Below are 57,671 nucleotides of genomic sequence, written 5' to 3'. Positions count from 1 at the left end.
AGCGGCGCTGCAACAGGCGTTGGACAAGCATTTGCCCTGGAATATGGAGTTGCCGCTCATCACAGCGCAGGGCCGTCCGATATGGGCGCGCGTGGTTGGCGAGGTGGAGTTGGACGACAGCGGTCAACCTTTACGTCTGGTGGGCGCATTTCAGGACATTACCGAGCGACGGCTGGCATCTGCTGCCTTGAGCGCAGCGCGCGACCAGTTGCTGATGGCGTCCGACGTAGCCGGCCTGGGCATCTGGACCTGGGACCTGGCCAGCAATACCCTGGAATGGAACGACTTGATGTACGCGCTGTACGACCAGCCCAAGTCACTCAGGCAGACGGGCTTGAACTATGAACACTGGCGCAGTCGCGTGCACCCGGAAGACGTCGAGGCGACGGCGGCCCAATTGCAGGCCGCAGTCGAAGGGCGCGCGACCTACGATCCCGTCTTCCGCGTGGTCAGCACCAACGGCGACGTGCGCCATATCAAGGCCGGTGCGTATATTGAGTACAACGCCCGGGGCAAGGCGGTGCGGGTGACCGGCATCAATCTCGATGTGACGGACCATGTCGAGATTGAGTCGAGCTTGCGGGCTGCCAAGGAGTCGTCGGATGCGGCCAATCGTGCGAAATCAGAATTTCTGGCCAATATGAGCCACGAAATTCGCACGCCCATGAATGCCATCCTGGGCATGTTGCAACTGCTGGCGCAGACCGGGCTGACTCACCGGCAAGGAGATTACGTCGACAAGGCCGGAACTGCCGCGCGCGCGCTGTTGAGTATCCTCAATGACATATTGGATTTTTCCAGAGTGGAAGCAGGAAAGCTGTCGCTTGACCCCCACCCCTTCAAAATTGACCAACTGTTGCGCGACGTGTCAGTAATTTTGTCGGCCAATTTAGGCAACAAGGACGTCGAAGTGCTGTTTGAAATCGACCCGGCGATGCCGCGCTGGATACTCGGCGACGCGCTGCGGCTGCAGCAGATTTTGATTAATCTGGCCGGCAACGCCCTCAAGTTTACAGAACGAGGCGAAGTCGTGTTGTCCGTGAGAGTGCAGGCGCAAGAGCCGGCTCGGCTAGCGTTGTCGTTTGCAGTACGCGACACGGGGATCGGTATCTCGCCGGAGCAATGCGCGCGTATTTTCCAGGGCTTTTCGCAAGCGGAGGCATCCACCGCGCGCCGCTATGGTGGCAGCGGCCTGGGCTTGGCCATCAGTGAGCGGCTGGTGCAAATGATGGGCGGCACCCTGGCCGTCAACAGCGTCATCGGCCAGGGCAGTACATTTTATTTTACGATCGACTGCCCGCGTGCCGACGAGCCCGAACTGCAGGGACAGCAAGGCGGCACAATCGACATGCAAGACTTGCATTGCCTGGTGGTCGATGACAACGACTGCGCCAGACAGATACTGCGGGACATGTTGCAGTCGTTCAGCTGGTCGGTCGATACCGCCAGTTGCGGCACCGAGGCTTTACGTCTCGTTGAGCAAGGTGGCCATGACCAGGAATACGATGTGATCTTTGTCGACTGGCGCATGCCCGACATGGATGGATGGGAAACGTGCGAACGGATACGCCAGTTGGTGCGGCCGGGCACCAGTTCCATGGTGATGATGGTGACGGCGCATGGGCGCGAACTGCTAGCGCAACGACAAGGCCAAATGCCCAGTCTGTTTGACGGCTTTCTGGTCAAGCCGGTGACCGCGTCCATGCTCTTTGATGCCGTCGCCGAGAGCCGCGCCAGTTTGGGAAGAGTCATTCCGATCACGGCGCGGCCGGTGGTGAGCCAGCAGCGCCTGGCGGGGCTGCGCATTCTGGTGGTGGAAGACAATCTGATCAATCAGCAAGTCGCATATGAGCTGTTGAGTAACGATGGTGCCATGGTCTCGCTCGCCGCCAGCGGGCAGGCAGGTATCGACGCCATCGATGGCCCCGCGCCCTTATTTGATGTCGTGCTGATGGACATACAAATGCCGGATATGGATGGCTATGCCGCGACCCGCATCATCCGTCAACAATTGACCCAGGAAGCATTGCCGATTATCGCGATGACAGCCAATGCCATGCCATCGGACCGCGCTGCAGCGCTGGCCGCAGGCATGAATGATCATGTCGGCAAACCATTCGATCTGGCGCAATTGATCGCGGTTATTCTGCGCTATACGCAGCGCGGTGTGCCCGTCGATGCGCTGATCATGTCAGATAGGGAGGCGTCAGATGCGTCGCTTGATTTGGATGTGGCGACGGCCTTGCGCAGGTTAGGCGGGAGCATGCCTATTTACCAACGTGCACTCAAAGGCTACATCCACGAAGCAGCCAGCTTTGAATCGGCTTTTCGGACGGCCATTCAAGACAAGCAGTATAGCGATGCCCATCGTATATTGCATACCATGAAGGGTGTTGCCGGGACCATCGGCGCCAACCGCCTTAGCGAGATGGTCATCAAAGAAGAGCAGTTATTGGAGCAACAGGCATCCGACGACGCCTGGCGTGAACTGGATGATTTATGGCGGGTGGCGGCGCAGGTAATCGAGGCGGCCAAGCAGTATCTGGCGCAGATTGCTCCGGCGGCCAATGCCGCCCCCCTCACGCCGACATGGGACATGGCAGTGCTACGTACCGGGATCGTCGAACTGCAGCAATTACTCGCTGCTGGAGACCTGGAGGCCGACGACGCGTTCGGGCGATTACAGGACGCGTTCGGCCCACTGATGCCAGATGAATTTGCAGTGATCGAGGAAAGTATTGAAGCGTTAAATTATCTAAAGGCCAGCGAACTATGTCATCGGCTATTGGAGTCCATCGGAACTACCCCGAACGGTGAGCTATAGCTGTAGGGACCAGCATTCCAACCGTGTCTCGGCCAGCAACACCTGCGTCTGAGGGCCCCCTCAAACGAGCATTTGCCGGGAATACAACTGCGTTTGACGGTATGGCGGAGGCCTGTATCGCCGCTGTAGCAGTCCTTCGACTGATACAGCATGTGCTTGTACGCGGCGCCTTGTGCCTTGTCCCTGCCGTGCAGCGCTTCTAGACTGGGGCCTTCTCCACGCTGCGACTGCCTACCATGACCGAACTCCTGCCCCTGATGAGCTATTGCTTTGTGATGTCCGCCACACCCGGGCCGAACAACGTCATGCTGGCCACCACGGGCGCCAATTTCGGCTATCGCGGTGCGTTGCCGGTCATCCTCGGCATCCAGCTCGGCATCTTTGTGCAGACCATGTTCATGTGCGTGGGCCTGGGCAGCGTGTTCGTCGCGTACCCGATGACGCAGCAGGTATTGCGGATCGCGGGCGCGCTGTACCTGATGTTTTTGGCCTGGAAGCTAGCCGGCGCCTCGGTGGCGGGAAGCAGCGCACCGAAAGCCGTGTCGTTTGCGCAGGCGGCGCTGTTTCAGGCGCTGAACCCCAAGAGCTGGCTCAAGGCGATCACCATGGCGTCGGTCTTCATGCCTACACAGAGCAATATGCTCGCCAGCGCGCTGCTGGTATCCGTGGTCGGCACCGTGGTGGGCATGCCATGCAACGCCATGTGGGCGCTGTTCGGCGTCTCGATCCGCAGCGTGCTGAAAGCGCCCCGCAACCAGCGCATATTCAATCTGGCGATGGGTGCTATCCTGCTGGTCCTCGCCGTGATGTTTTTACGCTAGACTGCCACCCATGTTCGCCATCGACCGCTCCGCCCCCATCGCCCTGTTCAAGCAGATCGAGGCCGCATTGCGCCAGCAGATCGCGCAACGCGTCCTGCCAGGCGGGACCAGGCTGCCGTCGATCCGCCAGCTCGCCACGCAGCTTGCGGTGAGTACCAACACCGTGGTGGTGGCTTATGACAGGCTGGTGGCCGCAGGCGTCATCGATACGCACGGCACGGCGGGCTTCTTCGTCTGCGCACCAGCTGACGCCAGCCACGCCATTCCGGACGAAGTGGCGCTGGAAGCGGGCCAGGAGCAGGAGCCGGTTTGGCTGAGCCAGCAAGTGAACGACCAACGGCCGGGCGTGCTGCTGGCCAGCAGCGGCGCCTTGCCGCCCACCTGGCTGCAGGACGCGCTGCCGGCGGCGGCCGTGCAACGTGGCCTGGCGCGCAGCGCTGCCGGCATGGCCTCGCGCTGTCCGCCGCAAGGGCTGGCCGAGCTGCGCGAGCAGATCGCGCTGCTGTTGCGCGGCATCGGCATCGCGGCGGACGCCAGCCACATCCTCACCACTTTCGGCGGCACCCATGCAATCGATCTGATCTGCCGCACATTTCTACAGCCCGGCGATACGGTGCTGGTGGAAGACCCCGGATACTTCCTGATGTTCGGCAGGCTGCGCCAGGACGGCGTGCGCCTGGTGCCGATCAAGCGCCGCCCCGATGGCCTCGACCTGGACGAACTGGAAGCGGCCTGCCGCGCGCACCGTCCACGCCTGCTGTTCGTGCAGACGGCTTTGCACAATCCCACCGGTTGGAGCAGCAGCGCCGCCAACCTGCACAAGGTGCTGATCATGGCGCAGCAGTATGGCTTCCTGATCGCCGAAGACGACGTGCACGGCCATTTCCAGCAGGGCCACAGCACGCGCCTGGCATCGCTATCCGGACTGGACGGCGTGATCTATTACTCCAGCCTGTGCAAGGCGCTGAGCCCGGCCCTGCGCATGGGCTACCTGGCTGCGGCGCCTGCCCTGCTCAAGCTGCTGATGCGAACCAAGATCCACGCCATCATGACGTTGCCTGCGCTGAACGAATACGTTCTGCTGGAAGTGCTGAAGGCCGGCAACCTGCGCAAGCACCTGGAGCGGCTGCAACGCAAGATCATGGTGGCGCGCAACGCCAGCACGCAGCAACTGAGCGCGGCCGGCGTGCGGTTCGAGCAGCCCGGCGATGCAGGAATTTTCCTGTGGGGCACGATGCCCGAAGGGCTGGACGTGGACTTGCTGGTGCAGGACGCCTACCGCAACAAGATACTGCTGATGCGTGGCGCCGCGTTCTCGGCCAACGACACGCCCGACCAGCACATCCGCTTCAACGTCGCCTTCAGCCAGCATCCCCGCGTGAGCACCTACCTTCAAGAGCGCCTGCGCGCGGTGGCAGGCGCGCGCTCAAGCCTGGCCCGCGCCAGCGGCGCCGCCAGCATCGAGGGCAAGTCCTGAGTATCGGCTGCGCCCTCCTCCCTTTGCACTTCATCGTGACAGCGCAAAGTACTCAGTGCGAGGCGGGCACTGCCTGGTTGACATAGGCGGTGACTCCGACATTCGGCTAAGAAACGGAAAATCATCGTGGCGTAGAGACGCCGTTGATATCCTGTTTGCCTTTGTTCCATGGCACAAACGGGATGGCATCCCTATATTGAATGTTCATGATATGACTCCTGGCTGGAGCTCTACTATGCTCCGCCGTCTTCAAGATGTCATGGAGATGGTGCTGTGCGACTCTGTGAGTTTTTCATTTTGGCCAAGTGGTATCCTTGCGCTAATATGGCAGAGCGCGGCCACAGGCAGACCTCAGCGCCGTCTAGCAATACTTATTATTATGGCATTTTTTAACAGCAAACTTAGCATTTACAGCTCACATCATGACCAACGAGATCATCGCCAAGTTTCAAGACTGGTGGAACCAAGCTAAAGCCGATTCGTCCCTCAAGCACAAGGGCGCAATGTGTGTTTCCACAATCGACGAGTTCGGATTTCCAAATGCTCGCTTCGTCGACCTCAAGGCTGCTACAGAAGATGGTTTCACGTTCTGCACCTTCCTCGATTCGAAGAAGGGATTGGAAATCGAACAATGCCAAAAGGTCGCACTGACCATTTGGTGGGAAAACGTCGGCTATCAGACTCGGGTACAAGGCAATGCATCGCGCATTTCCCGATCAATGGCGGAGAAATATTGGAAGTCGCGCAACCGCGATGCGCAGCTAACAACGCTATGCAGCAGCCAGAGCCAACCCCTTCTCTCAGGTCAGCAGTTGCTCGACCAGTTGTCTGCGCTGCGAGCGTCGTTTGGTGAAGCCGAGATACCTATTCCAGACAACTGGGGCGGCTACATCGTCGAGCCAATAAGTGTTGAATTCCTGACATTCAGCGAAGATCGGCTGCACTTGCGCGAGCACTACTTTCATAGCGCAGGCCGTTGGAACCGGCAGCTCCTGCAGCCCTGAGTGCTGTCTGCCGAACGCAGTATGGTTTTTCAACTCTAGGACTGCTTTGGGGCGGAACCTGGCAATGACGGCAACCGGCCACAAGCGGTCTTTCGCGGCAGCGTGACAATTTGTGAGTTTTTCTGCTTAACAATCCGCTATGCTCTGGTGCCGCTACCGGCCAGAAGCGGTCGTATAGCAACATTCATTTTTTGACCTGGCTACTCAATCATCTAGAGGTAGAAATGGCATCTTTACTACATGAGGTTTGGGAGGACGAAGATGGAATAACGGTTTGTATTGCTAACGGGAGTCGGCCGGAATTTATGACGGCTGATGCTCGATTTATTGCAACGTTTGAAGCATCTTCCTGGACAGAAGCAATGACAAAGTATTATGAAATGTACGATTTTGGAGTTTACAAGCCCTTCGATTCATCCTCAGAGCCTTACTCCGAAGAGTCGAAAGCTCGCCAAATCGATCAGTTAAAAACGCGTCAAATACGACTGACTTAAGTTAATCTTGGACATGTCGGTTACGTCTGCTTCGGGGCGAAAGCGGACTCACGCCTACGAAAGCCAAGCTGATACCCTGACTGCTGCAGAACCGGGCGGTGCTTCCCGCCATCCCTTCCGCTGCGCCAGCCAACGCAACTTTACCGGTCTTCGCCACAGGTGCATCCCGTCAACGCTCGCGCATAGGACGGTTTCACCGCAAAAAAAAACCCGGCGTACCGGGGTCGTCACAAGGTTTAAGCGCGGGCGCTGCGGCCCGGCAGCGCCAGGCGCCGGCTGGCGGCGGCTTTGGCCGGGGCCGGCAAGCCGCCCGCCACTTTCAGCGATTTGGCCTGGGCGTCGCCGCGCAAGCGGAACACGGCGACCACGTCGACCAGTTCCACGGCGCGCTCTTGCAGCGAGGATGCTGCTGCTGCCGCCTCTTCCACCAGGGCCGCGTTTTGCTGGGTGACCTGGTCCATTTGCGAAATGGCCTGGTTCACTTGCTCGATGCCGGCGCTTTGCTCGTGGCTGGCGTTGGCGATGTCGCCCATGATGTCCGTCACGCGACGGATGCTGGCGACGATTTCTTCCATCGTCGCGCCCGCCTGGTCGACCAGCGCGCTGCCCGTGTTGACTTTATCCACGGAATCCTCGATCAAACCCTTGATTTCCTTGGCTGCCGCCGCCGAGCGCTGCGCCAGGTTGCGCACTTCGGTGGCCACCACGGCAAAACCACGGCCCTGCTCGCCAGCACGGGCCGCTTCCACTGCTGCATTCAGCGCCAGAATATTGGTTTGGAAGGCAATGCCGTCGATGACCCCAATAATGTCGGCGATCTTCTTCGCCGATTCATTGATGGAACCCATCGTGCCCACCACTTGCGCCACCACGGCGCCGCCCTTGCGTGCCACATCCGAAGCGGACACGGCCAGGGTATTGGCCTGACGCGCATTGTCCGTATTCTGGCGCACGGCCGAGGTCAGCTCTTCCAGGCTGGACGCCGTTTCCTCCAGGGAAGACGCCTGTTGTTCGGTGCGTACGGACAGGTCAGCGTTGCCGGCTGAAATTTGCGCGGCCGCAACACTGACCGTATCGGCCGAAGCGCGCACGGTGGCGATCACGCCGACGATGCGTTCGAGGAATTGATTGAAGGCGGTGGCCGTACGCCCCACTTCATCCATGCGCTCGACGGGCATGGCGGCAGACAGGTCCAGCGAGGCGCTGACGCGCTCCAGCGTGTGTTCAATATTGCCCAGGCCGCCGCTGATGGTGCGGTAGATATGCCAGGCCAGCGCGCCCGTCAGCAGCACGGCCACGCCCAGCACGGCCAGCATGGTGTTGAATGCGGTAGCGTAGGCGGCCAGGCTGTCGGCCTTCACGTCATCGACCAGCTTGTTGTTATAGGCGATATGGTCATCCATGCTCTTCTTGGCGGCGGCGGCCGTGATGGCTAGCGGCGTGCCGGCCAGCAAGGTGGCGCGCACGCCATCCATGTCGCCCGCGTAGGCGGCGGCAAAGAATGGCAGCAGCGCGCGGCGGTAGGCTTCCATGGCGGCCTGGTCGGCGTCGAGCATTTTGCTGTCCGTCGCGTCGTACAGGCGCTCGGCGCGGTAGGTGGCAATGACCTTGTCGAAATTCGCGTTGGCGTCGGCCACGGCCTTGTCCAGCGCCGTCTTGTCGGCCAGGTTGGAAAACACGGACAAACGGTAGCCGGCCAGACGCGAATCGGCCAGGAAACCCTTGGCCGCATTCAAGCCCTGGATGCTGGGAATAATGCGGTTTTGCACCGTGTCAAAACGCTCCTGGGCACGCTGCAGCTGGATGGCGCCGCCGGCGCCCAGCAATAGCAGGGCCAGCAAGGCGATGGTCAGAGTCAGAATTAATTGCTTGGTAATATTCATGGTGTTTCACAGTAAAGAGGATGGCTTGGCAGGGCCAGGCGGGATGAGTAGCTGCCGATCAGGTGGCCATGGATCGGTTGCCGATGGCGTCAAGCCGCCAGCGGGGCTGCGTCAGGCATGCGGCGCAGCAAGTCGCCATGCTGGCGGCAAAACGCCAGGCCCGCCTTGTGGCCCACGTCGAACAGCAGCTGCATGTTCGAACTGGACCAGTCCAGGGTGTCGGGCCAGTGCTGCTCCGGGATGCCGCCCATCAGGTCGAGTTTCAGCAAACGCCGCTTGGGCTGGCCCGTGCGGGCGTCCGTGTTGTGTTCAAGCTCGAACAGGCGCAGTTCGCTCTTGGAAATTTTCACCAGCGGCGTGATGATGGAGCGCACCCAGGCGTCGTACAGGTTGCGCGGCTTGCGCAGCAGGCGCTCGTCGCCGAGGATGTCGAGGATGACCAGGGTATCGGCGTCATGGTGCTCGCCCTTGCCTTCGATAAAGGGGTCGAAATTGAGCGTATCGAGGGCCGCGCCTTCGATGTAGTCGTCGCCGGCGATGGTGGTGGGCGCGTACAGGAAGGGAAACGACAGGGCCGCGCGCACGTGGACAGCTTCGATCTCGTGCTTGCCCCAGATCTGCATGCGGTGCTCGCTGAGATTGTAGGCGTTGATGTAGAAATCGGGGCGCATGCGCGCCACGCCCGAGAAATCGACGGCTTTTTCCAGGAAGGGCAAGTGCGCGCACAAGCCCAGGCTTTTCGCCGACAGGTCCGACGGCGACAGCGACGACAGCATCAGCTTGCCCCAGTCCGACCAGGCCGTGGGCACGCCCGCAAACGTTTGCTGGAACGCCTGGAAAAATGGATTGTTGGCCGGCGGCTGGAAGGCGTCGCGGAAAGTGCTTGCGTGCATGCCCGGCTTCTGGAACACCTTGTAGTTGATCGGTATCATCTTGTAGATGCTGTCGGCCACGCCCGTGTCGGCCCAGCTTTGCAAGGCCTGGCGCGGCGTGGCCTCGTGCGGCGTCGTGTAAAGCAAGCCCATTAACACGCCGGCGCCGGAGGCGGAAATGACGTCGAACTCAATGCCCTCATCGAGGAAGGCGGCCAGGGCACCGGCAATCAAGGTGGAATTTGGTGCACCGCCACCCAGCAGCAAACCCGTTTTGCGTGCCCGCTTCGCTGCCGCTGCTGGCGCCGGATTTGGCGGCGTCGTCATCACTGTCTTCATGCACACTCCCTGAACGGAACTGGGTTAACACCCGTTAATTGTTGGTTACTACACGCTTAGTGCGCCTAATCCTGCGCATGTCCCCGCAACCGTGACGCCGATGCAATGTTGCAGAAAGCGATATGAAATTAACATAAATAAATGCCATATGGCAATTTCAATAACGCATGTCCGGTATTCAGGAAGGCCATAAGTTGATGCTGTGCGGGATCGCGTGATGCGACGCAGCAAATTTAAATGCAACGGCGTTAGGAATAATCTCTTTGGGGTAGGAATATTCCTCAACCCGCCACCGCTGCGGCGGCCAGGGGCATCAAAGGAAGGATGCAGGGTCGGGAACGGGCGAGGAGAAATGCAGGTGGGTACACAAATGGTCAACAAAGACGCGAATTTTGGGCGACAGGTGGCGGCTCGACGGCCACAGCACCCAGAACTTGCTCGCATACAGCAAATAGTCAGCCAGCACGACTTGCAGTTCGCCGCGCGCGATGGCGGCGTGCACGATAAAGTCGGGCAAGTAAGCGAGGCCCACACCCTGCGTGGCGGCGCCGATCAAGGCTTCGATATTGTTGCAAGTCAAGGCCGTCGGCAAACGCAGTTCACCGCCGAGATCGCCCTCGGCGCGCTGCAAAGCCCATTCCTGTAATTTCCCCGTGGTGGGGAATTTATAGCGCACGCAAGCGTGGCCTTCCAGCGCGCGCGGCGTGGCCGGCACGCCATGGCGGGCGAAATACGCGGGCGAGCCGACGATGGCGAAGGCAAACGGCCCCAGCTCGCGCGCCATCAGGCGCGAATCGGTGAGCGTGCCACTGCGCACGGCCACGTCGACGCCTTCAGCCACCACGTCGACCAGGCGGTCGTTGAAATCGAGGTCGAGCTCGATCTCCGGATACAGGCGCGTAAATTCGGCCAGCAGGGGCAATATGATGCGGTAGCCGATCACGGGCAGGCTGACCTTGAGCTTGCCGCGCGGCGCCACGGCCAGCTGCGACAGTTCCGCCTCGGCATCGCCGAGGTCGGCCAGGATGCGCTGGCAGCGCTCGTAAAACAGCGCGCCCTCGTTGCTCAGGCTGATGCGCCGCGTGCTGCGGTTGAGCAGGCGCACGCCCAGCTTTTCTTCCAGCCGCGCCACGCTCTTGCCCACAGCCGAGGCCGACACACCGAGCAGCCGCCCGGCGGCAACATAGCTGCTCGTTTCCGCCGCGCGCACGAAGGCGACGATGCCATTCAGATTATCCATGCTATCTAGTAATTTCGATTGAGGAATATTTGTCCGCTATGAGTGGATTTTTAGCCACTTTTTCATTGATTGCGTCCATATTATCATCAGATTCCCTCTTTCTGGAGTCATTCCCATGAACACGAATCAGCGTATGAAGCCTGCCTTCCCGGCCCGGCGGGCCTGCGTACTGGCCGCCGTCTGCCTGGCCGCGCTATGCATGCCGCTCAGTTTTACGGGGCCGGCCATCGCCATTGCCGCCATCGCCGCCGACCTGCACGGCGCGCCGCTGGCGCTGGCATGGATCACGAATGCCTTCATGCTCAGCTTTGGCGGATGCCTGATGGTGGCCGGCGCGCTGGCCGACCGCTACGGCCGCAAGCGCGTATTCTTGCTGGGTATGGGCGTGTTTTCCGCCGCCGCGCTGGCGCTCGCGGCCGCGCCCGCCATCCTGTGGCTTGACGTGCTGCGCGCCGTCCAGGGCCTCGGCTGCGCCATGGCACTGTCGAGTGGACTGGCGGCGCTGGCGCAGGAATTCGACGGCCCGTCCCGCGCGCGCGCCTTTAGCCTGATCGGCACGACCTTCGGCATGGGCCTGGCCTTCGGCCCCTTCCTGGCAGGTACCTTGATCGCCCACACCGGCTGGCGCGCCATTTTTGCCGCCACGGCTGCAGCCGGCCTGGCCGCCCTGCTGGCTGCGGCGCGCGCCATGTGCGAATCGCGCGACCCGCAGGCGCAGGGCGTAGACTGGGCCGGTGCCCTGACGTTTACCGGTGCCCTCTCCTTGTTTACCTATGGCTTGCTGCAGGCGCCGCACACAGGCTGGGGCAGCGCCGCCAGCCTGGGGCTGCTGGGTGGCGCGGCCTTGCTGCTGGCCGCGTTCATCCGCGTGGAGCGGCGCGCTGCGCGGCCCATGCTGGACTTGACACTGTTCCGCCTGCCTGCCTTTGCTGGCGTGCAACTGCTGGCGGCAGCGCCCGCGTTTTCCTTTGTCGTGCTGCTGGTGCTGCTGCCGGCCCGCTTCATCGGCGTCGAAGGCTATAGCGCGCTGGAAGCGGGACGCATGATGATCGCCCTGTCGGCGCCCATGCTGGTGCTGCCCATGCTGGCAGGCCTGGCGGCGCAGCGCCTCGCCGCCGCGCACATTTGCGCCAGCGGCCTGCTGCTGGCGGCGGGCGGCTTGCTGTGGCTATCGACCTGTGCACCGTTAGCATCGCCCGCCACCTTCCTCGGGCCGCTGCTGCTGATCGGCTGCGGCATCAGCCTGCCCTGGGGCTTGATGGATGGCTTGGCCATCAGTGTCGTGCCCGTCGAACGGGCCGGCATGGCGGCCGGCATCTTCAATACGACGCGCGTGGCGGGCGAAGGCCTGGCGCTGGCCATCGTCAGCGCGCTGCTGGGCACCCTGACAATGGCCGCCTTGGGCAAGTTGCCCGGCCTCGCCCCGGAGCAGGCGGCGCTGACGGCGCCTTTCCTGGCGCTGGGCGAGCTGCGCCATGCAGGCGAGTTGTTGCCGCAGGCTAGCGCCGCCGAACTGGCGCAAGCGTATGGCGCCGCCTTCCGCCACTTGCTGTATGTGCTGGCCAGTATCACCACGGCCTCGGCGCTGCTGATCCTGGCCTTTTTGCGTCATCCGACCGTTGCAGCAACGGACACGGCCACCCTACCCGCCTGCGACGCCCAATCGTAATTTTCTCTTGCCGTACACGGCAGCGCCCATGCGCTGCCGCCCGCCTTTGATGTTTCGCCGCAACACCTCAAAAGTTTCAAGGAACAAAACTAGTTTACGCATCAAAGCGCTTTGAACTATACTCAAAGCGCTTTGAAGCATAGTTAAAGCGCTTTGGCTGCACAAATTACTACGCGACCATCCCACACCTATAAAAACACTGGAGACACAATGAACAAATTTTTCCTGAAGGCTATGCCTGCGGCAGTCGTCATGGCCTTGAGCGCTTCGGCCGCCCAGGCCGCCCTGCCGATCGATTTCGGCGGCTACATCCGCTCCGGCTTCGGCACCAGCAGCGAAGGCGGCAAGGAAGCCTGTTTCGGCCTGGCCGGCGCCTCGTCCAAGTATCGCCTGGGCAATGAGTGCGAAACCTACGGCGAGCTGAAATTCGGCGGCGAAGCCTTCAAGGCCGCCAACGGCACCACCTTCCGCATCAATACCCTGGTGGCGTTTTCCGTCAACCAGAATCAGGACTGGGAACAATCGGACCCGTCGTGGCGCGAAATGAACGTGGTGGCCGACAAGATCGGCTCGGGCGCCTTCGCCGAAGCGCGCGCCTGGGTCGGCAAGCGCTACTACGACCGCCAGGACGTGCACATCACCGATTACTATTTCTGGAATAACAGCGGCCCTGGCGCCGGCCTGGAAAACATCGACCTGGGCGCCGCCAAGCTGGCCTACGCCATCGTGCGCACTGCCGACGATACGGACAGCAAGCGCATGGGCTTGTCCCACGATCTGCGCTTCTCCGGCATCAAGGTCAACCCGGACGGTGAACTGACGCTGGGCCTGCAATTCAATCAGAAACGCAACGCGCAAGGCGCGGCCCCCATCGCCAGCGGCCACTTGCTGACCATCATGCATACGCAAGGCAATCTGCTGGGCGGCTTCAACAAGGTCGCCTTGCAGTTCGGCAAAGGCAGCGCCGCCAACACGGGTGGCTTCAGCCTGGGCGCCGACAAGGATGACAAGGTCACGCGCCTGACGGAACAGATCATGATCCAGCCCAAAGGCGCATGGTCGGGCATGGGCACCTTCGTCTATGAAGACAAGCAAACGGCAGGCGTCAGCAGCAAGTGGACCTCGATCGGCGCGCGCCCCATCTACCACTTCACGGACAACTACAGTCTGGCCGTGGAACTGGGTCACGACATCGTCAAGCCAGAAGGCGGCGAAAGCCGCAACCTGACCAAGCTGACCTTCGCGCCGCAACTGTCGGCCGGCAACAGCTTCTGGTCGCGCCCCGTGCTGCGCGCCTTCTACACCTACGCCAAATGGAACAAGGCAGCCCAGTCGGCCGCTGCGGCGGAATCGGCGCTGTCCTCGACAGGCGTATTCGGTGGCAAGACCAATGGCAGCTCGATGGGTTTCCAAGTTGAAAGCTGGTGGTAATCGAACTTTCGACACCTGACAAGATCGTTGCGAGCGGAAGGGAGTTGTGGCTGAGAAGCGCAACGGTACTTTAGTACAGTGAGCATCGCAGGCCGCACATCGCGACGCGCAGTAGGTCTTGTCAGGAGTCATGAAAGGCAGCAACACCGCCCGCTTATTCAGGGGCAGGCAGTAACCGGACCCACCATTTCGCCGCTGCACGCGATGGCCGGCAGCTTCAATGTAGTGATTCAGCAGTATCCTCTTTTAGCGCGGGCGCCCCTGGGTTTGCCCGCGTATTTTTTTGCGCGTCGCCACCGCTGCTCACTCCCCCGATTACTACCCTGATCAATCCGGCATTTATCAGATAAACTACCTCTCATCGCACCGCACCGCTCCCGCCCGCCAGCAGGACGCCGGCAGCGGCAAGACCCACCCAGGACAGACCCCGACTGCAGCATCCATGAACCTTAAAAATTTCGCCAAAACGCTAGGAATCTCCGAAACCACCGTCAGCCGCGCCTTGAATGGCTATCCGGAAGTAAGTGAACGCACGCGCGAACGGGTGCTTGCCGCCGCGCAGGCGGCCGGCTACCGCCCCAATCCCATGGCGCGCAGCCTGGCCGTGGGACGCACGAATATCGTCGGCATCATCTACCCGCTGATGCCGAACGACCTGGCCGACCCCATGTTCATTGACATCGTGGGCGGCATGTCGGAAGCGCTGGAAGCGCAGCAGATGGACATGATGATCGCGCCCGCCTCGGCCACCAATGAATTCCACACCTATGAACGCATGGTCAAGGGCCGCCGCATCGATGGCCTGATCGTCGGACGCACGAAACCGTTCGACGAACGCATCGCCTACCTGGCGCAGCAGGGCATGCCGTTTGTCGCGCATGGCCGCACACAGCTGAACCAGCCGCACGCGTGGTTCGACTACGACAACGAGGCGGGCATGCGCCTGGCCGTCGAGCGCCTGGCGCAACTGGGCCACCAGCGCATCGGCCTGATCAGCGCCACGCCGGACCTGAACTTCGTGCGCCAGCGCGTCGAGAGTTTCCAGCACGCCATGCAGTCGGGCGGCCTGCCCGTCGACCCGGACAACCTGGTCGACAACGCGCACGACCGCCGCGCCGGCTACCAGGCCATGCAGCGCCTGCTGGCCCGCTCGCCGCGCCCCACCGCCGTCATCGTCGACAATCACATGTCGGGCGTGGGTGCCGTGCGCGCCCTGCTCGACGCCGGCATCGCCATCGGCAGCGAGATGTCGCTGATCGTCTGGGGCCTGATGGAAGATTCCCTGGCCGGCCACAACGTCACCACCGTCGTCCAGCCCGACCCGCGCGGCGCCGGCGCGAAGATGATCCACATGCTGCTGGCCCTGATGGATGGCACGCCCGTCACCGAACTGCAGGAACTGTGGCCGTGCGAACTGCTGCCGGGCGAGTCGGCCGGCCCCGTGCCGCACTAGCCAATCCCGCCTTTCCGGCACCGCCGGCCGCCTGGCCAGCGGTGCCACCATGTCGTCCTGAATGAGCCTCATAAAAAAAACGTATGTCTGCTGCGTGTATCGCTTTACTTTTCAAAGCGCTTTGAACTATACTCATTTCATACCCAAAGCGCTTTGAATTTTAAAATAAGACGTTCGCCTACCAACCAGCAGCGCCGCCCTGATAGCCAAGGCTACAGGCAACTTTTAAGAAATCATTCATGCCGACCATCCAGAACAATCTCGCCCACCTGCCCGCCGACTGGTGGCGCAGCGCCGTCATTTACCAGGTCTATCCACGCAGCTTCCTCGACAGCAATGGCGACGGCATCGGCGACTTGCCCGGCATTACCTCCAAGCTCGATTACATCGCCGCCCTGGGCGCCGACATCGTCTGGATTTCGCCCTTCTTCACGTCGCCAATGAAAGACTTCGGCTACGACGTGGCCGACTTCTGCGACGTCGACCCCATGTTCGGCAGCCTGGCCGATTTCGACCGCCTGGTGGCGCGCGCCCATGAACTGGGCTTGAAAGTAATGATCGACCAGGTGCTGTCGCACTCGTCCGACAATCACCCATGGTTCGTGGAAAGCCGCTCCAGCCGCGACAATCCCAAGGCCGACTGGTATGTCTGGGCCGACCAGAAACCGGACGGCACGGCGCCCAACAACTGGCTGTCCGTGTTTGGTGGTTCCGCCTGGCAATGGGAGCCGCGCCGCGGCCAGTACTACCTGCACGATTTCCTCGCCAGCCAGCCCGACCTGAATTTCCATAACCCGGCCGTGCAGCAAGCCCAACTGGACAACCTGCGTTTCTGGCTGGAACGCGGCGTCGATGGCTTCCGCTTCGATTCCTGCAACTTCCCATATCACGACCAGTTGCTGCGCGACAATCCGCCGGCCGCGCAGCGCGACGCGAGCAGCGTGTCAGCCATCAACCCCTACGGCATGCAAGCGCACGTGTATGACAAGACGCAGCCGGAAAACATCGCCTACCTGCAGCGCGTGCGCGCCGTACTCGATCAATACCAGGCCATTTCCATCGGCGAAGTGGGCGACGACAATGCGCTGGCCACCATGGCTGCCTACACGGGCGCCGACAAACTGCACATGGCTTACAGTTTCAACTTGCTGACGGCGGAATTTTCGGCCGCGCACATCCGCACGCAGGTGGAAGAATTCGAAGCGCAAGTGGCCGACGGCTGGGCTTCCTGGTCCGTGGGCAACCACGACAGCGTGCGCGTCATGACGCGCTGGGGCGGCGACCATCCATCGCCATCGCTGGCCAAGGTCGTGCTGGCCGTGCAGGCGGCGCTGAAAGGCACGCCGTGCCTGTACCAGGGCGACGAACTGGCCCTGACGGAAGCGGACATTCCTTTCGAAGCATTGCAAGACCCGTACGGCATCCCGTTCTGGCCCCAGTTCAAGGGCCGCGATGGGTGCCGCACGCCGATGCCGTGGGTGGCCGATGCGCCGCACGGCGGCTTCAGCACGGCGAAACCCTGGTTGCCCGTGCCGCCCGAACATCTGCAGCGCGCCGTCGACGTGGAAGAGGCCGACGCCGCGTCGCCTTTGACATTTGCGCAGAACATCCTCGCCTGGCGCCGCACCCTGCCGCAATTGCTGCGCGGCGATATCGTCTTCTTCGATGCGCCGGAACCCGTGCTGGCCCTGCGCCGCGACTTGCCTGGCCAACCTTCCGTACTGGCGGCCTTCAATCTGGGCACCGAAGCGGTCACGTTTGACTTGCCGGCCGCAGCAGCAGCGACCGACCTGGCCGGTCACGGCTTGACAGGTAGCAAAGATGGCCAACAGATCAGCCTGCCCCCACATGGCGGCTGGTTCGGCACCCTGGCGTAAATCGCAGGCTTTGGCGGCCACGCCGCCAATTACAATAACGAGCCCCGCGCATCAGCGGGGCCGAATTGACAGAACGAGGACGACATGGCAGGACTAAAATTGGCAGGGCTGAAGAAGGCATATGGCGACGTGCAAACCCTGCACGGCATCGACCTGGAAATCGCCGATGGCGAATTCATGGTCTTCGTGGGCCCGTCGGGCTGCGGCAAGTCCACCTTGCTGCGCAGCATCTGCGGCCTGGAAGAAATCAGCGGCGGCGACCTGTATATTGGCAAGACGCGCATGAACGACGTGCCCCCCGCCAAGCGCGGCATCGCCATGGTATTCCAGAGCTACGCCCTGTATCCGCACATGAGCGTGGCGCAAAACATGGCGTTCGGCTTGAAACTGGCCGGCATGAACAAGGTGCAAATCGCCGACGCCGTGCAACGCGCCGCGCAAATCCTGCGCATTGAACCTTTGCTCGAACGCAAACCAAAAGACTTGTCGGGCGGACAGCGCCAGCGCGTGGCCATCGGCCGCGCCATCGTGCGCAAACCAGACGTCTTCCTGTTCGACGAGCCGCTGTCCAATCTCGACGCCTCGCTGCGCGTGCAGATGCGCATCGAACTGGCGAATTTGCACCGCGAATTGCGCTCGACCATGATTTACGTCACGCACGACCAGGTCGAAGCGATGACACTGGCCGACCGCATCGTCGTGCTCAACGCGGGCCGCATCGAGCAAGTGGGCGCGCCGCTGGAACTGTACCACCACCCCGCCAACCTGTTCGTGGCCGGCTTCCTCGGTTCGCCCCGCATGAACTTCCTCAAAGGCAAGATCCACAGCCATGCGGACGGCGTGGCCACCATCGCCACCAACGCCGGCGGCGTGCTGCAAGCAGTGCTGACGCAGCCGCTGGCCAGCGGCACCCCCGTCACCGTCGGCGCGCGCCCCGAACATGTGCAAGCGTGCACGCCCGGCGCCACTGCTGCCATCACGGCCAGCGTGCAGGCGGTGGAAAAACTGGGCGACATCAGCTATCTGTATGTGCAGGTTCCGGGCAGCGACGAACCGCTGGTGGTACGCGCCGATGCGGAAACGGACTGGGCCATTGGCCAGTCCGTGGCGCTGCAGGTGGCGCCCGCCCGCGTCCACGTGTTCGACGAGCACGGCCAGACCCGTACCTGACACCCGGCTTAAGGGGCCAGGCGCTACAGGCGCCGCCTGGCCTGGTTGCATCGTTTCAGCCTTGATACTTCCCATAAAAAAAGACACTGGAGATTGACATGTCCTTCACACACCCGAAACGCAGCTTCATCAAAACCACCCTGATCGCCGCCGCCCTGGCCGGCATCGGCAACCTGGCCGCCGTCAGCATGGCAAATGCGGCCGAGGCAGGCACCCTGTTGATCTGGATCAATGGCGACAAGGGCTACAAGGGCCTGGCCAAGGTCGGCGAAGAATTCACCAAGAAGACTGGCATCAAGGTCGTCGTCGAGCACCCGGAAGATGCGCCAAACAAATTCCAGCAGGCAGCGGCCGCCGGCAAGGGTCCGGACATCTGGATCTGGCCACATGACCGCATCGGCACCTGGATCGACGCCGGCTTGCTGCAACCGTTGACGCCAAGCAAGGAAGCACGCGCCGCCATCCTGCCGCTGGCCTGGAACGCCTTCACGGTGGGTGGCAAGACCTGGGGCTACCCGATCTCCATCGAAGCCGTCGCCCTCGTCTACAACAAGGATCTGGTACCGAAACCGCCGAAGACCTTCGAGGAAATTGCCGCGCTGGACAAGAAACTCTCGGCACAAGGCAAGAAAGCCATCCTGTGGGATTACACGAATACCTATTTCACCTGGCCTTTGCTGGGCGCGGGCGGCGGCTTCCCGTTTGAAGTCAAGAGCGACGGCCGCTACGATGCGGCGAAAACCGGCGTGAACAATGCCGGCTCGCAAGCGGGCGTGAATGCGCTGATGACCCTGATCAACAGCGGCGCCATGCCGAAAGGCGCGGGCTACGCGGAAATGGAAGCGGGCTTCAACCAGGGCAAGATCGCCATGATGATCAACGGCCCATGGTCATGGGACAACGCGCGCAAATCGAAAATCAACTTCGGCGTGGCAACAATCCCAACCGTGGCCGGCAAGGCGGCCACCCCGTTCGTGGGCGTGCTGGGCGCGATGATTTCGAAAGCCAGCCCGAACAAGGACCTGGCGACGGAATTCCTGGAAAACCAGATGCTGCAGCTCAATGGCTTGAAAACCATCAACGCCGACGTCCCGCTGGGCACGCCAGCGAACAAGGTGCTGTTCGCGGAATTGAAAGCCAATCCGAACATCCAGGCGACGATGGAAAGCGCGCAAGCGGGCCGCCCGATGCCGAACAATCCGGAAATGGGCCGCTTCTGGTCGTCCATGCAGTCGGCGCTGGAAAACATCACCCAAGGCCGCCAAAGCACCAAGGATGGCCTGGATGCGGCGGCGAAGCGGATTACGACGGCGAATTAATAGACGTTGGTTGGGCGAAATTTAATTTTCGACCATCAGCAGAAATCCGGGGTCAGACCCGCCGGGGGAACGCATCCCAATGGGATGTGTTCCACTTCCGGAGGAACTGACCCCAGCTCTCCGTTGCGGACAAGTTCAACGCAAACAGCATCCCTCTTCACAGGTATCCATCGTGCGCAAGTTTATCGGCCCTACGGTATTGACCATCAGCATGGCGCTGGGTCTGTATCTGCTCTTCATGTTGTACATTTCCGGCCAGACCATGCTGGCCGCCGTTTTCCTCGGCTTGCTGACACTGACGACGTTTGTCTTCACGTCGCCGCGCGCCTATGCCTACCGTTATCTGTTTCCCGGCATTACGGCGGTCATCGTCTTCGTGCTATTGCCGATGGTGTACACGGTGTCGATCGGCTTTACCAATTTCAGTTCGCGCAACCTGCTCACCTACGAGCGGGCCACGCAATATTTGCTCGACGAGACGCAGCGCGTGGAAAGCGCCGGGTATGCGATGACCGTGCATCCCGACAACAAGCAATACCGCTTGCGCCTGGAAAGCCCGGATACAGGCGAAGTGCTGCTGACGCAGCCGCTGGCCCTGAAACGCGCCGTGCCACTGAACGTGGAAGTGGCGCCGCCGGACCCCGTGCAAGCGCCCGTGCTGGCCCCGCCGCTGAGCATCAAGGATATCATCGCCCTGCAAAAAGATTTGAAACAGCTCACCCTGGTCATGCCGAACAGGATAGAGCTGCGCATGGTGGGCTTGCGCGAATTCGGCCCCGTCGCGCATGTCTACAAGCAACTACCCGACAAAACCTTGAAGAAGATCGCCACCGGCGAACTCATCAAACCGAATTTCAAGACGGGCTTTTATGAAATGCCGGATGGCACGAAGCTGGAACCGGGCTTCAAGGTCAACGTGGGCTTCGCCAACTTCGTGAAGATCTTCTCCGATGAAGCGTTCCGCGGTCCCTTCCTGCGCATTTTCGTCTGGACCATCGTCTTCGCCCTGATCAGCGTGGCCACCACCACGGGCCTGGGCATGGTGCTGGCCGTGCTCTTGAACTGGGATGCGCTGCGCTTCCGCGGCCTGTACCGCACCCTGCTGTTCCTGCCATACGCCGTGCCGGGCTTCATTTCCATCCTGGTATTCAAAGGGCTGTTCAATAACAACTTTGGCGAAATCAACCTGGTGCTCGATGCCCTGTTCGGCATCAAACCGGCCTGGTTTTCGGACACCACCCTGGCCAAGGCCATGATCCTGATCGTCAACACCTGGCTCGGCTACCCCTACATGATGGTGGTCTGCATGGGCTTGATCAAGGCGATCCCGTCGGACTTGTACGAAGCGTCCGCCCTGGCCGGCGCGGGACCGCTGACGAATTTCTTCAAGATCACCCTGCCCCTGATCATCAAACCGCTGACGCCATTGATGGTGGCCAGCCTGGGTTTCAACTTCAATAATTTCGTGCTGATCAGCTTGCTGACGGGCGGGCGTCCCGATTTCCTCGACACAACCTTGCCGGCCGGCACGACGGACTTGCTCGTGTCCTACACCTACCGCATCGCGTTCGAGGATTCCGGCCAGAACTTTGGCCTGGCCGCCGCCATCTCGACCCTGATCTTCTTCCTCGTGGCCGCGATTTCGCTGGTCAACATGCGCCTGACGCGCATGAACAAAGCATAAAGGACAGAAATGGCTATCGTTGTCGACCGTTCCAACCGCTGGCGCATCCTGGCGGCCCACGTCGCCGTGATCGCGCTGATCGCGCTGGTGATGTTTCCCTTCCTGATGATACTGTCGATCTCACTGCGGCCCGGCAACTTCGCCTCGGGCAGCCTGATCCCGCCCGAGATCAGCTTCGAACACTGGCGCCTGGCGCTGGGCATGTCCTACCAGGCGCCCAACGGCGCCCTGGTCGAGCCGGACTTCCCCGTGCTGCTGTGGCTATGGAATTCCATCAAGGTGGCCAGCATGAGCGCCACCGTCACCGTGCTGCTGTCGACCACTTGCGCGTATGCGTTCGCGCGCATGCAGTTCCGCTTCAAGTCGCAAACCCTGTCCGCGCTGATGCTACTGCAGATGTTCCCCGCCGTGCTGGCCCTGGTGGCCATCTACGCCATCTTCGATGTGCTGGGCAGCTATGTGCCGTGGCTGGGCATCGACCACCACGGCAGCCTGGTGCTGGCCTACACGGGCGGCATCGCCCTGCATATCTGGACCATCAAGGGCTACTATCAAACCATCCCCATCGAGATCGAGGAAGCGGCCAAGGTCGATGGCGCCACGCAGTGGCAAGCGTTTGTCTACGTGCTGCTGCCGATGACGGTGCCCATTTTGATGGTCGTATTCCTGCTGTCGTTCATCGGCGCCATCATCGAATATCCGATCGCCTCCGTGCTGCTGCATGAACAGAACAACCTCACCCTGGCCGTCGGCTCGAAGCTGTTCCTGTACGAGCAAAAATACCTGTGGGGCGATTTTGCCGCGGCAGCCATTTTGTCCGGCTTGCCCATCACGGCCGTGTTCCTGCTGGCGCAGAAATGGATGATCTCCGGCTTGACGGCCGGCGGCGTGAAGGGCTGACCATGCGCCGCTCCCTGACTACGCTGGCCGCCCTGCTCCTGTGCGCTTCGGCGCAGGCAGGGAGCTTTGCGGAAAACCCCATCGTCTACTTCGCCGTGACGGACCGTTTCGCCAACGGCAATCCCGGCAACGACCACAGTTATGGCCGCGCCGCCGACCCGCAAGGCGGTAATATCGGCAGCTTTCACGGCGGCGACATCGCCGGCATCACGCAACAACTGAAAGCCGGCTATTTTCAAGACCTGGGCGTCAACGCCCTGTGGATCACCGCGCCCTACGAGCAGATACACGGCTGGGTGGTGGGTGGCAAGCAGCAATTCCAGCACTACGCCTATCATGGCTACTGGGCGCTCGACTACACCACCATGGACGCCAACATGGGCACGCGCGAAGAACTGCGCGAGATGATCAATACCGCCCACGCGCAAGGCATCCGCGTGCTGTTCGACGTGGTACTGAACCATCCCGGCTATGCGGACCTGCGCACCCTGGCTGAATATAGGGTGCCCGTGCTGTGGCCCGGCCATGAAAAAGCCACGCTGCGCGACTATCACAGCTTCATCGACTACAACAATTTCGAATTCAAGCAGTGGTGGGGCCCGGACTGGGTGCGCGCCGGCTTGCCCGGCTATCCCGACGGCGGCAAGGATGACTTCACCATGCAGCTGGCCTATCTGCCCGACTTCCGCACGGAAAGCGGCAAGGCCGTGGGCTTGCCACCGATCCTGCAGCGCAAGTCCGACACGCGCGCCGTCGCCCTGCCCGATACCAGCGTGCGCGCTTACCTGGTCCACTGGCTGGCCGACTGGGTGCGCGAATTCGGCGTCGACGGCTTTCGCGCCGACACCGTCAAGCACGTAGAGCCGGCCAGCTGGCTGGCCCTGCGCGCGGCCGCCACGGAAGCATTGAAGGACTGGAAAATGCGCCATCCCGAACAGAAAATCGACGATGCCCCGTTCTGGATGACGGGAGAAGCGTGGGGCCATGGCCCCGAGCGCAGCAGCTGGCATGACGCGGGCTTCGATTCGATGATCAATTTCGACTTTCAACACCGCGCGGCCGGCAACTGGAAAAGCATCGATGGCGTCTACCGCCAGTACGCGCTCTTGCTGGGCAAGCGCATTGGCAATGCGCCACGCTACGACATCCTGTCGTATATCTCTTCGCACGACACCAGCCTGTTCCCGCGCAATCAATTGCAACATGGCTTGTCCGCCCTGCTGCTGGCGCCGGGCGGGGTGCAGCTGTTTTACGGCGACGAAAGCGGGCGCCAGCCTGGCGCGGCGCCCATCGGCGACGAACAGCAGGCTACTCGTTCGGACATGAACTGGACATCCATGGATGCGGCGACGCTGGCGCATGCGCGCAAGCTGGGCCAGTTCCGTTTGCGCCACCCTGCCCTGGCGCGCGGCGAACACAGATTGATTCAAGAACTGCCGTATGCGTTCGCCCGCGTCACCGATGAGGATGCCGTCATCGCCGTGCCCGAGGCGCAAGGTGCGCTCGAACTGCAGGTGGGCAGCGTCTACGCCGATGGCACCCTGTTGCGCGACGCCTACACGAAGCAAACATACTTAGTCAAAGATGGCGCCGTCGCGGTGCACGCGGCCGGCACCATCCTGCTGGAGAAAGCTGCACCATGAGTAGCTATGACATTGTAGTGGTCGGCGGCGCCGGCATCGACACCATCGTGCGCGTCCCTTCCCTGCAACTGCCCGTCGCCGATTCCGTGCACGTGCCGCCCATCCACGACTATGTGGCGCACACGGGCAATGGCGTGGCGCTCGGCTGCCATGCGCTGGGCTTGCGCTGCAAGTTCATCGACTTCATCGGCGACGATGCGCAAGGCGCGGCCATCCTGCAGCGCTACAGGGAAGCCAGGCTCGATTTTTCACATCTCGTCGAACCCTCGGGCACGCGGCGCAGCGTCAACCTGGTCGACCCGCAAGGCCACAGACTGTCGCTGTACGATGGCCGCCACCCGGATGACGCGCGCATGCCGCCCAACTTCTACCTGCCCTACCTGGGGCCAGCCCGCCATGCGCACTTTTCCATCATGGGCTGGGTGGCGGCACTGTTTGACGACGCACAGGTGTGCGGCACCACGGTATCGACCGACCTGCATGACTGGGACGGCATCAACCCGCATCACAAAGTGTTCGCGCTGCGTGCCGACCTGGTCTTCCTCAGCACGGCCGCACTGGGCCAGCGCCACGAGTCAGTCATGCGCGCGATTGTCGCGCAAGGCCGCGCGCAGCTTGTCGTCGCCATGGCGGGCGCGCACGGCGCCTATCTGCTGGAACGGGGCAGCGACCAGGTCCGCCACTTCCCGTGCGCGCAGCTGGACTTGCCCGTGGTGGACACGAATGGCGCTGGCGATTCGTTTGTCGCCGCCTTCCTGCACGCCTGGCTCGATGGCGCGGGCATACACGCCGCCATGCGCCGTGGCGCCATCGGCGGGGCGTTTGCCTGCGCCCAGCATGGCACGCACGAACGGTTTATCGGCCAGGCAGAGCTGCATGACTTATATCAAGACAGCACTAGCTTATGAATTAATATTCTATCAAGCGTAGCATCGCGCTAACGGGCGCATGGCACAATGGCTGCGGATTTGACCACCGCATACCATCGACACCGGAGACAATATGAGAATCGAAACCCTGGCCGTGCATGCCGGCTACACCCCCGACCCGACCACCAAGGCCGCCGCCGTCCCCATTTACCAGACGGTGGCCTACGCCTTCGACAATGCCCAGCATGGCGCCGACCTGTTCGACCTGAAAGTCGCCGGCAATATCTATACGCGCATCATGAACCCGACGCAGGACGTGCTGGAAAAGAGGGTCGCTGCGCTGGAAGGCGGCGTGGCTGCGCTGGCCGTGGCGTCAGGCATGGCGGCGATCACCTATGCGATCCAGACGATCACCGAGGCGGGCGACAATTTCATCTCCGCCAGCCAGCTGTATGGCGGCACCTACAACCTGTTTGCCCATACCCTGCCGCAGATCGGCATCGAAGTGCGCTTCGCCGATGCGCGCCAGCCCGAGACCTTCGCCGCCCTGATCGATGCGCGCACCAAGGCCATCTTCTGCGAATCGATCGGCAACCCGCTGGGCAATGTGACGGACGTGGCGAAACTGGCCGAGATCGCGCACGCGCACGGCATCCCGCTGATCGTCGATAACACCGTGCCGAGCCCCTATTTGTTCCGCCCCATCGAACACGGCGCCGACATCGTCGTCCATTCGCTGACCAAATACCTGGGCGGCCATGGCACCACCGTGGGCGGCGCCATCGTCGACAGCGGCAAATTTCCGTGGGCCGAACACAAGGAACGCTTCAAGCGCCTGAATGAACCGGACGTGTCGTATCACGGCGTCGTCTACACGGAAGCATTCGGGCCCGCCGCCTTCATCGGCCGCGCGCGCGTCGTCCCGCTGCGCAATATGGGCGCGGCGATCTCGCCCTTGAGCGCCTTTCAGCTGATCCAGGGTATCGAGACCCTGGCCCTGCGCATGGACCGCATCTGCGACAACACCCTGGCACTGGCGAAGCACCTGAAACAGCATCCGAAAGTCGATTGGGTCAATTACGCAGGCCTGGAAGACCACCCGGACCACGCGCTGGTGAAAAAATACATGAACGGCCGCGCCTCGGGCATTTTGTCCTTCGGCCTGAAACTGGCCAGCGGAGAAGACCCGCGCGCGGCTGGCGCCCGCGTGCTCGACGCCCTGCAATTGTTCACGCGCCTGGTCAACATCGGCGACGCCAAGTCGCTGGCCACCCACCCGGCCTCCACCACGCACCGCCAGCTCAATGCCGAGGAACTGGCCAAGGCAGGCGTATCCGAAGACATGCTGCGCCTGTCGGTGGGCATCGAACATATCGACGACTTGCGCGAAGACCTGGAGCAGGCCTTGAACGCGGCCTGAGTCAGACTGAAATCAGGCTGAAAACCCGTCCCGGCACATGCATGCATACCCTGCCGGGATAGGCTCCTGCATGCAGTAAAGAGAAGCCGGCGTTCACGCAGAGCGCCAGCGACGCTTCTGTCGTCGTCCCCATGGTTGAGCTGGAACGACCCCAGGTCCAGCCCAGAGCCTCTATATCTCCGCCCCCTCCCCCGATGCCATGCCCATGCCATGGCGACTTCTTCGGCACTCCTGCCGGGATTGATGATCAGCGAACGTCCGTGCGCCAGGCAAGCGGCGAGCAGTTGCCTATACGCCGCCGCTCATGGCCGCTCTTGTCATGTTGCGAAAACGAATCGAAACGAACAAAAAAGAAGAATTAGATGTTGTTAAATTTTCGAACGTGCGTAGAATAAACAAAAAAGAGCGCGTTATTATTCACTTAAGCTCATTTGGCTTCCTGTTCCTAGGATCGCTGGAATGCGCGCATGGCAGCGGCAGAACGGCGCATGGTTGCGACCGTGTGGCTGGATGAAACATCACCGTGAATACATGCACTTTTTGCAGCCCATAGCGGCCTATCACTACCTCCAGGATTATGATGCAATCGACAATCAAGCAGCTAGCGCAACAGGACTGTGATCTTTTAATCGTCGGCGGCGGCATCAACGGCGTCGGTATCGCGCGCGATGCGGCAGGCCGCGGTTTGCGCGTCATCCTGTGCGAGCAGCACGACCTGGCCCAGCACACTTCCTCGGCCAGCACGAAACTGATACACGGCGGCCTGCGCTATCTTGAATATTACGAATTCAAGCTGGTGCGCAAGGCCTTGCAGGAACGTGAATTGCTATTGCGCACGGCACCGCACATCATGTGGCCGCTGCGCTTCGTCATGCCGCACGATGCCGGACAACGACCGGCCTGGATGATCCGTGCCGGACTGTTCCTGTATGACCATCTGGCGCGGCGCGCTTTCCTGCCAGCCTCGCAAGGCGTGTCACTGCGCCAGCACGTGGCGGGCGGACCGCTGAAAGGCGACTTCCGCAAGGGCTTCGTGTACTCGGACGGCTGGGTGGACGATGCGCGGCTGGTCGTGCTCAATGCGCTGGACGCCAGCGAACGCGGCGCCAACATCCTGACCCGTACCCGCTGCGCGGCAGTACGGCAGGAAGGCCAGGGCTGGCACGCCACGCTGGAGAGCGAGCAGCATGGTCGCATCAATGTCAATGCGCGCGCCATCGTGAATGCCGCCGGCCCCTGGACAGCGCAATTTGCCAATGCCGCCTCAGGCGTGAGCAATACGCATGGACTGCGGCTGGTCAAGGGCAGCCACATCATCGTGCCGCGCCTGTTCGATCATCCTTACGCCTATATTTTCCAGAACCAGGACAAACGCATCATCTTCGCGATTCCCTATCAGGACGAGTTCACCCTGATCGGCACCACCGACCTGGAATATACCGGCGAACCCGGCAAGGTGACGATCAGCGAAGGCGAAGTGAGCTACCTGTGCGATGTGGCCAACCGCTATTTCAGCAAACAGATTGCTCCAGGCGACGTGGTCTGGACCTATTCCGGGGTACGGCCGCTGCTCGACGACAGCGCGCAAAATGCCTCGGCGGTAACGCGCGACTACCTGCTCGAATGCGCCCCGGACACTGCCCCCTTCCTCAATATCTGGGGTGGCAAGATCACCACTTACCGAAAGCTGTCGGAAGAAGCGCTGGCCATGCTGCTGCCACGCCTGGGCCGCGATGCGCCGGACTGGACCGCCTCGGCGCCCCTGCCGGGCGGCGACCTGCAACAAGCGGGCGCGCTGGTCGAGGGCATAGACTTCGAACGCTTTGCACAACAACTACACGCCCAGTACCCATGGCTGCCGGGAAAACTGGCGCAACGTTATGCGCGCTGCTATGGCACCCGCGCCCGGCGCATGCTCGGTACGGCAAACAGCATGACGGCTCTGGGCGAGGAACTGACGCCCGGCGTGTACGAACAGGAAGCACGCTATCTGTTCGAGGTGGAATGGGCGCGCTGTGCCGAAGACATCCTTTGGCGCAGAACCAAGTGTGGCTTGCACTGCCAGCCGCAGCATGTGGCGCGCCTGGAGGAATGGATCAAGCGCATGGCTACGCAGTAGATCACGCATCAGCTGCAAGCGGGAGTGGCTCCATGGGAGTAGCGATGGACGCACGCCGGTATCGAAGCGAATGGCGCGCGCCGCGCTGAAGACCGACCATGCGCACCGCTCCAGGCGGCCTTGCCTGGCCTGGGCCATCTCCATGGACACGGGATGACAGTTTTACCGAGTGACCGGCGCGGCAAAGACCGGCAAATAAAATCAACTATAGACGGAGATAAGACATGCAGAAAATGGCGATGAAGGATCAATACATTCTTGCGCTTGATCAGGGAACGACAAGCTCGCGCGCAGTATTATTTGATCGGGCCGGCAACATCGTCTCGGTGGCACAAAAGGAATTCCCGCAAATTTATCCGCAGCCGGGTTGGGTCGAGCATGACCCACAGGATATCTGGTCGACGCAGGCCGGCGTCGCAGCCGAAGCCGTCACGCACGCTGGCCTGAATGGCGCATCGATCGCCGCCATCGGCATCACCAACCAGCGTGAAACCACCATCGTCTGGGACCGCGAGACGGGCCGCCCGGTGTACAACGCCATCGTCTGGCAAGACCGCCGCACGGCTGATTTCTGCGATGAACTGAAAGGCCGCGGCCTCGAAGCCATCGTGCGGGAAAAGACCGGCTTACCGATCGATTCGTATTTCTCCGCAACCAAGATCCGCTGGATACTCGACAATGTTCCAGGGGCGCGCGAACGCGCCAACCAGGGCAAGCTCGCCTTCGGCACTGTTGACAGCTGGCTGGTCTGGAACCTGACGCAGCAAGGACAGCACGTCACCGATGTCACCAACGCATCGCGCACCATGTTGTTCAACATCCACACGCTGAAATGGGACGACGAGTTGCTGGCCATGATGGATATCCCGCGCAGCATGCTGCCTGAAGTCCATCCGTCTTCTGCCGTCTACGGCAGCACCAAAACCACCTTGTTTGCTTCCGCCGTGCCGCTGGCCGGCATCGCCGGCGACCAGCATGCGGCGCTGTTCGGGCAGATGTGCACCAAGCCAGGCATGGTCAAGAACACCTACGGCACAGGTTGCTTCCTGGTGATGAACACGGGCGACAAACCGATTGAATCGAAGAACAATCTCGTCACCACGATCGCGTGGCAGATAGGCGATCAGGTCAACTACGCGCTCGAAGGCAGCATTTTCATCGGCGGCGCGGTCGTGCAATGGTTGCGCGACGGGCTCGGCATCATCAAGAGTGCCTCGGAAATCGAGGCGCTGGCGCGCTCGGTGCCGCATGGCGACGGCGTCTATCTGGTGCCGGCCTTCGCCGGACTGGGCGCACCGCATTGGAATCCGCGCGCCCGCGGCACGCTGTTCGGCGTGACGCGCGGGACCACGTCGGCCCACATCGCGCGCGCTGCGCTCGACAGTATCGCCTACCAGTCGCTGGACGTATTGAAGGCCATGGAAGCCGACTTGGGCGGCAAGATTACCGAATTGCGCGTCGACGGCGGCGCCGTGGCCAACGATTTGTTGATGCAGTTCCAGTCGGACCTGCTCGGCGTCGACGTGGTGCGCCCGCAGATCAGCGAAACGACGGCCCTGGGTGCCGCGTATCTGGCAGGCCTGGCGGTCGGCTACTGGAAAGATGTCGGCGACATTCAGGACCAATGGAAACTGGACCGCCGTTTCACGCCGGCGCTCGACGCGAGCACAGTGAAGGCGCACATGCAAGGATGGCAGCGCGCGGTCAACGCAAGCAAGGCCTGGGCCGATGCGGTCTGATCCGCCAGGCCCCATCCCACACACTTCACTGGAAGCTTCACATGAATCCTTTATTCGCCGAATTCATCGGCACCACTTTGCTCGTCCTGCTGGGCAATGGCGTGGTCGCCAATGTCATCTTGCAGAAAACCAAGGGCCATAACAGCGGCCTGATCGTGATCGCCATCGGCTGGGCGATGGCGGTCTTTGTCGCCGTACTGTGCACTGCCGCCGCCAGCGGCGGCCACCTCAATCCGGTGGTCACCGTGGCACTGGCGGTGGTGGGGAAATTCCCTTGGGCAAAGGTCCCCGCCTATGTCGCCATGCAGATGCTCGGTGGCATGATGGGGGCGTTTCTGGTATGGATCGTCTATTACAAGCACTTCGAGAGCACCCCCGATGGCGACACCAAACTGGCGGTCTTTTGCACCGGCCCGGCGATCCGCGGCACCTTCGGCAGCCTGGCCGCAGAAATGATCGCCACCTTCGTTCTCGTGTTTGCCGTGTTGAACATGGCAGCGCCGAGCTTCGGACTGGGCGCCATGAGTGCCTTGCCGGTTGCCTTGCTGGTGCTGGGCATAGGCGTGTCGCTCGGTGGCACCACCGGCTACGCGATGAGTCCGGCGCGCGACTTCGGCCCGCGCATCATGCACGCGATTCTGCCCATCCCGGGCAAGCGCGACAGCGATTGGCGCTATGCCTGGGTGCCAGTCATCGGCCCGCTGCTGGGCGCCGTCCTGGCGGCACTGCTGTACAACTATAAATTCTAATTCCAATCCCACTACTCCCCCGCGTTTGCCGCAGATGGCCGTCGTAACAGGCCGGAGCGGTGTGGAGTAGGCACTTACACAGGAGAAGCACATGGCAGCGAAAAGAATCTTGTTTTTGACGGGCGATTTTGCAGAAGATTATGAAATGATGGTGCCGTTCCAGGCATTGCAAATGGTCGGCCACACGGTGCACGCCGTCTGCCCAGGCAAGAAGAGCGGCGACAAGATCAAGACCGCCATTCACGACTTCGAGGGTGACCAGACCTATACCGAAAAACCGGGGCATCTGTTTGTGCTCAATGCCAGCTTCGATGAAGTCGAGGTGGGCGACTACGACGCCCTGATGATCACGGGCGGCCGCGCGCCGGAATATCTGCGCCTGAACCAGCGCGTCATCGAGATAACGCAGCAATTCAACGCTGCCGGCAAGCCGATCGCGGCCATCTGTCATGGTGCACAACTGCTGGTCGCCGCTGATGTGATACGCGGAAAACGCATCGCGGCGTATCCGGCCTGCGCGCCGGAAGTGCGGCTGGCCGGCGGCCTCTACGCAGACATCGACATACAGCATGCCGTCACCGATGGCAATTTCATCACGGCGCCGGCATGGCCTGCCCATCCACAATGGCTGGCGCAATTTCTCCAGCAGCTGGGAACAACAATCACGCTCTGATCCGTGAAACAGATTGTGCCTCGCGCCCTTTCCGGACGCGAGGCCGTATACACCGCTGCCTTGAAAGCCGAACCACATGCCCTTGCGTTATCCCCCTTGCAGAATCGGCCTGGCTGCAAACCGCGCGCATCAAGATGCTCCCGATTCGGCCCTGGTGCGCTTGCTCCAGGGCGGGCAGATGGCAATCGAAAGCCACCTCAAGCCGCAATTCGTCGTCGTTGGCCGAACCCTCGATGCGATATTGAGCCACGGTCTGTTGCCGGACTATCCATCGATCGAGCGCTTTCCTTATGGCCGCGAAGGCGGCCTGATGATGCTGGTGTCGCGCGTCGTCGAGAGCGATCCGGCCAAAGCCCTGGACGCGGTGATTTATTTGATGGACCCGCTCGACCCCTCGTCCAATTTCCCCGAAGCGCTGGCCTTGAAACGTCAATGCGTCATTCATGGCAAACCCTTCCTGTCGACCCTGGCCGGTGCCAGGGAGTGGCTCGAACTGGAAGCGGTGGCAGTTGGCGCGGCGCCCGATGCGACGCTCGATTCCACCTTTGACCTGGCCAATGAAAGCATCGCCCTGATTGCGCACGACGCGATGAAAGGCTGCATGCTGGCCTTGGCCGAACGGCATTTCGCATTGCTGGACAGCTTCGCGATGCGCTGCGCCACCGGCACCACAGGCGGCTTGCTGAACCAGCTTGCGCAAAAGATCAAGGGCGAGGTGGCAGGCCGCAACTGGGTGCGACCTTTCCGCAGCGGCCCCCTGGGCGGCGATGCGCAAATTGCCGAACTGATTCTGAACCGCCAATGCCGCCGCGTGCTGTTTCTCGAAGACCCACATGTGGCGCGCCAGCACGAGGCGGATATTCAACTGCTTGAGCGAGCAGCGCGCACCGTCACCGACTATGCATCGTGCAGCAGCGATGTGAAAGGCGTGGAACGCTGGCTCAATTTGCTGGCCTTGCGCTGCAAACGGGTGTCCTGAACGGCCTTGCGGGACTGAAGCGTCGGCATGTCAGTGATAAAAATAACCATGGCAAGGCCATGATGATAACGGCGTCTGCCTTGCCGAAAATAATAAACAGGAGCACGCCACATGAACCGATCCCTCAGCGCATCGAGTCCCCCGAATCCGGCCTTGCTCGTGGCGCTACGCGCACGCTTGCCAGACGTGCGCGTCATTACGGATGAGCTGCGCCGCCTGAGCTGGGGCAGCGACGCCAGTTTCTACCGCATGCTGCCTCAGGTCGTCGTCGTGGTGGAAGACGAGGCCGATGTGGCGCATGTGCTGCAGGTGGCGCGCCAGCATCATATGCACCTGACCTTCCGTGCCGCCGGCACCAGCCTGTCCGGGCAAGCCGTGACCGACGGCATGCTGGTCTTGCTGGGCGATGGCTTCGCCACCTACGCACAGGCAGACGGTGCACTGAGCGTGCGACTGGGGCCGGGCATGATAGGCGCCGAAGTCAATCGCCGCCTGGCGCCGCTGGGCCGCAAGATCGGCCCCGACCCGGCCTCGATCGCCACCTGCAAGATCGGCGGCATCGCCGCCAACAATGCGTCGGGCATGTGCTGCGGCACCTCGCAAAACAGTTACCGCACCATGCGCGCGATGCGCGTGATGCTGGCCGATGGCGCGCTGCTCGACAGCGCCGACCCGCTCAGTGTCGCCGACTTTCAGCGCAGTCATGGCGCGCTGCTGTCAACGCTGGCGCAACTGGGCCGCGAAACGCGCGGGAACCTGGCGCTGGCGGCCCTGATCCGGCGCAAGTACAAGATCAAGAACACGACCGGATACAGCCTGAACGCGTTGATCGACTTTGACGATCCGATCGACATCCTGTGTCACCTGATGATAGGTTCGGAAGGCACGCTCGGCTTCATTTCCAGCATCACCTACGACACCGTGCCGGAACACCGGCACAAGGCCAGCGCGCTGGTGTTTTTCGCCGACATCGCCGGCGCCTGCGCCGCCGTGCAGGCGCTCAAGCCACTGGCTGTGGCGGCGGTGGAATTGCTCGACCGCGCCGCGCTGCGCTCGGTCGAAAACAAGGCCGGCCTGCCGCCGATGCTGCGACAACTGGACGCCGGCGCGGCCGCCTTGCTGATCGAAGTGCGCGCTGGCGAGGCGCCGACCCTGGAACGTGGCGTGGCGGCTGCATTGGCAGCGCTGCAAGCATTTGACACGATAGCGCCCGCGCGCTTTTCGAGCGACCCTGCCCAATGCGACATCTACTGGAACGTACGCAAGGGTATCTTTCCAAGCGTGGGGGCGATGCGCGCGACGGGTACCACGGTCATCATCGAAGATGTCGCCTTCCCGCTCGAATCGCTGGCCGCCGCGACGCTCGATCTGCAAGCCTTGTTGCAGCAGTACGGATACCGTGATGCGGTCATTTTTGGCCATGCGCTGGAGGGCAATTTGCATTTCGTGTTCACACAGGATTTCGGCCAGGCGCAGGAAGTGCAGCGCTATCGCCGCCTGATGGAGGCACTGTGCGATTTGGTGGTGAACAAGTACCAGGGCTCGCTGAAGGCCGAACATGGCACCGGACGCAATATGGCTCCCTTCGTCGAACAGGAATGGGGCCGCGAGGCGACCGCTCTGATGTACCGGATCAAACAAAGCTTCGACCCTGCCGGCTTGCTCAATCCTGGCGTCATTCTCAACGAGAATCCGCAAGCCCATCTGGAGCATCTCAAGCCGCTGCCGACGGCATCCGCATTGGTCGACAAATGCATAGAATGCGGTTTTTGCGAGCCGAAGTGTCCCTCGCATCAACTCACGCTGTCGCCGCGCCAACGCATCATCGCCTGGCGTGAAATGTCGCGGCGCGAACTCGCCGGCGAAGCGCCAGGCGAACTGGCCGAGGACTACGTGTATATGGGACTGGGCACCTGCGCCGGTTGTAGCCTGTGCGCCAGCGCCTGCCCGGTCGGCATCGATACCGGCGCCCTGGTACGCGATGTGCGCGGCCGCCGGCACGGCAATGCGGCGCGCCGTATCGGGCGTTGGAGCGGCGAACATTTCGGCGCCGTCGCCCTGCTTGCGCGTCTGGGATTGCGGCTGGGCCATGGCGCCGCCAGTATCGTCGGCCCGCGTACGCTGACCAAGGTGTCGGGCGGCGCCTGGCGGCGCAGCATGCCGCGCCCCGCTGCCAAAGTAACAGCCCCCGCCGCCACCTCTGGCGAACCGGTGGTGTATTTCCCTAGCTGCGCCAGCCGCATCTTTGGACCTGATCAGGCCGGAGAAGCGCCACTGCCCGACGTAATCCAGACAGTGCTACGGCGCGCCGGCTACGCTCCGCGGCTACCGCGCGGCCTAGAACAACTGTGCTGCGGCCAGATGTTGGCAAGCAAAGGCCTGCCAGAACAGGCCGATGCGAGCGCCAGGCGGCTGGAAGTGGCGCTGGCCGAAGCATCCGAAAACGGGCGCTATCGTATCGTCACCGATGCCAGCGCCTGCGCCTTGCGCTTGCAACAGCAGATGGCCGGCCGCTTGAGCGTGTCCGATTTCCATGAATTTGCACATGATGCGCTGTTGCCCAAGCTCAATCTGGTCAAACAGGCCGGCCCGATTGCCTTGCATATTAATTGCTCGGTGCAAAAAAGCGGTTCAGACAAGAAACTGCAGGCCGTGATGAGCGCCTGTGCCGAGCAGATAGTGCAACCGGCCAGCGTGGGCTGTTGCGGTTTCGGCGGCGACCTGGGCTTCGCGGCCCCTGAACTGAACCGCCACGCGCTGCGCAAGATCGATGCCGAACTGCCGGACGGCTGCGCCTGCGGCGTATCGACCAACCGCAGCTGCGAGATCGGGCTGTCGTCCGAAACGGGGCGCCCGTATCGCTCGCTTGCCTGGCTATTGGAACTGTGCAGCCGAACGCCGGGCGAGGCATCAGCACCGGCAGACAGCGACGACTTGCGCGACAAACCGGAGCCGGCGTCGAACGCGGTGCCCCAGCCATTTCGCTAGGGTCGCCTGAGGGAGCTTCATGCCATCATTGGCGCCAAGAGCTCCCCTGCCCCATCCTCGGCGTCCACGGCGTCGGGCCTGTTGCGCACTGATTATGCGCGGCGCATGAATGCCGTGTTTGACCATATCGCCCGCCACCGTCGACAGCGGCAGATTCCCGTGGGCCGAACACAAGGAACGCTTCAAGCGCCTGAACGAGCCGGACGTGTCGTATCACGACGTCGTCTACACGGAGGCGTTCGGCCGCGCGCGCGTCGTCACGCTGCGCAATTTGGGCGCGGCGACTCGCCCATGAGCGCCTTCCAGCTGATCCAGGGTGTCGAGACCCTGGCCCTGCGCACGGCTGGCGCGCGTGTGCCCGACGCCCTGCAATTGTGCACGCGCCCGCTCAACATCGGCGACGCCAGGTCGCTGGCCACCCACGCTGCCTCCAACTCGCACCGCCAGCGCAATGCCGAGGAACTGGCCAAGGCGGGCGTATCCGGAGACATGCCGCGCCTGTCCATGGGCATCGAGCCTATCGACGATGTGCGCGAAGACCTGGAACAGGGCTTGAACGCGCCTTAATCGGCCGCCTTGATGCCGTAGCGTGATGCTGGCTTGCCGTGCATCGCGCCCGCGAACAGGGCCAGGCGGGCCGCGTCAAAACGCTCCCATAGTTCCTGGTCTTGCACCGAAGGCAAGGTTACCAGCTCGCCCTGGTCCAGGCCTGCCAGCGCGGCGTCGACACAGTCTTCCGCCCGCATGATGGTGGCCTGGTCCAACTGCGTCAGGGGCACGCCGCTCAATTCCCAAATTTCCGTCGCCGTCGTTGCTGGCAACACCAGTTGCACCACGATGCCCGTGCCGGCCAGTTCCTGCTGCAATCCCCGCGTAAAATTCATCACATAGCCCTTGGTGGCGCTGTAGATCGTGCTGGCGGGCAGATTATGGAAGGACAGCACGGAACCGATGTTGATGATGGTGCCCCCCTTGCGCTGCTTGAATTGCGGCAGCACGGCATACGTCAGCTCGGCCAGCGCCGTCACATTGACCTTGTCCATGGTGGCGATGCCCGCCCGAGCCGTATCGGCGACGGGCGCCAACGTCGACGCACCCGCATTATTGACCAGCATGGTGATGGCCGGGTTGCTGGCCAGTTCATTGGCCACGCGCTGCAGGTCTGCCGGTGCGGACAAGTCGGCCGCCATGGCGCGCACAGCCACGCCATACTTGTCTGCCAGCGACTTGGCCAGTACGCCCAGGCGCTCGACCCGGCGCGCCACCAGTATCAAATCATAGCCACGGCTGGCCAGGCGGTCCGCATACACGGCGCCCAGACCAGACGATGCGCCAGTGACGAGGGCCGTGCCTTGGATGTTGCTTGTACTCATGATAATTCCTTTAAGGTTGTCAATTTGAAATTAAATGAACCACAAGCATGACACTCGTCATGCTTCGGTGCAGCACTAATCATGATGATCGTAATGATTAGTGCTGCAATCATGACGTACGTCATGTATGATGTCAACGGAAATGTGTGATGACCAGGAGAAGACCATGCGATACCCTGCGGCCGAGACGGCAGAAAAACACCAGCGCATCCTGACGGAAGCGGCACGCTTATTCCGAGAACAGGGCTTTGACGGCGTCAGTGTGGGACAGATCATGCAGGCGACGGGGCTGACGCACGGCCCCTTCTATAACCACTTCGCCTCGAAGCAAGCGCTGATGGCCGCAAGCACCCTGCACGGCTCGGAGCACTCGCGCGCTGCGCTCGATGCAGCCACGGCCAGTCCGGAAGCGATGCGCCAATACGTGCGTGATTATGCGAGCGCGGCCCACCGCGATGCGCCCGGAAATGGCTGCCTGCTGGCCGCGCTGGCAGGCGACGCGCGCAAGCAGCCGGCCGTGCGCCCCGCCTTCACCTTCCATCTGACATCCATCCTAGCAAAACTGACCACGCATTTTCCGTGGCAGAAAAAACGCAAGCCGCGGCAGGAAGCCATCGTCATGCTGTCGGCCATGGTAGGTGCCGTGGCGCTGGCGCGTGCCGTCGATGATGCCGCCTTGTCGGACGAGATACTGGCAGCGGTCAGCACCAAATTTGCCCCAATGGCGCCGCCAACAACTGCGCCACCTGCCTGACCCTCTTGTCCACCGTGCCGGTGACACTGGCATAGGCAATCGCCCGCCGTGCCAGCTCGGCCTGATACCACGCATGCTGGCGCGCGCGGAAATCCGCGTCGCGGCGCGTGCCGTCCTGGATGAAGGGAAAATCGGGGGCGCACAGCAGCACCAGGTCGTAACGGTGTTCAGCCAACTGCGCCAGCTCCTGCTCGGCCCTGCCGAACATCTCGCCGCAGTAAAAATACGTCGTCAGCGGCGAGGTATCGCAGAACAGCCAGCGCCGCGCAGCCAAAAGCGCCTGCGCTTCGCGCCGCAGCTGTTCCCGGCCTATCCTGAGCATATCATCGTAGGCCAGCACGCCATCCTGGCTTTGCCACAGTTCGCGACCATATTCGGCCACCCAGGCCGTCTCGAAATGCCGCGCCAGCGCTTGCGTCAAGGTCGTCTTGCCGCTCGATTCTCCACCGAGCACGCACACGCGCGTAACAAAATCGGCACGGACAATGGGCGACAGGAAGGCGCTGTGCGCCTGCGGGTCTTGCCTTAGCAGCGTGCCGGACACGGGCACCAGCGTTCGCGTCTGGTCCACGCTCACGTGCGCCACCGGCCCGCCTGCAAAATGCCGTTCCAGCACGCGCGCAAAGCCGGGGCCATACTCTTCGCTGGTGAAGACGGCATCGACGGGCAAGTCCAGCACCGTCCAGCACAGCCAGCCCATGAAATGGCGGTGCTCGTCGCCTTCGGCGTCGTTATGCGGCAGCGCGCGCGCCGGCATGCCGCGCGCCGCGCACAGAGCGGCCAGGCGCGCATCGTCCAGCACGACGAGCAAAGCCCGGGGAAATCGCGCGCGCAGCCAGCCTTCCCGGCGCGCCGGTTCCAGGCCGGGAAATTCGGGCTTGGTATAACTGACCACCAGCAGTTCTTCGCACGCCTCCTGCGCCCGCTCGATCAACAGTTCGTGGCCCTTGTGCAGCGGGCAAAATTTGCCCACCACGAGGCCGCGTTTATAAAGGTTCATGCCACTGCTTCCTGCAAATCCGAGGTGTATTGAATGATCTTGTCTTGCGCCAGCAAAGTCTCGACCGTGATGGCGCCGAAAAAGGGCGCGAGCAAGGCGCGCGCCTGGTCTGCCTGCGGCATGGCGCCTGGCGCAAGGCGCAGCGCGACACCGCCATCGCCACGCTGGTGCACGCCGAACAAGGCGATGGCCAGCGGTTTCAAGGCATGCGTGATGTCGATATTATTGATCCACTCACCGTTGATCGTCCTGTAGCGCAGCGGGCTGCGGCCGGCCAGCCCCAGCAGCACGGGGCCGTGGGGGCCATGCACCAGCGCAGCGTAGTCGCCCGTACGGTAGCGCACCAGGGGCAGGCAGAAATTAAATCCGCCCGTCACCGTGATTTCGCCGCGCGCGCCATCCGGTACGGGCTGGCCAGCACTATCGAGGATTTCCACATACAAGCGGTGCTGCAGCAGCACGTGGCCGCCCGCCAGTTCATCGTAGACGGCGACCGGCCCCACTTCATTGAGCGAATAGAGGTCGAGCACGGGACAGCCGAAGCGTTGTTCCAGGCGCGCGCGCATGCCGGGCAACAGCATCATCGAGACGGACAACAACGCGGCCGGCTTGTGCGTCATGGGCAGGGTCAGCAGCTCGGCAAACGAGATCGGGTCGCCCGCGATCAATTCGGGCGCCATGGCATCCAGGTAGCGCGCGCGGTCGCCAGGGTCGCGCCAGTCGTCCACGTGCAGATTGATCTTCGCCAGGCCCGATTCGTGCATCGTGGGCGTGACGGAGACGTAGGTAAAGCAGCGGCGCTGGTGCCCCAGCAGCATGACGCCCACCTGGCCTGCACCATGGCGCAGGGTGACGCCAAAACGGCGCAGCGCGCGCTTGTGGAAAGCCAGGTAGCGCCCCGCCACCAGCGGGTGCGAGGCGATCAGCAGCGGGTGCCCCGTGGTGCCCGTGGTCTGGAAGTTGATCATGCGCGCCAGGTCCGCATCGTCGGGCACGAAGGCGGCGATATCGTGCGCCAGTTCGGCGCGGCTGATGGGCGTTGCATCGATGAGACGCGCCGGTGGCGAACCGCAGGCACGAAAGTACGGCACCGTGGCATAAGTCGCCCTGAGAAAATCCGCCAGCCAGAACGGCGGCGCGTCAGCGCTCCAGTCGATCTCCGCCTGCATGACTTCCTGTTCGTAGGCGCGCAGGGCAGCCACCTCGCCGGCCTGCAGCTTGTTGCCGCTGCGGTTGCGATACACGGGCGCTGCGGGATGGCTGCGCATTTTTTCCAGCATGCGCGCGCCCGTTTGCGTCAGCGTTGGACAGTAGTCGCGGTCCGATTCCCAGGCGCCGCCCGGCAGATTGACATCAGGTTTGCCAGCGAGCGTCATTCGCGCGACCACTTGTCGGCCGATTCCTCGGCCGCCTTCTTTGCCAGCGCCTCGCGGATTTCCCGCGCGCGCTGTTCCGCCAGCCGGCTCGCTTCGAGCAGACGGCGGCGCTCCGTGCCGCTGATGGCCGACAATCTGTCCGTGGCCTGCGCCACGCTTTCGTCAAGGGGCCGAAAACCCAGGCGCGCCAGCACGATGCGCGCCAGTTCCTCGCGCCGCTCGGGGTCCTGGGTAAACTGGTGGGCAGGCGTGGCGGCAGCCAGCTCGCGCGCCCCCTCGCCCAGCACTTGCAGCAAGGCTGCTTGCGGCAACTGCTGGGCGAGGAACCACTCGTCGGCCAGCAGCCAGCACACGATCATGGCCAGTGCCAGCCGGTTGCGGTCCGCTTTTACCTGCGCGCCGATAAAACCCTGCAGTGACGCGGCCGGCGCGCGAGCGCCATGCAGCAGCAAAATGTCATTGACCAGCGCAGCAACCGCCACCGATTGCGCGTTGGCGACGCCGGCAATGCGCGGTTCTGCGAGGAATTCGACGGGCGTGTCGGCCAGGCGGTGCGTCAGGTTTTCGAGTGGGGGACCGGGAGTGTGCATATTCTTGTCGTATTCTTACTTCACGTAGTGGCGCCGGCTGAACGCGCGCGCAAAGTCCAGCAAGTCTTCGTAGCGCTCGACGGCGTGGATATCCCAGCCCTGCTCGCGGCGCGCGCGTTTCAGCGCGTCATAGGTCTGCTGCAGCCAGGTGTGGCTGGCAGCGCCATCCCAGTCGCGCTCCAGGTTCAGGGCCATGGTGCCGCCCGCGCCGCCCTGCGCCAGCGCCCTGGCGGAAATATCCCAGCCGCTGTTACCCTTTTCATCATTGTCGAACATGGTGGTGATGCCATCGTCGGAAATCATCAAAATGTGCACGGGCCGTTCGCGCCTGGCCGCATACGTCTGACGCAAGCAGTGGATGGGGAAGCAGGTGCCGCCGCCAAAAAACTCCGTCAGCACGCCCAGGATCATGTCTTCATCGCGCACGAAACCTGGCGTCTGCATCACCTGCTTCTTGCCGCTCCACAGGGTCACCTGCACCTTCGCGCCGGCGCGCAGGGCGGACAGGGCGATGACGGCGCCAGCCAGTGTCAGGAACGAGGTGTGCGCCTGCGGGTTGGGCATGGAGCCGGAACTGTCCACGTACATATCCAGGTCGACGGGCATGGCGTCGATGGCGTGCGCCGGTTCGCGGCCATACACCCGGCGCACGGTCGTCACGCCGGGCACGGGGCGCGGCGACTGCAGCACCGATTGCAGCCAGTCGATGTCTGCCAAAGGATCACCGATATCCCACGCTTCCAGCCCTTCCATCTGCGGCTCCTGCGACTCGGGCGCGGGGCGGCTGGGAAACTCCACCAGGTGCGGCAAGGCCCGTTCGCGGTAGTAGCGGATGGCGATTTCATGGTCGCTCAAGTCCACGCCCGAGGCCTTCAAAATGTCGCCAAGCTCGAACGGTTCGCGCAACTGGCCGCCACCCGCCCTGGCCGGCACATTGGCCTGAGGCTCTTCACCCTCGAGGCCCGAGATGCGCTTGTCGTGCACGGGATGAATGGCACCACCCTCTTCGTCATCCTCGATCTGCTGCGCGCCATACGTCTGGCAGCCGCGGGCGGCGTCGCGCGTGTCCTGCAGATAGCGGCTGGGGTCGAGACTGTCACCCAGGGCATCCGTATCCGCTACCAGGTAAGGCAGCAGCAAGGTGGCGAAACGGCCGGCGGCCAGCATCCAGTCGTTCGCATACACGCGTATCAGGCGCGCGCCCAGCCAGGCATCCGTGTCCAGGCGCTCGTCGGCGCCGTTATCCATGCCCGCGCCACCCAGTTCCCCCTTATCCAGCTGCCACAGGTTTTCATAGATGCGCATGTACAGGGTCCACACGCCGCCGGCCTTGGCCTGGCCATCCGGCGCAGGCTCCCTGCCCTGCTGCAGCTTGCGATAGATGTCGGCCATGCGCAGATTCGCCTGGCGCTGCAAGCGGTCGTTGATGAACAGGTCCGTGTACAGGTTGGCCACCATGGGCGCGTGCTGTTCCAGGGTGGGCAAGGCGCGGCGCATGCGCGCCAGCAGGCGAAACTGGTCGCTGGCGCTACCCGGCGCGAGGATGTGGTGGCCGATTTCATGGGCGAGCACTTCCAGCGCATAGTCTTGCAAGCCCAGCTCCGTCACCAGCGGCAAGTCCACCACCACGCTCTGGTCCAGCAAACGGATCATGGCGAAGCTGCCGGACAGGCCCATCTTGCTGGCCTCGACATGGCTGGCGCACAGGCTCGGGTCGCGCAGGCGCGTAAATTTGCTCCACACGGCCAGGGCCTCGGGCCAGGCGGCGCGCCAGATATCGATCAGCGTGGTGTCGGCGGTCTTCTTCATGCAAGCGGCAACAGGCGGATGGCATGCGTATAAGGTGAGGTGATGGCGAGCGTATGCGCATTGACGGCAAGGGCGATGTCGCCGGCCGGCAAGTCGAGCTCGATACGCCGCGCGCCGATATGCAGGGTCGCTCCATCGAGGCGCACGGACGATGGCAGCTCGGTGTACGCCTGCGCGAACTCTTGCGCCGTGGCGCCGTGCAGCACGGCGCCATAGGCATCGGCCACCAGCAGATAATGACGCTCGGCGCTGCGCACGACAAAACCGTCCGCCGAGGCGCGAACTTGCGGCGGCGTACCGAAGTCGCCACCCAGGCCACTGAAGGCGCCAAACTCCCTGCCCTCGGCATTGCCGCGCCAGGGATTGGCCAGTAACTGCGCATGCACCTGCGGCCATTGCGCTCCCGGCTCGCCAAATGCGGCCAGGGCCAGCGCTGGTGGCAAGGTGTCGGCGGCGGCCAGCGCGCCCTCGCGGAAATGCGCGACGCCGGCGCGCCAGGCCAGCACCTGGCCCACGGCGCGCAGCTGCCCCAGCGTGGCGATCTGCGCTGCCAGGGCAGCGAGCTCGCGCTGCCACTGCGCGGGACGCGCGCCCGCCACGGCGCCAAGGTGGATGGCGGCGTTGCTGAGCATGCCCAACACATCCACGGGGGCCGTCGCCAGCAGCCCCGAAAACTGCGGCGCCAGCTCGCGCCAGACAGTGTTCAGGAAGGGATTCTTCGCGGCCGGCCCCGCCGAACCGTGACCCACCAGCTCCAGTGCCATGTCGTAGGCGGCCAGGGTGACACTACCCACGCGCTCGGGCGCAGCGGCGGCCACGGCCACCACCAGCGGATCGACGCTGTCGTGCAAAAAGGCGCCGAAGGCGGCCATGTCGAGCGCGGGAAAGCGCCGGCGCGCTTCCAGTGCGCGCGCATTGAACTGGGCGCGGCCGCTGGCAAGTATCGAGGCAAAGGCTGGAGAGATCATCGCCGCACCTCAATCGCTGTGCGAAAAGTGCAGCAGATAGCGTTCATCCCCCAGTTCGAACGCGATCTCGTCCCAGTGAATCGCGTACCAGAATCCAGGGGGCGGCGTCATGCTCACGACGTGCAGGGAAAAACCACCCAGCGCCTCATCGAGCGATGCGAAGAAAACGGCCACCAGTTGCGCGCGAAAGCGTCCAGGTGGCGCCGCCTGCATGTGCTGCGACGAGAAAAACCAGCGCTGGCACACCAGCTCCAGGTGCGCGCGCGCACACGGCGCCGCATGGAGGTGCCACAAGGCTGCCGGCAAGTCGCGTGCGGGTTCGATGACGTTCAAGGCATAATCTTCGACGCGCAAGCCCAGCGCCGTGGCGAGATCGGGTGCGTCGGGCAGGCGCTGCAACTCGTAGCTGGCGCACAGGTCGCTCGCCTCGCCATTCAGCATGGCCAGCGCTTCCAGAAAGCCTAGACAGCGAAGGACACTCATTGCGAACGCAGCCAGCTACGATAATTGGTGTAACGCTGGTGCAGGTATTTGAGCTTGAGCAAATCGTCATACAGTGGCCCGTACAGCTTGCGCCCCTTCGTGCGTTCGCCGATCAGTTTTTCGATGCGGTTCAGGCGCGCCAGCGTCTCGCGCTCGCTGACGCCATCGAGGCCCAGGTCGAATTGGGCCGACAAGACACCTACCGGGTCGTCGCGATCCAGGTCCAGGCGGTTGAATTCATCGTTCGACAGGTCGAACAGGCGGCGCAGCCAGCCCAGCCTGTCGCTGCGGTAGGCGGCGTTTTCCGGCAGCGCGAAAAAGGGTGCGTCCGGGTCTGGCTGCAGCTTGTTATGCAGCACAAACGGCAGCACCTGGCGCAAGTCTTCCAGCGCCACTTCGCCATTACCACGGAAATACGCCATGGCCTTGGCGTAGATCAGCAGCGCCATCAGGGTACGCACGGAGATGCCATTCAAAGTCTGGCAACCGAGGTCCTTCAGGCGATCGCGCCCATTGTCGGCCGCCTGCGCGGCGCCCCGGTCGGCGCCGGCCAGGCGGGCCGTATCCTTGGTCATGTATTCAAACTGGCCGCCGGCCGTCTCGAACAGCTCGAACTGGCTGGCAAAAAATTCCAGGCGGCGCCGCACGGCATCCGGCACGGTCACCTGGCGGATCGCCGAGACTATCTGATCGACCTCACCTTCCGTGAAGATGATCTCGGGCGGCACCAGCTCTTCGGGGCGCACGTTTTCTTCCACGCGCAGCAGCAGTTCGTTCAAGAAGCGCGGATTGAAAGCCAGCGCCTGCACCGTCACATCGACCCGGTCGCGTAACGCTTCGATCACCTGGTAGGTGCCGCCGCCCTGGTCGTCGTTCGCCGTCAAATACCAGGCCGCTTCCGGGCATTCGTAAATATGGTTCAGCACTTCCGCGTAATTGTCGCCCATGACGGTGAGCAGCGCGCTTTGGGTGCGCGTGGGGATGCGGTTGTATTCATCGACGATTTTCACGCGCATGCCCAGCCAGGCGCGCCAGGCGATGCGGATATCGTCCATGCTTTGCGCGTTCACCAAGTCCGCCGGCAGCGGATTGCCGAGCAAGTCGGCCACCGTCATCTGCGGATGGCCATGCTGCATGGCGCGCTTGACCTCCTTGACGGTGGCACCGGCCAGCACCCCCATGAGCAGCGCACTGGCCGTCTTGCCCCGCCCTGGCCCGCCAACGAACAGGCATTTTCGGCGCGTGGCAAAGGTCAGCAAGGGCAGCAGGATGAAGCTGGAATAACTTTGCGCCGACGGCAAGTTCAGTGTGCGGCGGCTGTCGCCCACTGCATACGTCTGCGACGGACCGTCGTTGTACTCGATGTCGTAATGGGGGCTGATAATGGCGTGGTTGACGATCCAGAAATAGGCCTGGCGCAGCTTTTCATCGAAGGGCCGCGCTTGCGTCTCGCCATCGCCGCCCAGCGCGATGGGGCCCTGGTACAAATCGGCCACGTCGAACTGCCGCGCAGCAGGCGCCGCCTTCGGCTTGGTGGGGGCTTGGGACAGGCGCTGGAACAGGTTAAAAGACGGCATGGCAATACTCTTCCGTTAAGGAAATGAAATTATTGCACAAGCCGCCTGCAATTACCGGTTCGGATGAAAGCAGATTAGCCCGCCATCGGCGTAGCCAGAAACACCGGCTGCCGCTCGGCAAGCGCCGTCAGCGCGGCCACGGCCGGATAATCGCTGGCAGCCATCACGTCGGGCACCATCTGCTGAGCAAAACTCCAGGCCACCGCAATGGTGATGCCGGCAATACTCAAGCAGTCTGGCGCCTCTTCGCGCAGTGACGCTTCCAGCTGCCGCCAGGTCCCATGCAATTGCAGCTGGACACGGTCCAGCCAGGGCTGGTGCTGCTTTTCTTGCGGGCGCAAGCGCCGCTCATAGACGATCTGCACGGCTTTGTCGCAGGCTGCCAAAGCATAGCTGGTCTGGCACAGCGCACGCAGGCGTGCCGGCCCTGGTTCCGGCCTGATGCGGGGAGCATGCGCGGCCAGTTCCTCCAGATATGCCAGGATCAGGGTCGAGTCCATCAGCACCTGGCCGCCGCCGGTGACCAGGGTCGGAACTTTGACGGCAGGATTGATAGCTTGTACCTGGTCGAAATCGGAAAACACCGACAGGGGCCTGTGTTCATGCTCCAGACCCAGCACTTTCATACTAATGGCAACGCGCCTGACGTAAGGCGAATCGAGCATTCCGATCAATATCATGGCCTCCTCCTTTCCATCTGATGAATAAACGCGATCACTTGTGCCGCGACGGCCGCTGGCGCATCCTCCATCAGGAAGTGCCCGGCCTCGTCAAACAGGTGCAAGGTGGCGCCGGGAATATCGCGCTGCAGGCGATGGCCATAAGCCACCGGCTGCCATTCGTCCTGCCGGCCCCATAATACCTGTACCGGCACGGTTAACTGCGGCAGTTTTTCGGTAAAGTCCATCGTATAGCAGGCGTTATAGTGCGCCACCTGGTGCTGGTAAAACGAGGGCTGGCCCACCACGCCGCACAGCGGCTCCAGGTAACACCGCAGCAGCTCGCCCTGCATCCTGTCCTTGTGGAAAACGGCCATGCCCAGCTGGCGCGCCATCGTGGCGCGATGCTCGCTGGCCGGTGTCAAAGCACACCGGGCGAAGTCATCGCGCAGATGCTTCCAGGTGGGCGATGGCCAGGAATCGTAGCTGGGCGCGTCGGCGATGCTCAAGCTGCGCAGGCGCGCCGCGTGGTCAAACGCCAGGCGCAGCGCAATGGCGCCGCCAATATCGTGGCCGAACAAATGGGTGGTCGGCAGTTGCCAGTGCTCGAGCAAGGCCGCCAGCAAGGTCACCTGCGCCGCTACCGAGGTGTCGGCCTCGACGGGCCGCTCGGATCGTCCAAAGCCCAGCAAGTCATACAGGTGCACGTGAAAACCGGCATCGACGAACAGCGGCACCAGTTCGCGCCAGATAATGCTGTGCGCCGGTGTACCATGCACCAGCACCAGCGGCGTGCCTGCGCCATGGATGCCGGTGGCGATACGGTGGCCGTGGATCAAGGCGTGGCTATTCAACAGCGGTTCTTGACTCGTCATCAGATATCCTTTTGTTTGCAGAACCTGCAGGCTAAGGCTTGACTGAACATGACACCAGTGACATTCTTTTGACCTTCAATCCAACTTTTGTCATAGTCCATGAATTTGCGTCTATCCATCGACGCCCTGCGTGTGTTCAGGGCAGTGGTACAAACCGGCAGCATGAGCCAGGCTGCCAGCCTGCTCCATCTGAGCCAATCGGCCGTCAGTTGGAAAATCAAGCGGCTGGAGCAGCAGCTCGATTGCCAGCTGCTGGCGCGCAGCGGCGGACTGTTTGGCACAACCGACCAGGGAGCCGTGCTGCTGCGGCATGCGTTCAACATACTCGACGCCCATGATGACGCCGTCGCCCATTTTTCGCCATCGGCGATGCACGGCCGGCTGCACATCGGCGTGACGGAGCAGATTTCACTGATGTACGTGTGCGCGGTACTGTCGCAGTTCTCGCATCACCACCCCGAGGTCGACGTACAGCTGGTGGTGGAGCAAAGCCAGGTATTGCGCGAACGCTTTGCCGACGGCGTGCTTGATGTGATTTTGCACCAAGATTTTGCTGGCAATGCGGCGCCGGGAGATACGCTGTTATGGACAGAAACGCTGCATTGGTGCGCTGCCACGGCAGAGCAGACTTTGCCGGGGGAGACCGTCAAACTGATCACCTACGGGCCGCACTGCTTTTACCGCCGGCTGGCCGAGGAAAAGCTGGGCCAGGCCGGAATGGCCTGGAGCGTGGGCCTGGAATGCCCATCGGTGGCGGGCATGCTGACCGCGATTGCCGCCGGCCTGGGCATGGCAGTGGTCAATGAACGCAACCTGGGCCAGGGCATGCACCGGCATGCGGCACTGGAACGGCTGGCACCACTGCCCCGCGTCGACAGCCTGCTGCGGGCCAATGACAACCTGCCCGACCCGGTGCGTGACGGTTTTTGCCGGCTGCTGCTGGCGGCATTGCAGAAAGCATGATGGATCCCGTCGCTAGCGATATGGCCAGAGCAGGTCAACCTTCTCGTCGTCGGTCAACCGCAAGCGCTTCCCGTCCTTGTCATTGTGCGCACCAAATATTTTCTTGTAGTTGTAAGTCTTGCAGTGCAGCGTCAACCAAGCGTGGTAGTAGTCATCAAGAAAAGCGCTGAATGTCTGCTGGAAGCCTGGTTCACTTGCGTCTTTTTCGGGCAGCTCGAAGCGGCCTATCCTGGCAATGATGTGCGCGATGTCCGGCCTGCTGACGCCGTCAAGTTTCACGGGGTCGGGCAAGGCGATCCTGAACGCCAGCACTTCCGCGCCCTCCTCTTCCCACCACTCGCGCAGATTGAAGCGGGAGATATCTTTTCCGGTTAGTGCCTCTAATTGATCCGCGAGCCTGTCGTATTCGGCGTTGTCGTCGTCGCCATGTGTGTCACAGAACTGCGCATAAGCCTGAATCGATGCCAGAATCGTGGCATACCTTTCTTCCGCCACGGCCAGTTGGGGCTCCAGCTCTTTCCCTGGTTTCATGATCATCCTTGTTTGACGCTGGGCGCAGACGCCTCGGCGCGCCAGCGCCACCAGCCCAATGCCACGCAGGCCAGCAGCAAGGCCAGCAAGCCCGCCACTTCATGGCGGATTTCATACAGCGAGGCGCCCATCTGGTTGAGTGCGACAAAGCCCTGTATGCCCGCCGTGGAGGGCAGCAGCCAGCGCAGCCATTGCAGCACGACAGGCATGGACGACACGGGCCAGGTCAGGCCAGCGAGGAACAGCACCGGCATCGAGGTGGCGATCATCAGCTGCGTGCCCCGTTCGCGCGTGCGAAACAGCATACCCAGCAGCATGCCGAAGGCCGCTTCTGCCAGGGAGAACAGCAGCAGCAACAAGAGCATGCCGCCAAAGTTGCCGCCACGGGGGTAATCCTGGAACCAGAAGACAAAGCCGAAAAAATAACAGCAGTTCAGGAACGCCACGCAGGCAAACGCCAGCAGCATGCCCACATAGCCGCCCGCCGTGCGCTTGCCTGCCAAGGGGAAGCTTTTGCGCTGGTACCAGGTGCCGAACAGCATGGTCATGCCGATCAGCAAGGTCTGCTGCACGATCAAGGTCGCCACGCCGGGCACGACATAGGCGCCATAGCCTTCCTTGACGTTAAACAGGGGCACGGCGGCCAAGGCAATGGGCGAGCGCTGCTGGTTTGCCTGTACGCTGGACGGCGTGCCCGCACCCAAACGCTTGAGCTCGATACCGGCCGACACGGTGCCTACCACTTCGGCCAGGCCATTCAAGGCCACCTTGTTGAGCATCAGATACAAGCCATTGCCCGCCACTTGCGCATGGGCGGCGCGGCCAGCCAGCACGTCCGTCTGCAAGCCGTCGGGAAGGATCAAGACGCCCATGACCTGGTCGCGCCACAATAAATCCTGCGCGACGGACAAGTCCGGCGTAACGGCCACGACTTGCAAGGAGGGATGGGCCATGGCGAAGCGCGTCAGCTGGCGCGACATGGCGCTGCGGTCCTGATCGACGACCGCCACCGGCACGCGTTGGACGATTTCCTTCGAGTACGGCAGCGGATAGAAGAAGGAATAGATGATGCCGCCAATGAACAGCAAGGTCAGCGCGCCCTTGTCCGTCAGCATGGCGCGCCAGGTGGCGAGAAAGGATGGCCAGCAACTATTCATGCGCGCCCCCATGCGGCCGGGGCATTCGCGCGGCGCGCCAGCAGGAATACGCCCACAGCGCCACAGCCGATGGCAAAGCCGGCCAGTATCAACATTTCCTGCACGCCATAGCGCCACGGCGCGCCGGCCAGCCAGTATTTCGTTTGCAGCTGCAGATAATGCGTGAGCGGCAAGGCTTCCGCCCAAGCGCGCGCCGGCGCCGGCATGGCCATCAAGGGAAAGGCCTGGCCCGCAAACGCGAAGGCCGGCGCCGTAATAAATGCCGCGCCCGACAGGGCCAGGCGCAAGGACAGGGTAGCGGCGATCAGCAGGGTCGCCAGGGCGCAGTAGGCTAGCACCAGCAGCAACATGCTCAGCAGTAAGGCCGGCAAGCTGCCCGCCACGGCCCAGTCCCGCGCCAGGCTGAAAAACAGCAAGTACAGCAGCGCCAGCGCGCAGTAGGCGACGAGGGGGAACAGCAGCTTGGCGCCGACGGCGCGCAGCCAGCTGCCATGGGCCGAGGCCAGCCATTGCGGCACCGTGCCCTCGCGCAATTCACGCCCAATACTCGTGACGACGGCAACGACGATGAAAATCTGCAACATGGCCGGCATCAGGGCCAGGGTCAGGAATGCTTCATAGCTGACATTATCGTTATACAGGCTGTTCAAGGTCGTGCGTATCGGTTCGAACTGGGCCGCCGCCTGCACGCCCGACATGCCCTTCTTGACCCGCGCCGTCATCTCGATGCCAGCCGACAAGGTGGTGCTGACCGTGCGTACGTCGCGCAGCAAGGCGCCCGCGTGCGAAGAAAACTGTGCGTTGTACAGCCATTGCACGGTGGCTTGCCGGCCACCCAGCAGTTTCTGTTCAAAATCGTTCGGAATGAGCAGATAGCCAAACGCCGTGCGTTCGCGCAGCCGGTGCAGGGCGTCGTCGCTGGAGGCCACCTTGGCCGACACCTCGATGCCGGGCGAAGCGTCGAGCCAGCGCGTCAGCTGGCGCGACAAGGTGGAGTTGTCGTTATCGATGACGACGATGGGCAAGTCGCGCGCGATGCCGGCGGAAAACACCAGCCACAACATACCGCACAGCACGACCGGAATCCAGCTGAGCATGCCGAAGTCCCAGAAGTCGCCGCGCAGCCGCCGCCACTCACGCGCCAGCGCCGCCGGCTGCTCTTTGTCAAGCTCGCTCATCGGCTATCAGAGCGGTGGAAACACAACCGACATGCCCGGACGCAAGCCATCGACCTTGATGGCGGGGCGCAAACGGATTTCAAACGTGCGCAAATCCGTGCCGCCCGGGCACGCGGCGCGCCAGGTGGCGAAGTCCGGCAGCACGGCCACGGAGCTGACCTTGAAGCTCAGTTGCTGTTTCAAGGCCGGCACGTTGGCCGTGTGCGTGCTGCCCATGGCAAACGCTGCCATTTCATCTTCGCGCACCTGCAGCACGGCCCAGGCGTCATCGAGATTCACCAGGGTGATCACGGGGAATCCTTGCGGCGCCAGTTCACCGGGCTGTATCTGGATCTTGCTGACCTGGCCCGCCACCGGTGCAACGATCTTCGTTTCCGCCAGGGCGATCTGCGCTTCCGTCAGCACGGCGCCCACCTGGCGCGCCTGGGCGGCGGCGGCCGTCTTGTCTTCGGAACGGGCGCCTTTTTGTGCCATGTCATATTGCGCGCGGGCAGCTTGCGCCAGCTGGTCGGCGGCGCGCCATTGCGCTTGCGCCTCGTCGCGTTTCTGCTGGGCGATCACGCCTTGCTCGAACATATTGTTGACGCGGGTATATGTGGTCTTGGCAATATTCGCCCCCGTCTGCGCCCGCTCCCAGTTAGCTTTGGCGGCACGGACTTCCTCCGGACGCGCACCGGCTTGCGCCTTTTGCACCACCGCATCGGCCGCTTGCGTGGCGGCCGTCGCCTGGGCGATCTTCGCATCCACCTCAGGGCTCGTCAGCTGGAACAGTAGCTGGCCTTTCGGCACCGTCTGGCCCAGCTTGACGTACAGTTCGCCCACCCTGCCCGGCACTTTCGACGACACATTGACTTCCTGCGCATCCATTTGTCCCTGCAAAGGCAGGTGCTGCGGCTGGAACGCCTGGTACAAGCCCCAGCCCACGAAGGCCAGAACGATGACGGCGGCGACTATGGCCAAGGGTTTTTTGGGGTTGCTCATTCTTATTTATCCACAGGTAATTGGATGTCGGCTGCGGCGGCCAGGCTGCCCAGGCGCTGCGTCTCGCCCGTCGCTTCCAGCAATTGCGCCAGCCCCATCACATAGTTATAGGCCGTCTGCGCGCGCTGCGTTTCCACCTTGGCCAGGTTCAGGCGCGCGTCGACCACTTCCAGCGACGTCACTTGCCCTTGCTGGAAGGCCACCGTTTGCAAACGGATATTTTCGCGCGCCAGTTCCACCGACGAGGCCGTGGACAGGTACTGGATGCGGGCATTTTCCAGCGCGCGCCAGTTTTTCTCGATCAGGGTGGGAATGTCGCGCTCGGCCTGGCGCGCCACCACTTCCACCCGCTCCTGGTCCAGCCTGGCGGCGGCGATCATCTTGCCCGTATTGATGCGGTGCACCAGCGGTACGGATACGACCAGGCCAACTGCCCAGTTCGAGCGCACGAGTTTTTCGCTGCCGCGATTCAAATTGTAGTTACCGATGGCAAACACAGTAGGCGCGTATTCCTTGCCATGCAACTTCAAGGCTTGCTCGGCCTGCACGCGCTTGCTGTCGATCTTTTTCCAGTTGGCATTTTCCCGCATGCCCGTGCTGATGAACGATTGCAGGGTGCCAACGGGCAAGCTATTGACGAACAGCGGCGTGCTGGGCCGCACTTGCGTCTTGACGGCAAGCAAACGGTCGAGCGCCACTTGCGCGATTTCCTCATCGCTGCGCGCCTGCGCTTCCTCGCTGCGGGCGCTGTCCAGGGCCACGTCGGCGCGCAAGCGTTCCGCGCGCGAAATCAGGCCGCCCTTTTCCAGCTTGGCCGCGTCGCGCTGGTGCTGCGTCACGCCTGCCGTCACGTCGGCCCGCACCGCCACCACCCGCTTGGCCAGCAGCAACTGGAAATAGCGCTGCGCCACCAGGGTGGCCAGTTGCTCTTCCGCTTCCGTGCGTTCGGCCTGGGCGGCCAGGGTCAGGCTGGAAGCGAGTCCCTTGACGGCGTCCAGGCGCCCACCCGTGTAGATGGGCCACATGCCCAGCAAGCCGAACGAGGTCAGATCCGTCACCACTTCACGGTTCAGGGAATTGGGAATGTGTGGCGTGGGCAAGCCGGGAATCGATGGCAGCACGGATTCGATACCGCCCACCACACCGGACAGGCCGCTCGTATCGATACTCAAGTCCGTCGACAATCGGCCGCGAAACGCCGTCAAGTCCACGGAAGGGCCGTCGATATTCGCCAAGGCTTCCGCTTTGAGTGTTTTTGCGCGCACGTCGAGCGCGGCGCCCTGCACGACGCCCGAGGCCTTTGCCGCTTGCTGCAGCGCTTCGTTGAAGGTCAGCGGCGCCCCTGCCGGCAGCTGCGCCTGGGCAGGCAGGGCTGCGCCCAGGGCCGTCGCCAGCAATAATGATAAGTGTCCTTGCAATCTGCCCATGTAGCGTCCAGTCAATGAATGAGGGGAAAGCACGGGGTTGCCATGTTTATACTTTCACAATAGCAATTATATCCACGGATGTCTATTCCAGCCTGCACGATTGCTTCACCGGGACGGCATAGAAACGGGCGCCACCAGCGCTGCGTCATTGATGCGCCGGCGCAAGCACGTTCGGTGGAAAAGAATTATCGCTAGCCATAGCTGCCCTGTTGAACGCGGCTTGCGTTTGATTAAACATGCTGCGCACGATGGAAGTGCTGCTTGGACTCTGATGAACAAAATTACAATTAATGATGTGGACGATACCAAAGTGCCTTGCGCTCCAGCGGCGTCTCCTCCGGCAAGTCAGGATTCGCCAGCTCCAGCACGTACCGACGGGACAGCTTCAAGCCATCGGCGAGACGGCCGAAATGCTGCTGAAACAGCCGCGCGAAACTGCCATCGGCGAGCATGGTTTCCAGTCCGCTTTCAATGTGGCGTGCCAGCTCCGGCCGATGCCTGCCGACAAAAAAATACAGCGCCGCCGGGTAGCGAATGACCAGGTGGGTATCTAGCGCCAGCGGCAATTGCGCATGGCTGGCCAGCTCGCTTTGCGCCTCGATCACGGAACGGGGAAAGTAATCGATGCGCCCTGCAGCCAGTTGCTGGAACAGGCCTTCATAGGTGCTCGAAGTATCGAGGCGCAAGCCATTCGCTTGCAGGATGGCGGAATCTGGCCAGTCGCGCATCTGGCCGGCAGACAGCCGCGCCAGGGCGCTGATACTGCGCACGGCCCGCAGCAACTGCGGCTGGCGCGCCTGGATCAGGGCCACGCGCCAGCCGATCAGGCCACGGTCGATGGGTATGCGCACCGGCAACAATTGCGTTTCGCGCGCGCGGCTCGTCATGGCCCACACGACATCGACGCTGCCCGATGCCGTGGCGATTTCTTGCATGGCGCGCGTCTGCACCATGCGCAGTTGGGAACGGCGCAGCGCATACGCCTGGCCCGAACGCGCCAGCGCCATTTGCAGCAAAGCCGTCACGTAGCCTTGCTGCGGATCATTGAGTGCCTGGTGTCGCGGATACACGAGCGGCAACGGCGCGGCGCCGGTAGCGACGCCAAACGGCCACAGGCCTGCCAGCATGAGCAGGGAGCGACGCTGCATGGCCCCTCCTTTCCAGCGCTTCATAGCGTTCTTATCAGAATGATAGTATCGCGCAGCACGCCACGCTTGTCGAATGGAATAAGGAAACTGTGTATAAAACAACAGCAGTTCCCGGCGGCAATGGAGGCAGAAGAATTAATCCAGATCAACAAAACAGCAAATAGAAAATAAAAAGCGCGTGCGCCTCTGGACGGCATGCGCGCCCCTCGCCTACGCTGTTTTTTTTATCTGAAAAACAAGAGGAAGCCATGCAGACTGCGCGCTTGAATATTATTGGTATGGATCACGAAGGCTGCGCCGACAGGCTGACGGGTGCGCTCGAAGGCGTCGCGGGCGTGGCCACCGTATGCGTCTCGCTGGCGCGCCACGGTGCCACGGTGCAATTTGACGAACGGCTGGCCACACAAGAGCGCTTGCTGGTCGCCGTCAACGACGCCGGCTTCATGGGCGAGGCCTCCGATGAGGAGCAACTGCCATCGTGCAGCGGCGCCTGCGGCCATTGCCGCCACTAGAACGCCTGCTGCCGCCCGTCGCGGCGCCCCCTTATCGGCTCAGCCTTCCCGCGCGCCCCGGTCGCGCAGATGCGCCAGCACGCGGCGCGGTCCCAGCGCCTGCAGGTCGAATGGCGGCAACTCGATGGCATCGAGCGTATTCTTGAACAGCAGACCCAGTTCCGTATCGCCTTCCAGGCTCAAACGGCGGCTGAAAAACAGGGTGTCCGGATCTTCCTGGCGCCGCGCCAGCAGCATCAAATCATGCACGCTGGCACTGATGCACAGGTCCGTCACGTCGACATAGCGCTCGGCCACGAACACCGTGCCCTGCCACTCGAAATCGAAGGCAATGCCCGCGTCCAGCAGCCGCAGGCGCAGGCTGCGCCCTTCCAGGCTGCGCCGCACGTCGTCGGGCAATTGCGGCGCCAGCAAGCGGTTCAATCCTTGCACGAACAGCCAGGAGGCAGGATACGGCGGCAGTTTCGACAGCAATTCTGCCAGCGGCTCGGGCAGCCGGTACGACATGGCAGGTTTGCTGGTAGCGGGCTTGGCCGGGACGGGTAATTTTTCCAGCTGATCTTGCATGGTGCTTCCTTTCGATGCGTTCAATGGGCGGCGTGCTGTTCCATGCCGGGCTGGCCGTGCCAATAGCCATCGCAGGCGCCGGCCGGCTGGCAGGCCGCCAGCTGGGCCTGGGCGCCGATGCCGCTGACCTGGCCGCGGCGGGCGCGGTCGAAGATGGCAATGACTTGTTGCGTATGCATGGCCTGCGGGCTGATGCGCGCCACCGACACGCCCATGTCGCGCATGGCGTCGAGTTCGCGCACCAGGTTGTAGACCAGCGCCGACTGCGTCTGCGTGCCATTCAGCACGAGGAAGGGCACGGCGTCGCGCGTGCGCAGCAGCAGGCCGTCCGGTTCTTCCAGGCAGCTGTAGCCGCAGTCGTCCTTCGGCAGGTTGCGGTTGCGCGCCGTAAAACAGCGCGCGGAAAACGCCAGCGGCATGCGACCATAGGCGAATACTTCCGTCTCCAGCCCTTCCGGTTTCTGGCGCTGCATCTCGGCCAGCGCCGCCTGCCCCATTTCCAGCGGCATCACCCAGCGCCGCGCGCCCAGGCGCGCCAGCAGTTGCAGGCTGGGGCCATTGAACAGGTTCAAATGGGGACCGGCGACAAAGGACGTGCCCTTGTCCATGCAGTGCACGGCGCCCATGTCGTTGGCCTCGACGTCGTAACGGCCGTTGCCCGTGATGCGGCGCAGGGTCGCCAATTCTGCGCCCGCCTCGATCAGCGCCTGCGTCGACAGCACCACTTCCTTGCCGGCGGCGGCCAGCATGTCGGCGATGTCGAGCCAGTCGCCCAGGCGCAGCTCATGCCGGCGCGAGCACACGGTTTCGCCCAGGTACACGATATCGACGGCGGAGCCGGCAATCTGCTGGTAAAACTCGAAGACGGTGGCGCGCGGCCAGTAGTACAGCAATGGACCCAGTGAAAGCTTCAGCATGTTCATCCTCTATTTCCAGGAGCGGTGGTAGGCACCAAGTGTGTGCTGCTGGCCTTCGGCCAGCTTGTCCATGGCCGCCATCCAGCCCGGCTTGACGGCGTAGCGCGCATTGCCTTCGCGGCAGGCGTCGATCGCTTCGCGCCACACGCGCGTGACCTGCGCCACGTAGGCGGGGCTGCGCTGGCGTCCTTCGATTTTCACGGCGCGCACGCCCATGGCGATCAGCTGCGGCAGCAGCGCCAGGGTATTCAAGCTGGCCGGTTCCTCGATGGCGTAGTACTCTTCGTCGTTGACGTCGAAACGTCCCTTGCACAGGGTCGGATAGCTGGCGTTCTCACCGGGCGCATAGCGGTCGATCAACACGCCGTTCAGGCGCGATTCGAGGCCGTTCGGCGTTTCCAGCCAGCGCACGGATTTCGCTGGCGAGCAGACGCCATGGGTATTCGGCGCCTCGCCCGTCGCATACGACGACAGCGCGCAGCGCCCTTCGACCATCACGCACAGGCTGCCGAAGCCGAACACCTCGATCTCGACTTCCGTCTTGGCGATCAGTTGCTCCACCTGCGCCATCGACAGCACGCGCGGCAGCACGGCGCGGGCGATGCCAAAGTGCTCGTGATAAAAGTTGATAGCCTCGTAGTTGGTGGCAGAACCCTGCACGGACAGGTGCAAACGCAGTTGCGGGTGGTGCTGGGCCGCATACGCCATCAGGCCCGGATCGGCGACGATCATGGCGTCGATGCCGGCTTGCGCGGCGCGGTCGATGGCGCTGCGCCACACGGCCCAGTTATGCGGCTGCGGATAGGTGTTCAGCGCCAGCAGCACCTTGCGTCCATATTGATGGGCGTAGCGCACGCCCTCGGCGATGGCCTTCTCGTCGAAATTGAGGCCGGCGAAATTGCGCGCATTGGTGGCGTCGCGAAAACCCAGGTAAACGGTGTCGGCGCCATGGTCGACGGCCGCTTTCAAGGCAGGCAGGCTGCCGGCCGGACAGACCAGCTCCAGCGGTCCGGCCACGCGGGTGGCGGTGGTTGATTCAAGCATCATGATATGCACAGTCCTGTAGCGGCTCAGGGTGCAGACTATAGCCCCGCCAATACTGCCCAGTCCTTGACGCAGGTGAAGGAATGCATGCATGGCGGGCGCGCGATCAACTTGCTTGACCTGGCTGTAAAATGCCCCACTTTTCT

Annotated in this window: 48 protein-coding genes and 1 pseudogene (1 of these 49 only partly in view); 27 read left to right on the top strand and 22 right to left on the bottom strand. The window is 62.6% G+C overall.

Going from position 1 to position 57,671, the window contains the following annotated elements; translation table 11 throughout:
• The 5 genes from K0F85_RS14425 to K0F85_RS14405 form a co-directional block, all read left to right on the top strand.
• Positions 1 to 2,824, top strand: the 3' portion of a protein-coding gene (locus K0F85_RS14425; protein WP_219116688.1) for a PAS domain S-box protein. It extends 2,522 nt beyond the left edge of the window; only the last 2,824 of its 5,346 coding nucleotides appear in the window; the start codon falls outside the window, past its left edge; the stop codon is at positions 2,822 to 2,824.
• 236 nt (positions 2,825 to 3,060) lie between these two features.
• Complete coding sequence (locus K0F85_RS14420) at positions 3,061 to 3,645, top strand: LysE family translocator (RefSeq protein ID WP_219116687.1); 585 nt, start codon at positions 3,061 to 3,063, stop codon at positions 3,643 to 3,645.
• A 10-nt stretch (positions 3,646 to 3,655) separates the two neighbouring features.
• Positions 3,656 to 5,122 carry a PLP-dependent aminotransferase family protein gene (locus K0F85_RS14415; RefSeq protein ID WP_219116686.1) on the top strand — a complete coding sequence of 489 codons (1,467 nt, stop codon included), beginning with the start codon at positions 3,656 to 3,658 and terminating at the stop codon, positions 5,120 to 5,122.
• A gap of 422 nt (positions 5,123 to 5,544) precedes the next feature.
• Positions 5,545 to 6,126 carry a pyridoxal 5'-phosphate synthase gene (locus tag K0F85_RS14410; RefSeq protein WP_219116685.1) on the top strand — a complete coding sequence of 194 codons (582 nt, stop codon included), beginning with the start codon at positions 5,545 to 5,547 and terminating at the stop codon, positions 6,124 to 6,126.
• A 224-nt stretch (positions 6,127 to 6,350) separates the two neighbouring features.
• Positions 6,351 to 6,620, top strand: a complete 270-nt coding sequence (locus tag K0F85_RS14405; protein WP_139143233.1) for a hypothetical protein — start codon at positions 6,351 to 6,353, stop codon at positions 6,618 to 6,620.
• 236 nt (positions 6,621 to 6,856) lie between these two features.
• On the opposite strand, the gene K0F85_RS14400 is transcribed toward K0F85_RS14405, so the two are convergent.
• The 3 genes from K0F85_RS14400 to K0F85_RS14390 form a co-directional block, all read right to left on the bottom strand.
• Positions 6,857 to 8,503, bottom strand: a complete 1,647-nt coding sequence (locus K0F85_RS14400; RefSeq protein WP_219116684.1) for a methyl-accepting chemotaxis protein — start codon at positions 8,501 to 8,503, stop codon at positions 6,857 to 6,859.
• A gap of 89 nt (positions 8,504 to 8,592) precedes the next feature.
• Positions 8,593 to 9,714, bottom strand: a complete 1,122-nt coding sequence (locus K0F85_RS14395; RefSeq protein WP_257572779.1) for a patatin-like phospholipase family protein — start codon at positions 9,712 to 9,714, stop codon at positions 8,593 to 8,595.
• A 313-nt stretch (positions 9,715 to 10,027) separates the two neighbouring features.
• Positions 10,028 to 10,954 (bottom strand): LysR family transcriptional regulator, encoded by a 927-nt coding sequence (locus K0F85_RS14390; RefSeq protein WP_219116683.1) that lies wholly within the window; start codon positions 10,952 to 10,954, stop codon positions 10,028 to 10,030.
• 115 nt (positions 10,955 to 11,069) lie between these two features.
• On the opposite strand from K0F85_RS14390, the gene K0F85_RS14385 reads away from it, so the two are divergent.
• The 19 genes and pseudogenes from K0F85_RS14385 to K0F85_RS14295 form a co-directional block, all read left to right on the top strand.
• The gene (locus tag K0F85_RS14385) at positions 11,070 to 12,623 is read left to right on the top strand and encodes an MFS transporter (RefSeq protein WP_257572778.1); all 1,554 of its coding nucleotides are present in this window, start codon (positions 11,070 to 11,072) and stop codon (positions 12,621 to 12,623) included.
• A gap of 210 nt (positions 12,624 to 12,833) precedes the next feature.
• Complete coding sequence (locus K0F85_RS14380) at positions 12,834 to 14,054, top strand: carbohydrate porin (RefSeq protein ID WP_219116682.1); 1,221 nt, start codon at positions 12,834 to 12,836, stop codon at positions 14,052 to 14,054.
• A gap of 442 nt (positions 14,055 to 14,496) precedes the next feature.
• Positions 14,497 to 15,507, top strand: a complete 1,011-nt coding sequence (locus tag K0F85_RS14375; RefSeq protein ID WP_219116681.1) for a substrate-binding domain-containing protein — start codon at positions 14,497 to 14,499, stop codon at positions 15,505 to 15,507.
• Positions 15,508 to 15,746: 239 nt separating this feature from the next.
• Positions 15,747 to 17,384 (top strand): alpha-glucosidase, encoded by a 1,638-nt coding sequence (locus K0F85_RS14370; protein ID WP_219116680.1) that lies wholly within the window; start codon positions 15,747 to 15,749, stop codon positions 17,382 to 17,384.
• Positions 17,385 to 17,468: 84 nt separating this feature from the next.
• Positions 17,469 to 18,554 (top strand): ABC transporter ATP-binding protein, encoded by a 1,086-nt coding sequence (locus K0F85_RS14365; RefSeq protein ID WP_219116679.1) that lies wholly within the window; start codon positions 17,469 to 17,471, stop codon positions 18,552 to 18,554.
• Positions 18,555 to 18,652: 98 nt separating this feature from the next.
• Complete coding sequence (gene malE / locus K0F85_RS14360) at positions 18,653 to 19,873, top strand: maltose/maltodextrin ABC transporter substrate-binding protein MalE (RefSeq protein WP_219116678.1); 1,221 nt, start codon at positions 18,653 to 18,655, stop codon at positions 19,871 to 19,873.
• 172 nt (positions 19,874 to 20,045) lie between these two features.
• Positions 20,046 to 21,557 carry a maltose ABC transporter permease MalF gene (gene malF / locus K0F85_RS14355; protein ID WP_219116677.1) on the top strand — a complete coding sequence of 504 codons (1,512 nt, stop codon included), beginning with the start codon at positions 20,046 to 20,048 and terminating at the stop codon, positions 21,555 to 21,557.
• Positions 21,558 to 21,566: 9 nt separating this feature from the next.
• The gene (malG, locus tag K0F85_RS14350) at positions 21,567 to 22,457 is read left to right on the top strand and encodes a maltose ABC transporter permease MalG (RefSeq protein WP_034757081.1); all 891 of its coding nucleotides are present in this window, start codon (positions 21,567 to 21,569) and stop codon (positions 22,455 to 22,457) included.
• The gene (locus tag K0F85_RS14345; RefSeq protein ID WP_257572777.1) at positions 22,415 to 24,100 is read left to right on the top strand and encodes an alpha-amylase family glycosyl hydrolase; all 1,686 of its coding nucleotides are present in this window, start codon (positions 22,415 to 22,417) and stop codon (positions 24,098 to 24,100) included. Before malG ends, K0F85_RS14345 begins: the two co-directional genes overlap by 43 nt.
• Positions 24,097 to 25,008 (top strand): carbohydrate kinase family protein, encoded by a 912-nt coding sequence (locus tag K0F85_RS14340; RefSeq protein WP_219116676.1) that lies wholly within the window; start codon positions 24,097 to 24,099, stop codon positions 25,006 to 25,008. Before K0F85_RS14345 ends, K0F85_RS14340 begins: the two co-directional genes overlap by 4 nt.
• 94 nt (positions 25,009 to 25,102) lie before the next feature.
• Positions 25,103 to 26,389, top strand: coding sequence for an O-acetylhomoserine aminocarboxypropyltransferase/cysteine synthase family protein (locus K0F85_RS14335; RefSeq protein WP_219116675.1), 1,287 nt, complete (start codon positions 25,103 to 25,105; stop codon positions 26,387 to 26,389).
• Between the two features lie 304 nt (positions 26,390 to 26,693).
• Entirely contained in the window at positions 26,694 to 26,903 is a 210-nt protein-coding gene (locus tag K0F85_RS14330) for a hypothetical protein (protein ID WP_219116674.1), read from the top strand.
• Positions 26,904 to 26,966: 63 nt separating this feature from the next.
• Positions 26,967 to 28,508 carry a glycerol-3-phosphate dehydrogenase gene (glpD, locus tag K0F85_RS14325; RefSeq protein ID WP_257572776.1) on the top strand — a complete coding sequence of 514 codons (1,542 nt, stop codon included), beginning with the start codon at positions 26,967 to 26,969 and terminating at the stop codon, positions 28,506 to 28,508.
• Between the two features lie 239 nt (positions 28,509 to 28,747).
• On the top strand, positions 28,748 to 30,247 hold the full coding sequence (gene glpK / locus K0F85_RS14320) for a glycerol kinase GlpK (protein WP_219116838.1): 1,500 nt from the start codon (positions 28,748 to 28,750) through the stop codon (positions 30,245 to 30,247).
• 41 nt (positions 30,248 to 30,288) lie between these two features.
• Positions 30,289 to 30,996 carry an MIP/aquaporin family protein gene (locus K0F85_RS14315; RefSeq protein ID WP_219116673.1) on the top strand — a complete coding sequence of 236 codons (708 nt, stop codon included), beginning with the start codon at positions 30,289 to 30,291 and terminating at the stop codon, positions 30,994 to 30,996.
• A gap of 91 nt (positions 30,997 to 31,087) precedes the next feature.
• Complete coding sequence (locus K0F85_RS14310) at positions 31,088 to 31,669, top strand: DJ-1/PfpI family protein (RefSeq protein ID WP_219116672.1); 582 nt, start codon at positions 31,088 to 31,090, stop codon at positions 31,667 to 31,669.
• Positions 31,670 to 31,745: 76 nt separating this feature from the next.
• Positions 31,746 to 32,648: a methylglyoxal synthase gene (locus K0F85_RS14305; RefSeq protein ID WP_219116671.1), complete on the top strand. Its 903-nt coding sequence runs from the start codon at positions 31,746 to 31,748 to the stop codon at positions 32,646 to 32,648.
• A gap of 111 nt (positions 32,649 to 32,759) precedes the next feature.
• Positions 32,760 to 35,636, top strand: coding sequence for an FAD-binding and (Fe-S)-binding domain-containing protein (locus K0F85_RS14300; RefSeq protein WP_219116670.1), 2,877 nt, complete (start codon positions 32,760 to 32,762; stop codon positions 35,634 to 35,636).
• A 121-nt stretch (positions 35,637 to 35,757) separates the two neighbouring features.
• Positions 35,758 to 36,203: pseudogene (locus K0F85_RS14295) on the top strand (PLP-dependent transferase); the annotation flags it as partial.
• On the opposite strand, the gene K0F85_RS14290 reads toward K0F85_RS14295, so the two are convergent.
• Positions 36,200 to 37,009: an SDR family oxidoreductase gene (locus K0F85_RS14290; RefSeq protein WP_219116669.1), complete on the bottom strand. Its 810-nt coding sequence runs from the start codon at positions 37,007 to 37,009 to the stop codon at positions 36,200 to 36,202. The pseudogene K0F85_RS14295 and the gene K0F85_RS14290 sit on opposite strands and share 4 nt — an antisense overlap.
• A 166-nt stretch (positions 37,010 to 37,175) precedes the next feature.
• Here K0F85_RS14290 and K0F85_RS14285 point away from each other — a divergent pair, with 166 nt between their 5' ends.
• Positions 37,176 to 37,763 carry a TetR/AcrR family transcriptional regulator gene (locus tag K0F85_RS14285; RefSeq protein WP_219116668.1) on the top strand — a complete coding sequence of 196 codons (588 nt, stop codon included), beginning with the start codon at positions 37,176 to 37,178 and terminating at the stop codon, positions 37,761 to 37,763.
• Here K0F85_RS14285 and K0F85_RS14280 read toward each other — a convergent pair.
• The 9 genes from K0F85_RS14280 to K0F85_RS14240 all read right to left on the bottom strand — a co-directional run bounded on the left by K0F85_RS14280 (position 37,711) and on the right by K0F85_RS14240 (position 47,100).
• A complete protein-coding gene (locus K0F85_RS14280) occupies positions 37,711 to 38,763 on the bottom strand; it encodes an AAA family ATPase (protein WP_219116667.1) in 1,053 nt (350 codons plus the stop codon). The genes K0F85_RS14285 and K0F85_RS14280 overlap by 53 nt on opposite strands.
• Positions 38,760 to 40,139, bottom strand: a complete 1,380-nt coding sequence (locus tag K0F85_RS14275) for a capsule biosynthesis protein CapK (RefSeq protein WP_219116666.1) — start codon at positions 40,137 to 40,139, stop codon at positions 38,760 to 38,762. Before K0F85_RS14275 ends, K0F85_RS14280 begins: the two co-directional genes overlap by 4 nt.
• Positions 40,136 to 40,729 carry a hypothetical protein gene (locus K0F85_RS14270; RefSeq protein ID WP_219116665.1) on the bottom strand — a complete coding sequence of 198 codons (594 nt, stop codon included), beginning with the start codon at positions 40,727 to 40,729 and terminating at the stop codon, positions 40,136 to 40,138. The genes K0F85_RS14275 and K0F85_RS14270 overlap by 4 nt, the downstream gene beginning before the upstream one ends.
• 15 nt (positions 40,730 to 40,744) lie before the next feature.
• Positions 40,745 to 42,538, bottom strand: a complete 1,794-nt coding sequence (locus tag K0F85_RS14265; RefSeq protein WP_219116664.1) for a VWA domain-containing protein — start codon at positions 42,536 to 42,538, stop codon at positions 40,745 to 40,747.
• On the bottom strand, positions 42,535 to 43,506 hold the full coding sequence (locus K0F85_RS14260) for a hypothetical protein (protein WP_219116663.1): 972 nt from the start codon (positions 43,504 to 43,506) through the stop codon (positions 42,535 to 42,537). Before K0F85_RS14260 ends, K0F85_RS14265 begins: the two co-directional genes overlap by 4 nt.
• A gap of 9 nt (positions 43,507 to 43,515) precedes the next feature.
• The gene (locus K0F85_RS14255) at positions 43,516 to 43,989 is read right to left on the bottom strand and encodes a hypothetical protein (RefSeq protein WP_219116662.1); all 474 of its coding nucleotides are present in this window, start codon (positions 43,987 to 43,989) and stop codon (positions 43,516 to 43,518) included.
• Entirely contained in the window at positions 43,986 to 45,566 is a 1,581-nt protein-coding gene (locus K0F85_RS14250) for an AAA family ATPase (RefSeq protein ID WP_219116661.1), read from the bottom strand. Before K0F85_RS14250 ends, K0F85_RS14255 begins: the two co-directional genes overlap by 4 nt.
• Before the next feature lie 74 nt (positions 45,567 to 45,640).
• On the bottom strand, positions 45,641 to 46,246 hold the full coding sequence (locus tag K0F85_RS14245; protein ID WP_219116660.1) for a glutathione S-transferase: 606 nt from the start codon (positions 46,244 to 46,246) through the stop codon (positions 45,641 to 45,643).
• On the bottom strand, positions 46,243 to 47,100 hold the full coding sequence (locus K0F85_RS14240) for an alpha/beta fold hydrolase (protein ID WP_219116659.1): 858 nt from the start codon (positions 47,098 to 47,100) through the stop codon (positions 46,243 to 46,245). The genes K0F85_RS14245 and K0F85_RS14240 overlap by 4 nt, the downstream gene beginning before the upstream one ends.
• Before the next feature lie 99 nt (positions 47,101 to 47,199).
• On the opposite strand from K0F85_RS14240, the gene K0F85_RS14235 reads away from it, so the two are divergent.
• A complete protein-coding gene (locus K0F85_RS14235) occupies positions 47,200 to 48,063 on the top strand; it encodes a LysR family transcriptional regulator (protein ID WP_219116658.1) in 864 nt (287 codons plus the stop codon).
• Positions 48,064 to 48,075: 12 nt separating this feature from the next.
• Here K0F85_RS14235 and K0F85_RS14230 read toward each other — a convergent pair whose 3' ends face one another.
• The 6 genes from K0F85_RS14230 to K0F85_RS14205 all read right to left on the bottom strand — a co-directional run bounded on the left by K0F85_RS14230 (position 48,076) and on the right by K0F85_RS14205 (position 54,485).
• A complete protein-coding gene (locus K0F85_RS14230; protein ID WP_219116657.1) occupies positions 48,076 to 48,594 on the bottom strand; it encodes a hypothetical protein in 519 nt (172 codons plus the stop codon).
• Between the two features lie 2 nt (positions 48,595 to 48,596).
• Positions 48,597 to 49,751, bottom strand: a complete 1,155-nt coding sequence (locus tag K0F85_RS14225; RefSeq protein ID WP_219116656.1) for an ABC transporter permease — start codon at positions 49,749 to 49,751, stop codon at positions 48,597 to 48,599.
• Complete coding sequence (locus K0F85_RS14220; protein ID WP_219116655.1) at positions 49,748 to 50,929, bottom strand: ABC transporter permease; 1,182 nt, start codon at positions 50,927 to 50,929, stop codon at positions 49,748 to 49,750. Before K0F85_RS14220 ends, K0F85_RS14225 begins: the two co-directional genes overlap by 4 nt.
• A 6-nt stretch (positions 50,930 to 50,935) precedes the next feature.
• The gene (locus K0F85_RS14215) at positions 50,936 to 51,910 is read right to left on the bottom strand and encodes an HlyD family secretion protein (RefSeq protein ID WP_219116654.1); all 975 of its coding nucleotides are present in this window, start codon (positions 51,908 to 51,910) and stop codon (positions 50,936 to 50,938) included.
• 2 nt (positions 51,911 to 51,912) lie between these two features.
• Positions 51,913 to 53,337 (bottom strand): TolC family protein, encoded by a 1,425-nt coding sequence (locus K0F85_RS14210; RefSeq protein WP_257572775.1) that lies wholly within the window; start codon positions 53,335 to 53,337, stop codon positions 51,913 to 51,915.
• 287 nt (positions 53,338 to 53,624) lie between these two features.
• A complete protein-coding gene (locus tag K0F85_RS14205; RefSeq protein WP_219116653.1) occupies positions 53,625 to 54,485 on the bottom strand; it encodes an ABC transporter substrate-binding protein in 861 nt (286 codons plus the stop codon).
• Between the two features lie 248 nt (positions 54,486 to 54,733).
• Between K0F85_RS14205 and K0F85_RS14200 the strand changes: the two genes are divergently transcribed.
• Positions 54,734 to 54,997, top strand: a complete 264-nt coding sequence (locus tag K0F85_RS14200) for a heavy-metal-associated domain-containing protein (RefSeq protein WP_219116652.1) — start codon at positions 54,734 to 54,736, stop codon at positions 54,995 to 54,997.
• 39 nt (positions 54,998 to 55,036) lie between these two features.
• Here K0F85_RS14200 and K0F85_RS14195 read toward each other — a convergent pair whose 3' ends face one another.
• From K0F85_RS14195 to K0F85_RS14185, 3 genes are read right to left on the bottom strand one after another with little or no spacing between them, the layout of a single operon-like run.
• Positions 55,037 to 55,564, bottom strand: a complete 528-nt coding sequence (locus K0F85_RS14195; protein ID WP_219116651.1) for an SCP2 domain-containing protein — start codon at positions 55,562 to 55,564, stop codon at positions 55,037 to 55,039.
• A gap of 20 nt (positions 55,565 to 55,584) precedes the next feature.
• A complete protein-coding gene (locus K0F85_RS14190; protein WP_219116650.1) occupies positions 55,585 to 56,481 on the bottom strand; it encodes a U32 family peptidase in 897 nt (298 codons plus the stop codon).
• Between the two features lie 9 nt (positions 56,482 to 56,490).
• Positions 56,491 to 57,525 (bottom strand): peptidase U32 family protein, encoded by a 1,035-nt coding sequence (locus K0F85_RS14185; protein ID WP_219116836.1) that lies wholly within the window; start codon positions 57,523 to 57,525, stop codon positions 56,491 to 56,493.
• Positions 57,526 to 57,671: the final 146 nt, after the last annotated feature.

The organism is Janthinobacterium sp. UMAB-56, from assembly GCF_900095265.1.
Classification (GTDB): domain Bacteria; phylum Pseudomonadota; class Gammaproteobacteria; order Burkholderiales; family Burkholderiaceae_D; genus Janthinobacterium.
The sequence above is the reverse complement of the archived record's forward strand: the minus strand, read 5'-3'. Positions and strand labels throughout refer to the sequence as shown.

Excerpts from the sequence above, each read along its gene's own strand:
- K0F85_RS14385 (WP_257572778.1), top strand. The coding sequence starts at position 11,070 with ATGAACACGAATCAGCGTATGAAGCCTGCCTTCCCGGCCCGGCGGGCC.
- K0F85_RS14190 (WP_219116650.1), bottom strand. The coding sequence starts at position 56,481 with ATGCTGAAGCTTTCACTGGGTCCATTGCTGTACTACTGGCCGCGCGCC.
- K0F85_RS14310 (WP_219116672.1), top strand. The coding sequence starts at position 31,088 with ATGGCAGCGAAAAGAATCTTGTTTTTGACGGGCGATTTTGCAGAAGAT.
- K0F85_RS14220 (WP_219116655.1), bottom strand. The coding sequence starts at position 50,929 with ATGAGCGAGCTTGACAAAGAGCAGCCGGCGGCGCTGGCGCGTGAGTGG.
- K0F85_RS14365 (WP_219116679.1), top strand. The coding sequence starts at position 17,469 with ATGGCAGGACTAAAATTGGCAGGGCTGAAGAAGGCATATGGCGACGTG.
- K0F85_RS14215 (WP_219116654.1), bottom strand. The coding sequence starts at position 51,910 with ATGAGCAACCCCAAAAAACCCTTGGCCATAGTCGCCGCCGTCATCGTT.
- K0F85_RS14200 (WP_219116652.1), top strand. The coding sequence starts at position 54,734 with ATGCAGACTGCGCGCTTGAATATTATTGGTATGGATCACGAAGGCTGC.
- K0F85_RS14285 (WP_219116668.1), top strand. The coding sequence starts at position 37,176 with ATGCGATACCCTGCGGCCGAGACGGCAGAAAAACACCAGCGCATCCTG.
- glpD (WP_257572776.1), top strand. The coding sequence starts at position 26,967 with ATGATGCAATCGACAATCAAGCAGCTAGCGCAACAGGACTGTGATCTT.
- K0F85_RS14270 (WP_219116665.1), bottom strand. The coding sequence starts at position 40,729 with ATGCACACTCCCGGTCCCCCACTCGAAAACCTGACGCACCGCCTGGCC.
- K0F85_RS14195 (WP_219116651.1), bottom strand. The coding sequence starts at position 55,564 with ATGCAAGATCAGCTGGAAAAATTACCCGTCCCGGCCAAGCCCGCTACC.
- K0F85_RS14280 (WP_219116667.1), bottom strand. The coding sequence starts at position 38,763 with ATGAACCTTTATAAACGCGGCCTCGTGGTGGGCAAATTTTGCCCGCTG.
- K0F85_RS14420 (WP_219116687.1), top strand. The coding sequence starts at position 3,061 with ATGACCGAACTCCTGCCCCTGATGAGCTATTGCTTTGTGATGTCCGCC.
- K0F85_RS14265 (WP_219116664.1), bottom strand. The coding sequence starts at position 42,538 with ATGAAGAAGACCGCCGACACCACGCTGATCGATATCTGGCGCGCCGCC.
- K0F85_RS14340 (WP_219116676.1), top strand. The coding sequence starts at position 24,097 with ATGAGTAGCTATGACATTGTAGTGGTCGGCGGCGCCGGCATCGACACC.
- K0F85_RS14400 (WP_219116684.1), bottom strand. The coding sequence starts at position 8,503 with ATGAATATTACCAAGCAATTAATTCTGACTCTGACCATCGCCTTGCTG.
- K0F85_RS14405 (WP_139143233.1), top strand. The coding sequence starts at position 6,351 with ATGGCATCTTTACTACATGAGGTTTGGGAGGACGAAGATGGAATAACG.
- K0F85_RS14375 (WP_219116681.1), top strand. The coding sequence starts at position 14,497 with ATGAACCTTAAAAATTTCGCCAAAACGCTAGGAATCTCCGAAACCACC.
- K0F85_RS14210 (WP_257572775.1), bottom strand. The coding sequence starts at position 53,337 with ATGGGCAGATTGCAAGGACACTTATCATTATTGCTGGCGACGGCCCTG.
- malG (WP_034757081.1), top strand. The coding sequence starts at position 21,567 with ATGGCTATCGTTGTCGACCGTTCCAACCGCTGGCGCATCCTGGCGGCC.
- K0F85_RS14260 (WP_219116663.1), bottom strand. The coding sequence starts at position 43,506 with ATGATCTCTCCAGCCTTTGCCTCGATACTTGCCAGCGGCCGCGCCCAG.
- K0F85_RS14245 (WP_219116660.1), bottom strand. The coding sequence starts at position 46,246 with ATGATATTGATCGGAATGCTCGATTCGCCTTACGTCAGGCGCGTTGCC.
- glpK (WP_219116838.1), top strand. The coding sequence starts at position 28,748 with ATGAAGGATCAATACATTCTTGCGCTTGATCAGGGAACGACAAGCTCG.
- malE (WP_219116678.1), top strand. The coding sequence starts at position 18,653 with ATGTCCTTCACACACCCGAAACGCAGCTTCATCAAAACCACCCTGATC.
- K0F85_RS14370 (WP_219116680.1), top strand. The coding sequence starts at position 15,747 with ATGCCGACCATCCAGAACAATCTCGCCCACCTGCCCGCCGACTGGTGG.
- K0F85_RS14275 (WP_219116666.1), bottom strand. The coding sequence starts at position 40,139 with ATGACGCTCGCTGGCAAACCTGATGTCAATCTGCCGGGCGGCGCCTGG.
- K0F85_RS14205 (WP_219116653.1), bottom strand. The coding sequence starts at position 54,485 with ATGCAGCGTCGCTCCCTGCTCATGCTGGCAGGCCTGTGGCCGTTTGGC.
- K0F85_RS14335 (WP_219116675.1), top strand. The coding sequence starts at position 25,103 with ATGAGAATCGAAACCCTGGCCGTGCATGCCGGCTACACCCCCGACCCG.
- K0F85_RS14255 (WP_219116662.1), bottom strand. The coding sequence starts at position 43,989 with ATGAGTGTCCTTCGCTGTCTAGGCTTTCTGGAAGCGCTGGCCATGCTG.
- K0F85_RS14185 (WP_219116836.1), bottom strand. The coding sequence starts at position 57,525 with ATGCTTGAATCAACCACCGCCACCCGCGTGGCCGGACCGCTGGAGCTG.
- K0F85_RS14250 (WP_219116661.1), bottom strand. The coding sequence starts at position 45,566 with ATGCCGTCTTTTAACCTGTTCCAGCGCCTGTCCCAAGCCCCCACCAAG.
- K0F85_RS14240 (WP_219116659.1), bottom strand. The coding sequence starts at position 47,100 with ATGACGAGTCAAGAACCGCTGTTGAATAGCCACGCCTTGATCCACGGC.
- K0F85_RS14225 (WP_219116656.1), bottom strand. The coding sequence starts at position 49,751 with ATGAATAGTTGCTGGCCATCCTTTCTCGCCACCTGGCGCGCCATGCTG.
- K0F85_RS14230 (WP_219116657.1), bottom strand. The coding sequence starts at position 48,594 with ATGAAACCAGGGAAAGAGCTGGAGCCCCAACTGGCCGTGGCGGAAGAA.
- K0F85_RS14315 (WP_219116673.1), top strand. The coding sequence starts at position 30,289 with ATGAATCCTTTATTCGCCGAATTCATCGGCACCACTTTGCTCGTCCTG.
- K0F85_RS14415 (WP_219116686.1), top strand. The coding sequence starts at position 3,656 with ATGTTCGCCATCGACCGCTCCGCCCCCATCGCCCTGTTCAAGCAGATC.
- K0F85_RS14235 (WP_219116658.1), top strand. The coding sequence starts at position 47,200 with ATGAATTTGCGTCTATCCATCGACGCCCTGCGTGTGTTCAGGGCAGTG.
- K0F85_RS14410 (WP_219116685.1), top strand. The coding sequence starts at position 5,545 with ATGACCAACGAGATCATCGCCAAGTTTCAAGACTGGTGGAACCAAGCT.
- K0F85_RS14395 (WP_257572779.1), bottom strand. The coding sequence starts at position 9,714 with ATGAAGACAGTGATGACGACGCCGCCAAATCCGGCGCCAGCAGCGGCA.
- K0F85_RS14390 (WP_219116683.1), bottom strand. The coding sequence starts at position 10,954 with ATGGATAATCTGAATGGCATCGTCGCCTTCGTGCGCGCGGCGGAAACG.
- K0F85_RS14290 (WP_219116669.1), bottom strand. The coding sequence starts at position 37,009 with ATGAGTACAAGCAACATCCAAGGCACGGCCCTCGTCACTGGCGCATCG.
- K0F85_RS14330 (WP_219116674.1), top strand. The coding sequence starts at position 26,694 with ATGGCCGCTCTTGTCATGTTGCGAAAACGAATCGAAACGAACAAAAAA.
- K0F85_RS14305 (WP_219116671.1), top strand. The coding sequence starts at position 31,746 with ATGCCCTTGCGTTATCCCCCTTGCAGAATCGGCCTGGCTGCAAACCGC.
- K0F85_RS14345 (WP_257572777.1), top strand. The coding sequence starts at position 22,415 with ATGGATGATCTCCGGCTTGACGGCCGGCGGCGTGAAGGGCTGACCATG.
- K0F85_RS14380 (WP_219116682.1), top strand. The coding sequence starts at position 12,834 with ATGAACAAATTTTTCCTGAAGGCTATGCCTGCGGCAGTCGTCATGGCC.
- K0F85_RS14300 (WP_219116670.1), top strand. The coding sequence starts at position 32,760 with ATGAACCGATCCCTCAGCGCATCGAGTCCCCCGAATCCGGCCTTGCTC.